Origin of the sequence: Alloalcanivorax venustensis ISO4, from assembly GCF_015356855.1 — a bacterium.
GTDB classification, from domain to species: Bacteria; Pseudomonadota; Gammaproteobacteria; order Pseudomonadales; family Alcanivoracaceae; genus Alloalcanivorax; species Alloalcanivorax venustensis.
The window spans coordinates 1-57,671 of the sequence record NZ_ARXR01000003.1 but is presented as its reverse complement, the minus strand read 5'-3'; the positions used below and the strand labels follow the sequence as shown (position 1 = coordinate 57,671).

At 60.2% G+C, this 57,671-nt stretch carries 49 protein-coding genes and 1 tRNA gene (1 of these 50 running past the window's edge); 25 read left to right on the top strand and 25 right to left on the bottom strand.

The window, feature by feature from the left end:
• The 8 genes from tgt to ISO4_RS02420 all read right to left on the bottom strand — a co-directional run.
• A protein-coding gene (gene tgt, locus ISO4_RS02455; protein WP_194855117.1) for a tRNA guanosine(34) transglycosylase Tgt crosses the window boundary here: on the bottom strand, positions 1-433 show its 5' end (the start). The gene continues 689 nt to the left of window position 1, outside the view; 433 of the gene's 1,122 nt are visible here — the first part of the coding sequence; its start codon is at positions 431-433; its stop codon lies off the left edge, out of view.
• Positions 430-1,482, bottom strand: a complete 1,053-nt coding sequence (gene queA / locus ISO4_RS02450) for a tRNA preQ1(34) S-adenosylmethionine ribosyltransferase-isomerase QueA (RefSeq protein WP_194855029.1) — start codon at positions 1,480-1,482, stop codon at positions 430-432. The genes tgt and queA overlap by 4 nt, the downstream gene beginning before the upstream one ends.
• A 21-nt stretch (positions 1,483-1,503) precedes the next feature.
• A complete protein-coding gene (locus tag ISO4_RS02445; protein ID WP_194855028.1) occupies positions 1,504-1,977 on the bottom strand; it encodes an RDD family protein in 474 nt (157 codons plus the stop codon).
• Between the two features lie 294 nt (positions 1,978-2,271).
• Positions 2,272-2,901, bottom strand: coding sequence for a TetR/AcrR family transcriptional regulator (locus tag ISO4_RS02440; protein WP_138774250.1), 630 nt, complete (start codon positions 2,899-2,901; stop codon positions 2,272-2,274).
• A gap of 239 nt (positions 2,902-3,140) precedes the next feature.
• The gene (locus ISO4_RS02435) at positions 3,141-4,373 is read right to left on the bottom strand and encodes an NAD(P)/FAD-dependent oxidoreductase (RefSeq protein WP_138774251.1); all 1,233 of its coding nucleotides are present in this window, start codon (positions 4,371-4,373) and stop codon (positions 3,141-3,143) included.
• Positions 4,374-4,448: 75 nt separating this feature from the next.
• Complete coding sequence (locus ISO4_RS02430) at positions 4,449-6,098, bottom strand: GMC family oxidoreductase (protein WP_138774252.1); 1,650 nt, start codon at positions 6,096-6,098, stop codon at positions 4,449-4,451.
• A 17-nt stretch (positions 6,099-6,115) separates the two neighbouring features.
• Entirely contained in the window at positions 6,116-7,528 is a 1,413-nt protein-coding gene (locus ISO4_RS02425) for a cytochrome P450 (RefSeq protein ID WP_116028211.1), read from the bottom strand.
• 12 nt (positions 7,529-7,540) lie between these two features.
• A complete protein-coding gene (locus ISO4_RS02420) occupies positions 7,541-7,861 on the bottom strand; it encodes a 2Fe-2S iron-sulfur cluster-binding protein (protein WP_014994420.1) in 321 nt (106 codons plus the stop codon).
• A gap of 123 nt (positions 7,862-7,984) precedes the next feature.
• Here ISO4_RS02420 and ISO4_RS02415 point away from each other — a divergent pair, with 123 nt between their 5' ends.
• From ISO4_RS02415 to ISO4_RS02355, 13 genes are all read left to right on the top strand, one after another.
• Positions 7,985-9,049 carry an AraC family transcriptional regulator gene (locus tag ISO4_RS02415; RefSeq protein ID WP_116028212.1) on the top strand — a complete coding sequence of 355 codons (1,065 nt, stop codon included), beginning with the start codon at positions 7,985-7,987 and terminating at the stop codon, positions 9,047-9,049.
• Positions 9,050-9,241: 192 nt separating this feature from the next.
• A complete protein-coding gene (locus ISO4_RS02410) occupies positions 9,242-10,174 on the top strand; it encodes a metal-dependent hydrolase (protein ID WP_014994418.1) in 933 nt (310 codons plus the stop codon).
• Complete coding sequence (locus ISO4_RS02405) at positions 10,171-11,010, top strand: SDR family NAD(P)-dependent oxidoreductase (protein ID WP_194855027.1); 840 nt, start codon at positions 10,171-10,173, stop codon at positions 11,008-11,010. Before ISO4_RS02410 ends, ISO4_RS02405 begins: the two co-directional genes overlap by 4 nt.
• 20 nt (positions 11,011-11,030) lie before the next feature.
• Positions 11,031-12,026 carry an alpha/beta hydrolase gene (locus ISO4_RS02400; RefSeq protein ID WP_228234744.1) on the top strand — a complete coding sequence of 332 codons (996 nt, stop codon included), beginning with the start codon at positions 11,031-11,033 and terminating at the stop codon, positions 12,024-12,026.
• 32 nt (positions 12,027-12,058) lie between these two features.
• Positions 12,059-13,708: a flavin-containing monooxygenase gene (locus tag ISO4_RS02395; RefSeq protein WP_116028214.1), complete on the top strand. Its 1,650-nt coding sequence runs from the start codon at positions 12,059-12,061 to the stop codon at positions 13,706-13,708.
• Positions 13,705-15,210, top strand: coding sequence for an acetyl-CoA acetyltransferase (locus ISO4_RS02390; protein ID WP_194855026.1), 1,506 nt, complete (start codon positions 13,705-13,707; stop codon positions 15,208-15,210). The genes ISO4_RS02395 and ISO4_RS02390 overlap by 4 nt, the downstream gene beginning before the upstream one ends.
• A 19-nt stretch (positions 15,211-15,229) precedes the next feature.
• Complete coding sequence (locus ISO4_RS02385; protein ID WP_089033102.1) at positions 15,230-16,414, top strand: acyl-CoA dehydrogenase family protein; 1,185 nt, start codon at positions 15,230-15,232, stop codon at positions 16,412-16,414.
• 10 nt (positions 16,415-16,424) lie between these two features.
• Positions 16,425-17,300, top strand: a complete 876-nt coding sequence (locus ISO4_RS02380) for an alpha/beta fold hydrolase (protein ID WP_232802237.1) — start codon at positions 16,425-16,427, stop codon at positions 17,298-17,300.
• 17 nt (positions 17,301-17,317) lie between these two features.
• Positions 17,318-18,499: a lipid-transfer protein gene (locus ISO4_RS02375; protein WP_116028215.1), complete on the top strand. Its 1,182-nt coding sequence runs from the start codon at positions 17,318-17,320 to the stop codon at positions 18,497-18,499.
• A gap of 12 nt (positions 18,500-18,511) precedes the next feature.
• Positions 18,512-18,970: a MaoC family dehydratase N-terminal domain-containing protein gene (locus ISO4_RS02370; RefSeq protein WP_014994410.1), complete on the top strand. Its 459-nt coding sequence runs from the start codon at positions 18,512-18,514 to the stop codon at positions 18,968-18,970.
• Positions 18,967-19,386 carry a MaoC family dehydratase gene (locus ISO4_RS02365; protein WP_116028216.1) on the top strand — a complete coding sequence of 140 codons (420 nt, stop codon included), beginning with the start codon at positions 18,967-18,969 and terminating at the stop codon, positions 19,384-19,386. The genes ISO4_RS02370 and ISO4_RS02365 overlap by 4 nt, the downstream gene beginning before the upstream one ends.
• Before the next feature lie 38 nt (positions 19,387-19,424).
• Positions 19,425-20,249, top strand: coding sequence for an SDR family NAD(P)-dependent oxidoreductase (locus ISO4_RS02360; RefSeq protein ID WP_116028217.1), 825 nt, complete (start codon positions 19,425-19,427; stop codon positions 20,247-20,249).
• A gap of 4 nt (positions 20,250-20,253) precedes the next feature.
• Positions 20,254-21,414 (top strand): acyl-CoA dehydrogenase family protein, encoded by a 1,161-nt coding sequence (locus ISO4_RS02355; RefSeq protein ID WP_194855025.1) that lies wholly within the window; start codon positions 20,254-20,256, stop codon positions 21,412-21,414.
• A 203-nt stretch (positions 21,415-21,617) separates the two neighbouring features.
• Here ISO4_RS02355 and ISO4_RS02350 read toward each other — a convergent pair whose 3' ends face one another.
• From ISO4_RS02350 to ISO4_RS02335, 4 genes are all read right to left on the bottom strand, one after another.
• Positions 21,618-23,402: an AMP-binding protein gene (locus tag ISO4_RS02350; protein ID WP_142949003.1), complete on the bottom strand. Its 1,785-nt coding sequence runs from the start codon at positions 23,400-23,402 to the stop codon at positions 21,618-21,620.
• 340 nt (positions 23,403-23,742) lie between these two features.
• Positions 23,743-25,362 carry a class I adenylate-forming enzyme family protein gene (locus ISO4_RS02345; RefSeq protein ID WP_142949004.1) on the bottom strand — a complete coding sequence of 540 codons (1,620 nt, stop codon included), beginning with the start codon at positions 25,360-25,362 and terminating at the stop codon, positions 23,743-23,745.
• 116 nt (positions 25,363-25,478) lie between these two features.
• Positions 25,479-26,522, bottom strand: a complete 1,044-nt coding sequence (locus ISO4_RS02340) for a BtrH N-terminal domain-containing protein (protein WP_142949005.1) — start codon at positions 26,520-26,522, stop codon at positions 25,479-25,481.
• 93 nt (positions 26,523-26,615) lie between these two features.
• Positions 26,616-28,256 (bottom strand): 3-(methylthio)propionyl-CoA ligase, encoded by a 1,641-nt coding sequence (locus ISO4_RS02335; protein WP_142949007.1) that lies wholly within the window; start codon positions 28,254-28,256, stop codon positions 26,616-26,618.
• A 686-nt stretch (positions 28,257-28,942) separates the two neighbouring features.
• Between ISO4_RS02335 and ISO4_RS02330 the strand changes: the two genes are divergently transcribed.
• The 6 genes from ISO4_RS02330 (at position 28,943) to ISO4_RS02305 (ending at position 37,735) form a co-directional block, all read left to right on the top strand.
• A complete protein-coding gene (locus ISO4_RS02330; RefSeq protein WP_221929751.1) occupies positions 28,943-30,223 on the top strand; it encodes an OmpP1/FadL family transporter in 1,281 nt (426 codons plus the stop codon).
• Between the two features lie 35 nt (positions 30,224-30,258).
• Entirely contained in the window at positions 30,259-33,336 is a 3,078-nt protein-coding gene (locus ISO4_RS02325) for an Ig-like domain-containing protein (protein WP_142949009.1), read from the top strand.
• A 118-nt stretch (positions 33,337-33,454) separates the two neighbouring features.
• Positions 33,455-34,420, top strand: a complete 966-nt coding sequence (locus ISO4_RS02320; RefSeq protein ID WP_202552920.1) for an alpha/beta fold hydrolase — start codon at positions 33,455-33,457, stop codon at positions 34,418-34,420.
• The gene (locus ISO4_RS02315) at positions 34,401-35,903 is read left to right on the top strand and encodes a flavin-containing monooxygenase (protein ID WP_080530902.1); all 1,503 of its coding nucleotides are present in this window, start codon (positions 34,401-34,403) and stop codon (positions 35,901-35,903) included. Before ISO4_RS02320 ends, ISO4_RS02315 begins: the two co-directional genes overlap by 20 nt.
• A 24-nt stretch (positions 35,904-35,927) precedes the next feature.
• Positions 35,928-36,791, top strand: coding sequence for an SDR family NAD(P)-dependent oxidoreductase (locus ISO4_RS02310; RefSeq protein WP_080530901.1), 864 nt, complete (start codon positions 35,928-35,930; stop codon positions 36,789-36,791).
• A 32-nt stretch (positions 36,792-36,823) separates the two neighbouring features.
• Positions 36,824-37,735, top strand: coding sequence for a metal-dependent hydrolase (locus ISO4_RS02305; RefSeq protein WP_194855024.1), 912 nt, complete (start codon positions 36,824-36,826; stop codon positions 37,733-37,735).
• 72 nt (positions 37,736-37,807) lie between these two features.
• On the opposite strand, the gene ISO4_RS02300 is transcribed toward ISO4_RS02305, so the two are convergent.
• The 11 genes from ISO4_RS02300 to lptF form a co-directional block, all read right to left on the bottom strand.
• Positions 37,808-39,406, bottom strand: a complete 1,599-nt coding sequence (locus ISO4_RS02300) for a GMC family oxidoreductase (protein WP_194855023.1) — start codon at positions 39,404-39,406, stop codon at positions 37,808-37,810.
• A complete protein-coding gene (locus ISO4_RS02295) occupies positions 39,399-40,511 on the bottom strand; it encodes an acyl-CoA dehydrogenase family protein (RefSeq protein ID WP_138774259.1) in 1,113 nt (370 codons plus the stop codon). The genes ISO4_RS02300 and ISO4_RS02295 overlap by 8 nt, the downstream gene beginning before the upstream one ends.
• A 9-nt stretch (positions 40,512-40,520) precedes the next feature.
• Positions 40,521-41,681 carry an acyl-CoA dehydrogenase family protein gene (locus ISO4_RS02290; protein ID WP_089033112.1) on the bottom strand — a complete coding sequence of 387 codons (1,161 nt, stop codon included), beginning with the start codon at positions 41,679-41,681 and terminating at the stop codon, positions 40,521-40,523.
• A gap of 43 nt (positions 41,682-41,724) precedes the next feature.
• A complete protein-coding gene (locus tag ISO4_RS02285; protein ID WP_138774260.1) occupies positions 41,725-43,275 on the bottom strand; it encodes a long-chain-fatty-acid--CoA ligase in 1,551 nt (516 codons plus the stop codon).
• A gap of 49 nt (positions 43,276-43,324) precedes the next feature.
• Positions 43,325-43,720: a PaaI family thioesterase gene (locus tag ISO4_RS02280; RefSeq protein ID WP_067604878.1), complete on the bottom strand. Its 396-nt coding sequence runs from the start codon at positions 43,718-43,720 to the stop codon at positions 43,325-43,327.
• A 43-nt stretch (positions 43,721-43,763) separates the two neighbouring features.
• On the bottom strand, positions 43,764-44,225 hold the full coding sequence (locus ISO4_RS02275) for a PaaI family thioesterase (RefSeq protein ID WP_035451349.1): 462 nt from the start codon (positions 44,223-44,225) through the stop codon (positions 43,764-43,766).
• A gap of 79 nt (positions 44,226-44,304) precedes the next feature.
• Entirely contained in the window at positions 44,305-45,321 is a 1,017-nt protein-coding gene (locus ISO4_RS02270) for a BtrH N-terminal domain-containing protein (RefSeq protein WP_204427021.1), read from the bottom strand.
• A complete protein-coding gene (locus tag ISO4_RS02265) occupies positions 45,322-46,191 on the bottom strand; it encodes a metal-dependent hydrolase (RefSeq protein ID WP_185956922.1) in 870 nt (289 codons plus the stop codon).
• Positions 46,192-46,586: 395 nt separating this feature from the next.
• Positions 46,587-46,673: transfer RNA gene (locus ISO4_RS02260), tRNA-Leu, on the bottom strand.
• A gap of 76 nt (positions 46,674-46,749) precedes the next feature.
• Positions 46,750-47,811: an LPS export ABC transporter permease LptG gene (gene lptG / locus ISO4_RS02255; protein ID WP_194855022.1), complete on the bottom strand. Its 1,062-nt coding sequence runs from the start codon at positions 47,809-47,811 to the stop codon at positions 46,750-46,752.
• Positions 47,808-48,926 carry an LPS export ABC transporter permease LptF gene (gene lptF, locus ISO4_RS02250; RefSeq protein ID WP_255442476.1) on the bottom strand — a complete coding sequence of 373 codons (1,119 nt, stop codon included), beginning with the start codon at positions 48,924-48,926 and terminating at the stop codon, positions 47,808-47,810. The genes lptG and lptF overlap by 4 nt, the downstream gene beginning before the upstream one ends.
• 45 nt (positions 48,927-48,971) lie before the next feature.
• Here lptF and ISO4_RS02245 point away from each other — a divergent pair, with 45 nt between their 5' ends.
• The 5 genes from ISO4_RS02245 (at position 48,972) to ISO4_RS02225 (ending at position 55,174) form a co-directional block, all read left to right on the top strand.
• The gene (locus ISO4_RS02245) at positions 48,972-50,453 is read left to right on the top strand and encodes a leucyl aminopeptidase (protein WP_194855021.1); all 1,482 of its coding nucleotides are present in this window, start codon (positions 48,972-48,974) and stop codon (positions 50,451-50,453) included.
• A gap of 4 nt (positions 50,454-50,457) precedes the next feature.
• Positions 50,458-50,883, top strand: a complete 426-nt coding sequence (locus ISO4_RS02240) for a DNA polymerase III subunit chi (protein ID WP_194855020.1) — start codon at positions 50,458-50,460, stop codon at positions 50,881-50,883.
• A 75-nt stretch (positions 50,884-50,958) separates the two neighbouring features.
• The gene (locus ISO4_RS02235) at positions 50,959-53,745 is read left to right on the top strand and encodes a valine--tRNA ligase (protein ID WP_194855019.1); all 2,787 of its coding nucleotides are present in this window, start codon (positions 50,959-50,961) and stop codon (positions 53,743-53,745) included.
• 36 nt (positions 53,746-53,781) lie between these two features.
• Complete coding sequence (locus ISO4_RS02230) at positions 53,782-54,366, top strand: TetR/AcrR family transcriptional regulator (protein WP_194855018.1); 585 nt, start codon at positions 53,782-53,784, stop codon at positions 54,364-54,366.
• Between the two features lie 10 nt (positions 54,367-54,376).
• Positions 54,377-55,174, top strand: a complete 798-nt coding sequence (locus tag ISO4_RS02225) for a class I SAM-dependent methyltransferase (protein WP_194855017.1) — start codon at positions 54,377-54,379, stop codon at positions 55,172-55,174.
• 4 nt (positions 55,175-55,178) lie between these two features.
• Here the strand turns inward: ISO4_RS02225 and ISO4_RS02220 are convergent, their stop codons facing one another.
• Together ISO4_RS02220 and ISO4_RS02215 are read right to left on the bottom strand one after the other, a co-directional pair.
• Positions 55,179-55,865, bottom strand: coding sequence for a TetR/AcrR family transcriptional regulator (locus tag ISO4_RS02220; RefSeq protein WP_142949020.1), 687 nt, complete (start codon positions 55,863-55,865; stop codon positions 55,179-55,181).
• 76 nt (positions 55,866-55,941) lie between these two features.
• Entirely contained in the window at positions 55,942-56,157 is a 216-nt protein-coding gene (locus ISO4_RS02215) for a DUF2061 domain-containing protein (RefSeq protein WP_067612176.1), read from the bottom strand.
• A 219-nt stretch (positions 56,158-56,376) separates the two neighbouring features.
• Here ISO4_RS02215 and yegS point away from each other — a divergent pair, with 219 nt between their 5' ends.
• Positions 56,377-57,297, top strand: a complete 921-nt coding sequence (gene yegS / locus ISO4_RS02210) for a lipid kinase YegS (protein ID WP_194855016.1) — start codon at positions 56,377-56,379, stop codon at positions 57,295-57,297.
• Positions 57,298-57,671: the final 374 nt, after the last annotated feature.

The following is a 57,671-nucleotide window of genomic DNA, read 5'->3' as shown; positions in this document are numbered from 1 at the left end:
ATTCGTCGAAAATCATGCAGATGTCGCTGTCCAGATCCGCCTGCACGCGCATGGCGATTTCCGGATTGAGCTCAATGCGGTCGCCGTTGATCGGGCTCTGGAATACCACGCCCTGCTCGGAAATCTTGCGCATCTCGCCCAGGCTGAACACCTGGAAGCCGCCGGAATCGGTGAGGATCGGCCGCTGCCACTGCATGAAGCCGTGCAGCCCGCCGTGGGCGCCGATCACTTCGGTGCCGGGGCGCAGCATCAAATGGAAGGTATTGCCGAGGCAGATCTCCGCGCCGATGTCTTCCAGGTCCCGGGGCAGCATGCCCTTGACCGTGCCGTAGGTGCCCACCGGCATGAACGCCGGGGTTTCCACACTGCCGCGCGGGAAGGTCAGCCGCCCGCGCCGGGCGGCGCCGTCACTGGCCAGGTGCTGGAAGGTCATTCGGGACATGACAAGCCTCGCTGCGCGTCGGGCGCTCTTTCAATGAACATGGCGTCGCCGTAACTGAAGAAGCGGTAGCGTTCACGGATCGCCTCCTCATACGCCGCCAGCACCCGCTCACGGCCGGCGAAGGCGCTCACCAGCATCAACAGCGTGGAACGCGGCAAATGGAAGTTGGTGACCAGCGCGTCCACCTGGCGGAACCGATAGCCCGGATAAATAAAGATGTCGGTTTCCGATTCACCGGCCTCCAGCGCGCCGCCGGCGGAGGCCGCCTCCAGGGTGCGCAGGGCGGTGGTGCCCACCGCCACCACCCGACCGCCGCGGGCGCGGGTGGCGGCGACCTGATCCACCAGGGTGGGCTCGACGCGGAACCGTTCGCTGTGCATGGGGTGGTCCTCGACCCTCTCCACGCGCACCGGCTGGAAGGTGCCGGCCCCCACGTGCAGGGTCACGAAGCCGGTTTCCACCCCCATTGCCTGCAGATGCTCCAGCATCGGCTGGTCGAAGTGCAGGCCGGCGGTGGGCGCCGCCACGGCACCGGGCTCGCGGGCATACACGGTCTGGTAGCGCTCCTGGTCCGCGCCCTCGTCGGGGCGGTCGATGTAGGGCGGCAGCGGCACATGGCCGATGCGTTCCAGCGCCTCCAGAGCGGTCTCGCAGCCCGTGAAATCCAGCTCGAACAGCTCACCACGGCGGCCCTCGACCCGGGCGCCGATGCCCTGCTCGAACACCAGCCCGGTGTCCGGCTTGGGCGACTTGGAGGCGCGCACATGGGCCAGCGCCCGGGTGCCCTCCAGCAGCCGCTCGATCAGCACTTCCACCCGGCCGCCGGAGCTTTTGTGGCCGAACAGGCGGGCCGGAATCACCCGGGTGTCATTGAACACCAGCAGGTCGCCGGGGCGCAGATGGTCGGCCAGATCGGGAAACCGCTGGTGTTGCAGAGCGTCCAGGGTGAGCGCCAGCAGGCGGGCGTCGCGGCGCCGCTCCGGGGGATGCCGGGCGATCAGCGCTTCCGGCAGGTCAAAATCAAAGTCGTCGACTCTCACGCGGTTATTCCTCCACCCCGGTCAGACCGCCTTGGCGCCCTTGGGCAACACCACGGTGGCGGTGAGCGACAGGCGGTCATGCAGGGTCTGGTGCGGGTGCACCAGCACCACCAGATAGCCGGCGCCGAGGGTCAGCCAGGACAGCCCGGCGGCGGCGAAACGGGCCACCGTCTGCCAGAAACGCATGGGGCCGCCCCGGTAGTCGCGCACCTGCAGGCGCCAGGCGCGCATGCCGAGGGTCTGGCCGCCGTGCAGCCAGAACCAGGCGTAAAAGGCCCAGGTTTCCAGGATCAGCAGCGGGAACAGCACGCCGCGCAGCACCATCGGGTCGGCGCGGGTGACGCCGTTGATGTCCTGCACCGGCAGGCCGGTATGGTTATAGAGAAGCACGAACAGGCCGGCGCTGACGAACCACAGGGCGATCACCAGGAAGCCGTCGTAAACCAGGGCCATAAAGCGTTTGAGCAAACCGGCGGGTTTGGCGTCTTCAATCATGGGGGCTCCGACGGGCGGACCAGCGTCTGGCGACGAACGGATACGGAATAAAAAGCCCGCGTTTAGCGGGAGCTTCGTTTCATGCTGGGTAGCAGAGCGGGACTTGGCCCAATGCGCGAGTGTAGCAGAAACCGATTCAAAACCGCCAATGATCCGCCACCGGGCGCCTCTTGCCCAGACCCACTTCTGGCGAACTTTCTGTCGTGATCAATCCAAAGACCGCGCCTTGCCGGAGCGGGGTTCACCGAGGCGCCGATGCTCCGGGGCCTGACGTTAGAGCCATAGGGGCGCCGATCAACCGTATTCAGTCCGCACATCGTGCCGGCGCTCCTTTAGCACCGCGTCCCGGATCATGCGCCAGACAAAATCACCTATCTCCTCTAGCGTGTAGCGACCATCGTCGCTAAACCAGGTGGCTACCCAGTTGAGCGCGCCGAGGCCTATAAGCCGCAGCAAATCAAGATCCACTTCCTTTCGAATTACCCCTTTCTCCGCCAGTGACTTGAGCATAGTCGCCCAGAGGGACTCATAACGGTCGCGCAACTTGATCATCTCCTTACGTGCCTCGCCGCGCAGAGAACGCCACTCAAACAACAGTACATAGACCATGTCCGAGCCGCTGACCAGCATCTGAAGGTGCGCATTGATGCCTCTACGCAACTGCTCCACGGGTTCCGCCGCACCGGCCACGGCTTCGGAGACAGCAGTCGAGGTTTGCTCCAAACCAAGGCGCATCAGATCAACAAGAATATCCTCCTTGGCCTGATACCGGTAATGAAGGCTGCCGGGCAGCAAATTACACGCTTTTGCGATTTCTTTCACCGTGGTCCGGTCATAGCCCTGCTCACGAAACAGTCGAGCGGCGGATGTCAATACAAACTGACGATCAGACCGGGCCGGACCGGCCGGGCGCTTTTTTCTCATGGTTTTTCTCCTCCGGCCTCGGGGTACGGCGCGAATCCGAATTGCGAGAGTCCATTGCCTGCGTCAGACCGACGACTTCCCCGTAATGGCTCGTCACGCCGAAGATCCGCGCGGCCCGCTGATTTTCTCACAAGTCATCGGCTAAGCACCACCGGCCTTGGTCAGCTGGCCAGGGAGGAGGTCCGGGCCGTGTACGGTCTGCGTCGCACCGAATGCCGATGCTGCTTCGGTATCATGCCTTATACCAACGATTTCAATTCGGTGCTCGGATCTTTCAATGCTTCAACATCGACGTCCTTGCCTTGATATACAAGCTTCTTCCCGACCATGAAGGCCATGGGCAGATTTACCGCGTCAACGGCCACCAGCCGGCTTCCGCGTAAATAGAATACCACAAACGCTTCATCCGAGGGATCACCGCGAACCACCCGCTGATCGTGGTTTTGAGATAACCCCACCATTTGTAAGCGTACGTTAAACTGGTTCGACCAGAACCACGGCACGCTTGTGTAGGGCACGCGCTCACCCATAAGCGTCGCCGCCGCAGTACGAGCCTGATCGACGGCATTCGCCACGGACTCAAGTCGTTGCATCTTTTCAAATAACAGATTCCGGTGGCGGGTACAGTCGCCGATCGCCAGGACAGCGGGATCCGCGGTACGAGTAAACTCGTCAACGACAATACCGTCATCACAGGGCAAGCCCGCGGCCTCGGCTAGAGCGGTTTCCGGAAGAACACCGATGGAAACAAGCACGATATCGGCCGGCACGATACCGCCGTTCGCCAATCTCACGCCCGTCACACAACCTTGCTCTCCCGCTTCGAAGCCGGTAACCGCGGTGTTCAAACGTACGTCCACGCCGGCGTCAGTATGCTTGGCGTAAAAGAATGCGGACATTTCCGGCCCAGTAACCCGTTGCATAAGCCGATCAGCGGCTTCCAGTACGGTGACATCGACGCCGCTCTTGTTTGCGCTGGCGGCGACCTCGAGACCGATATAGCCGCCACCCACGATGACCAAACGTTTCCCTGCAACTAATTGTTGGCGCAAGTTATCCGCATCGGCTATATCATGCAAATAGTGAATGCCTTTCAAGTCCGCTCCCGGCGCATTCAAACGCCGAACACGCGATCCCGTGGCCAGGACAAGTTGATCGTATTTCAAGGTGCTCTGGTCCGACAACCGGATGATTTTGTTGTTTCGATCGATTTGCACGACTCGCACACCGAGCCGCAACTGATGACCCGCCTTTTCATATATTGAACTTGGCTTCAAATACAGTGAACCCTGATCAACTTCGCCTGTCAGGTAATTCTTGGACAGAGGCGGGCGCTGATAGGGTGGGTGGGGCTCTTCGCCCACCAGAATCACTTTATGCTGATATTTCTTTTGCAACAGTGTTGTCAAAAGCGCTCCCGCCGCGTGCCCGCCGCCAACGATGACCGTCGTTTGTTTCTGATTGTTCGTCATAGCCTATCTCTTTTCTACTGTGCCTTGGGGTCCGATTTCACGATTACAAACGCCATGGGGACGAGCACGCCGCACTCAATACCGCGATCGGCCGCGGGAAACCTTGAAATCCTCGAGAATCATCTCGGCCCCCTTCTCGCCAATCATGGTCGCCGGCTGATGAGTATTTCCGCCCACCAGGGTCGGCATAACGGAAGCATCAACCACCCGCAGGGACCGGAGGCCATGCACGCGCAGTCGGGGATCGACCACCGCCATTGGATCCAACCCCATCTTACAGGTACCTACAGGGTGGTAGGCCGACTCGCCGCTACGCCTCACCCATCTGGCGAGGTCTTCGTCACTGCGCAGCGTCGGTCCCGGCGATATCTCGACCTCGTGGTGAGACGCGAAAGCCGGCTGCTCCAGAATCCTGCGGACTAAACGCACCCCCCGAACGAGTCTCTCGACATCGGCGGGCTCAGCCATATAATTGGGGTCTATCAGCGGTGCCGCGAAGGGATCGGCACTGTGCAAACCGACGTGGCCGCGCGACAAAGGCCGGAGCCCATAAATCATCACGATGTAACCATAACCGCTCATCGCGGTCTTCATATCCCGCCCGTGATCAGCGTACAGCATCGGCCCGAAATGCAGTTGCAAGTCGGGGATCGGCTCTTCCGCACGGGAACGAATAAACCCACCGGCCTCGGCGCCGTTACTCGACAGTAAACCGCGACGACCGCTCAGATACTGCAGCAGGGCCCGAAGGCCCTTGAACCAGTAGCTCGGATGCATGGAAATGCTCTGGCGGTCGCGCGCTCTAACACGCACGAACACGTCGATGTGATCCTGCAGATTCCGTCCCACGCCCTCCAGCTCATGACGCAATTCAATCCCGTGCCGGGACAGTTCACCGCGCGGCCCGATTCCAGAAAGCATCAGCAGCTGCGGAGAATTAAACGCGCCGCCGCAGAGAACTACTTCGCGCCGGGCACGGACCTGAGCCAGCCCCTTCCCGCTCCGATATTCGACACCGGTGGCATGGCCGCCCTGGAGCAACACACGCGTGACGTGCGCTCCGCTGCGGACAGTCAGGTTGGACCGAAACGCCGCGGGTTCGAGATAGGCACGCGCATTGCTACAGCGCGCGCCGTCCTTCTGATAAACATAGTAGTAGCCCACGCCTTCCTGTTCACGTCCGTTGAAATCCGGGTTGCGCCGGTGGCCCGCCTGCATCGCCGCCTTGACGAACGCCGTGCTTAGCGGATTGGTATAGCGGCGCTCGGCAACATTAAGCGGGCCACCCCGACCATGAAACGCCGTTTCAAGAGCCGCCAACTCCGGCTCGAAATGTTCGGATCTTCGGAAGTAAGGCAACACATCGGCATACGACCACCCCTCGCAACCGAGCCGTGCCCACTCGTCGTAGTCCCGGGCATGTCCGCGAATGTAGACCTGCGCGTTCATGCCGCTGGACCCGCCGACCATCTTGCCTCGTGGCTGATATAAGGCACGGCCATACATGTGCCGTTGCGGCTCGGTATTGAACTGCCAGTTAACGCGACGACTGAAGATCAGCTGCAGAAAGCCCAGCGGCATATTCACGAACGGATTGCGGCGACTCTCCGGACCGGCCTCAAGCAACAGCACCGAATGGCGGCCGCATTCGGATAGACGGTTGGCGACGACGCATCCGGCCGAGCCCGCCCCAACCACGACATAATCGAACTGTTCGGATGACATCGGCTCCGGACGTGAATTCAATTTTTTGCGGTCAACTTGACCATTAGCTTGGAATAGCCCCGCACAAAGTTGGACTGCACACGCTCGGGCTCACCCACGACCTCTATGTTATCAAAGCGCTTGAGTAACTCTTCCCACAAAATCCGCAATTGCAACTCAGCCAGACGGTTGCCCATGCAACGGTGAATGCCGTAGCCAAAGGAAATATGATTCCGCGCGTCCTTTCGATCAATAATAAGCTGGTCGGGATTTTCGAACTTTCGTTCGTCTCTATTACCGGAGGCATACCACATCAACACGCGGTCCCCTTTCTTAATGGTCTGACCACGCAGCTCCACGTCCTGCGTGGCAACCCGGCGCATGTGCGCGAGTGGAGTTTGCCAGCGGATAATTTCCGAAACCATGTTCGGAATCAATTCCGGGTTTTTCTTCAGCTTGATGAATTCCTCGGGGAACTGATTCAGGGCCAGCACACCGCCGCTCATGGAGTTGCGGGTGGTGTCATTGCCGCCAACAATCAGCAGCGCCAGGTTGCCGATAAACTCCATCGGACGGTTAATCAAATCCCGGGTATCCTCGTTACTCTGTAGCATGCTGATCAAGTCGAAACCCGGAGGCTCGCCAGCCTTGCGTCGTGCCTCCTTGTCTCGCCAAAGCCTCGAGAATGACCAGGCCATGTCCGCGGCATCGTCAAACATGATGTCTTCGTCGGTAAACTCGCCACCAGTCGCCGAAGATGCTCCGGACAGTCGGTCCGACCAATCAACCAGCTTGTGACGCTGCTCGTAAGGGAAATCCAGCAACGTTGCCAACATACGCCCGGTCAACTCCTTGGACACTGCCGGCACCCAGTTGAAAGCCTTGTCCAGGGGCAGACTGTCGAGCACCTCGGCGGCGCGCTGCCGGATCAGCCCCTCCATTTCCTTGAGATTCTGGGGTGCCACCACACCTTGGACCGCCCGGCGTTGCACATCATGTTTTGGCGGATCCATGGCGATAAACATTTCCACCGACAACCCTTCCGGAGGATCACCCAGAATGATTTGTGGCTCGGAGGAAAAGAGCTCGTGATTCTTATCGACGAACAAAATGTCTTCATAGCGTGTCACCGACCAGAATGGCCCGAACTGGCTGCTTTTCTGGAAGTGCACCGGTGCCTCATCACGTAACCGCTTGAAATAGGCACCCCACTGATCTTGCCGATACAGAAAAGGGTTGCTGGTGTCAATATCCTCAAGTGCCAGGGTATTGACGTCAGGCACGGGCTGTTCGAGAAACTTGACCTGTGGGCGTGTTGACCCCAGTGCCTTTTTCTTCGCTTTCATCAGAGATTTGAGTGCCTTGATCTGTAAGTGCATAGGCACCAATCTCGATGTGGCATTAATCATCTTTGTTTGCATGGCATCGTTCGTGCCTGACTTGGTTGACATGGTGACCTCCCGCTACATCTGAAATTCAGGCAACAGAACGGTCATACCGTCCATCGCCTCAGTGGTTCGAATCTGACAGCCCAGCCGAGAAGTTTCTGCCCGCTCCGGAGTCATGGACAACATCTGCTCTTCAGCATCATTTATTTCCCCGGTCTTTCCGAACCATTCATCGGTCACTATCACGTGGCAGGTGCCGCAGGCGCATTCCCCACCGCAGTCTCCGTCGATGCCGGGCACAGCGTTATTAACAGCAACCTGCATCAGCGAGGAACCAGATTCAAACTCGGCAATGTGCTCGGTACTGTCATGCTCAATGAACGTAATCTTACCCAAGACCTTTCTCCAGCAAGTAACTTAATGACTGCATCGTGGTTGTTGATTCGCTTGCCGGGGAGGTCATTTATTGACACACTGGGGTCATTTAAAGACAGGCATGCCTATCAACGGACCGTATCAATGACACAGCAGAAGGGTGAACCGAAAGCTTCGGAAGGCGGCATTCCGTCGAACTATTCACGACTTATTGCCCGCGAGCTGGACTTAACCGTCAGCCAGCTACCCTCGTTGCTGCAAGGTACCGGTCTCGGTATCGCGCAATTTCTGGGCGAGGACAGTCTGCTCACGCCAGCTCACCAGGTGCGGATTTTACGCAATGCACTGGCGTTGTCGGGCCAGTTTGAGTTCGGCTTACGGCTGGGTAAGCGTCTGACCCCGGCGACCCACGGCGCCATCGGTTTTGCCGCCTCGAGCAGTCCGGACCTGCTCACCGCGCTACAGGCGATTCAGACATTCCTACCTACTCGCGCAAGCATCGTCGAGCTACACCTGCAGGAAGCTGAAGAACACCTGGAATGCCGACTGGACTTCCAAGTGCCGCTGGACGCGGATATCGAGCGTTGCCTGGCGGATACCATGATCGTGGTGCTGCTTGAATTCGGCGAGTTCGTTGTCGGTCGCCCACTACATGAGGCTGAAATTTGTTTTACCCACCGGACACCTGAGTACCACGCGATGTACTCGGACTACTTGCCCGGTCGCATTCGTTTTGGCTCCGATAAGTTCACACTAAAACTGCCGATGGCACTGTGCCTGGAACCGAACGCCTCCGCCAATCATGAAAATTACCGCCTGGCTCTTGAGCAATGTGAATCAATGCTTGCCGAGCTTCAGAACCACAAGCCCAGCTACCAGACCCGGCTTAAGAAGATGATGCTATCGAGACCCCCCGGTTCGCTCAGCGAAGACGAAGCAGCAGCCTCCCTTTTCATGAGCAAACGCACTCTCGCTCGCAAGCTCAAGGAGGAAAACAGTAGTTTTAGGAAAATTCGTGACGAAATCCTATCCCGGCAAGCGATCAGCTACCTGTGTGACAGCAAGCTTTCGATCGAAGCCATCGCCGCGTTGATGAACTATCATGACGGAGCCAATTTCAGGCGTGCCTTCAAGCGCTGGTTCGGTCTTTCGCCCGATCAGTACCGGCAGCACGCCGGTTCCCGGCACACTCTACCCCCTGCCCCCTAGTGGTCCGGTACCACGCTCCGGCATTCCGTTTCCTTTCTTTTGTACCGTATCTCGACCGGCCTTTCCCGCCGGTCTGACGCGATCTGTTTCCCGGCGCGCGAAGATATCCACTGACTGCTTTTTTCGGGCCTTGACATTTGGTCAATCGCCCAAATAAAGTGACTCAACAGTCGAACTACTCAGGAGGTCGACATGGTGATCGCGAGCCGCAAGATTGGTTACGATGAAGTCGAACACAGGGATTTGAATTTCGGCATGAGCCCGGAGACGGTGCCGCGCCACTGGTTCAACAACGATCCGTGGATCACTCACTGGATGAACGCGATCCTGGCCGCGGTGCCGGACGGCGAGCGCTGGGTCATGCAGGCCACGAGTAAGCAACTCGAGAATCTTCACGATCCGTCAGTGCGCAAAGCCGCGATCAGCTTTATTCGACAGGAACGCTCCCATGCACGGGAGCATGACGCCATGAATGAAGCGATGGTCGCGCACGGCATTCCAATAGACCGGGCGGAGGCCGTGTTCAAGGCGATCAGAAAGCCCCTTCAACGCTACCTGGGCGGCGCCACCCAGTGCGCCATGGCCGCGAACTTCGAGCATTTCACGGCCGTGATTTCCCAGGTAATGCTCGATCATCCGGAACTGTGGGACGATACCAGGCAGGAAGTCGCCGCCATGCTGTTCTGGCACTTCGTGGAGGAGACGGAGCACAAGTCAGTCAGCTTCGACGTGTTCGGAGAGGTAAGCGGGGGCGGCGTCCGCGCTTACGCAATCCGCATGGCGACGCTCGCTCTGGGTACAGCCCTTTTCCTGCCTCTGGTGCACGGTAACTGGCTGTATTTCCTCTGGAAAGATCGGCAGCTCACGAACATCCCCTCGGCACTGCGCGCCATTAAGTGGTTGTACTTCGCACCTGGAATCTTCACCCGAGCTTTTGTGATCGATACGCTGCCTTTTCTCTCCCCCCGCTTCCATCCATGGGACGCCGATAACCGGGAAGTCATCCACGCCTGGAAGCGCGCCTACGAGGAAACCGGTGATGCCCAGCAGGCTTACCAAGCATTCCGGCAATGGCATGACGATAACAGGCGTGACACAACAGCGGAACGAGTGACGGCGGCGTGAGCGGTGCCAAGCGTAAAACACTGAGACCCTCCGAGGGGGCGGCGGCCCTGGTCACGGGGGCGGGCAGCGGCATCGGCCGCAGCTTCGCCTATGAGATCGTGCGCCGTGGCGGATCAGTGATCTGCGCGGATATAGACCGCCAGCGCGCCGAGCAAACCGCCAGCATACTCTCGGAATTGGGCGAAGGTCGGGCTGTCGCCTACCGCTGCGACGTAGGTAGTGAAAAGCAGATGGCCACGCTCGCCGACAAGGCCGAATCGCTGCTCGGACGGCCAATGACGTTGGTGGTCAATAACGCCGGGGTGGGCGTAGGCGGCCGCATCGGAGAAGTGCCGCTTGGCGATTGGCGCTGGTGCCTCAAAGTCAATCTTTGGGGCGTCATTCATGGTTGTCACTTCTTCGCACCCAAGCTGCGCGCACTGGGCTACGGCGGCATTGTCAACGTGGCTTCGGCCGCCGGTTTCGGCGCGGCGCCGGAGATGAGTGCGTATAACGTGACCAAGTCCGCGGTCCTTTCACTCTCCGAAACTCTGGCGGCCGAGCTGACCGGCACCGGCGTGCATGTTTCGGCCCTGTGTCCCACCGTGGTACCCACCAACATTCTGGACAAGGCGCGCCTGCCCGAGCACCGCGGCGATTTCGCCCATGCCGCCATGCGCAAGTGGACCTTCGCCACCAGCGACCAGGTGGCACGCCGGACCCTGGACGCCCTCGATCGAAAGCAACTTTATGTGGTGCCGCAGTTCGACGGGCGTTTCATGTGGCGGTTCAAGCGCTACGCGCCGCGGCTATACGCTCGCGCGCTGGGCGAGGCGTATCGCCTGGCCGGGGGCTGATATCCGGCAGGAGGCAAATCATGACATCATTCTCGGCAAGAGTTGCCGACCGTGGTTTTCGGCTACTGATGAAACGCGAGCCGGCTAGTCCCGACGAGTTGGTGATGCGGTTACGGCGCATCGCCGCGATGGCCCGCCTGCCGGGCGGGCTGCCGTCCGGAGTCACCGCGCGCAAGACCACCATTGGCAATGAACCGGCCGTACCACCCGGCGTGCCGGCGGTGCGTGTCAGTCCCAGTCAGCCCACGGCCACCGTGCTGTATCTCCACGGTGGCGCCTTTATCAGTGGCCGTTTCCCTACTTATGCTGAGCTTTGCGGGCAGCTGGCCAAGAGACTGAACGCACGCGTGTTCTGGATCGACTACCGCCTAGCGCCGGAGGCGGCCTACCCGGCCGCCCTCGACGATGCCCACCATGCCTACAGGGCGCTGGCCGAGGACTATCCTGACGAGCCGCTGGCCCTGATCGGAGATTCCGCGGGTGGCAACCTCACTCTGGCCACGCTGCTGAGGCTGCGCGATGCGCAGGCCGCCTCGCCCGATTCCTCCCCCCGCATGCCAGCCTGCGCCGTGTCGATCTCACCCGGCGCCGATGCGGTTGGCGATACACCGTCGCGCCAGGCCAACGCGGCCAGCGATGCCATGCTGACTCCACGCATGATCAAGATGGCCACCGATCTGTATCTGGCCGGCCATGATCCCCGGGATCCCTATGTCTCACCGATATACGGCGATTTCCGTGGCCTGCCGCCTCTTATGCTCACTGTGAGCGAATCCGAGGCCCTCCGTGATGATGCCTATCGGGTAGCGCACCGTGCGCGCCAGGCCGGCGTGGCCGTGACCCTGCGCGCCCGCTGGAATATGCCACATGTGTGGCCGGTGTTTCATTCCATGTTGCCGGAGGCGCGCCAGGACGTTACCGAAATAGTCGGCTTTATGCGCCGGCATTTGTCGGCGCCCGTAGCATGCACCCGGGCCGTGGCACGGACGAAACTGCGCCTCGCGCATAGCGGCTAAGCGGCCTGCTAAAAACTGGAAGGAGGACCACTATGAATGTCGCGGAGGACCGGATTCAACAAAGCCGTCGTGGCCAGCGGGCGCCGCGCCACGGGAGCGCTGAACCCGACCACGAGATTTTGATCATCGGCGCCGGCTTCGCCGGAATGGGCGCGGCCATCGAGCTTCTCAGCCGCGGCATGAAATCCTTATCGATCATCGAGCGTGCCGCCGATGTCGGCGGCACCTGGCGCGACAACCGCTACCCCGGCGTGGCGGTGGACATCACTTCTTTCGTCTACTCTTTTTCCTTCGAGCAGAATCCGAACTGGTCGCGGGTCTTCGCGCCGGGTGACGAGCTGCAGAACTACGCCCGCCGTGTGGCCAGCAAATACGGCCTCTATCCCTACATACGTTTCGGCGTCAGCGTGAAGCGTGCCGAGTTCGATGAAGGCGAGCACTTGTGGCGGGTGACAACCGACAAGGGATGTGTCACCGCACGCCACCTAGTGTCCGCCACCGGCGGGTTGATCTCGCCGAAGATGCCGGATATCGAAGGGGTCGAGGATTTTCAGGGCGAGCGCATGCACACCGCGCGCTGGGACCACGAAGTGGATCTCACCGGCAAGCGGGTGGCGGTGATCGGTACCGGCGCCACCGCGGTGCAGCTGATTCCCGAAATCGCCCCGCGGGTGGCGCATCTGGATGTCTATCAGCGCACGCCCATCTGGGTACTCAAGAAACCGGATGTCCGTATGCCCGGCTGGATGCGCACCGTCTTTCGTTGGTCGAGCCTGGCCCAGCAGGGAGTACGTACCACCACCGATGCGCTGACCGAATCGTTGATGATCATCGCGGCGGTTTACTATCGGCGCTTTCCCTGGCTGGTGCAATGGGCCCAGCGCGCCGGCGTCAACAACATGCGCGAGCAATTGCCCGATAACCCGGAGTTATGGGGCAAATTAACCCCGCGATATGGCTTCGGCTGTAAGCGGCCGACATTTTCCAACAACTACTTTTCCACCTTCAGCCGTAGCAACGTCGATCTGATCACCACCCCTATCCAACGCATCACTCCCAAGGGCATCGAGACCATCGACGGCATTGAGCACGAGATCGATGTGCTGATCCTGGCGACCGGCTACAAGGTTTTCGAAAAGGGCAATCTGCCCTCCTATGAAGTCGTGGGACGCGGCGGTGTGGATCTGGGCGAATTCTGGGAGCGGAACCGTTACCAGGCCTATGAGGGCCTGACAGTACCCGGCTACCCCAATCTCTACATCATGCTGGGTCCATACGCGCTGATTGGTTCATCCTATTTCAAAATGGTCGAGGGTAACGCCATTCACGTGGCGCGCTGCATCCAGGCCGCCCGAAAGCGGGACGCGACTTGCGTGGAGATTCGTCAAGACGTGCACGATCGCTACTTCCGGAATATCCAACGACGCCAACAAGGGACGGTGTTCCTTAACCACAATTGCGCGGCCTCTAACAGCTATTACTTCGATCATCATGGCGACGCGCCCATGCTTCGACCTTCTACCTCTTTCGAGATGCTTTGGCGAGCGAAACACCTGCCCATGGCTCATTACCATTTCAAAAAGGCCTATCCGGCAGGATGGCTATCAGATGACTCAAGGCTGACGTCCAACAGCAGGCCTTTTCCCGGAGATGATACCGTTGCGGAGGTTATTCGCCGATGACGACTCATGAGGAAACAACACCGGTGCTGGTCGGCGCCGGCCAGATCAGCGCGCGCGAACCGGATACCGAGCGCACCCCCATAGGCCTGGTCGCCGAGGCTGCCCGAGCCGCGGCGGCGGACTGCGGTGTGACCGGGGTTCTGGGTCAGATCCAGTCGTTAACGTGTCTCAACATATTGGCGCCGTCTTATTCCGATGCCCCGTCCACCCTGGCGCGGCATCTGGGCATCGACCCCGGCGAGCGCTTCTACACACCCATAGGCGGGAACATGGGTCAATGGCTGGTCGGTTACTATGCCGATCGCATCGCCGCCGGTGGTCTCGATTGTATCTTGATCGCGGGCGGCGAGGCGCTTGCCACACAGATGCGCGGCAAGGGCGCCGGCCTGTCCGGAGTGCTGGACACCGCCACCGGCGAGGGTCCGCGACTGCTCGGCGATGACCGCGAGCCGACCAATTCGGCGGAACAACGCCACGGGCTCAATCTGCCCATCCAGATTTATCCGTTGTTCGAGCAGGCGCTGCGGGGCCGCTACGGCCTTAACCCAGTCGAGCACCGACGAATGCTGGGCGAATTCTATGCCCGATTCAACGCCGTCGCGGTCGACAATCCGCGAGCCTGGCGCCGCGAACCCTTATCGGCGGCCGACATCGCCGAGCGCTCACCCAAAAATCGCATGGTCGGCGCGCCCTACACCAAGCACATGAACGCCCTCATCGCGGTGGATCAGGCCGCCGCGCTGGTGATGATGTCGGCGGCCAAGGCCCGGCGGCTGGGCATCGAGCCTGAACGCTGGGTGTACCCCCTGGCCGCGGCAAACGGCCACGATCACTGGTTCGTCTCCCAGCGGGCGGATCTGTCCCGCTCGCCGGCGATCACCGCCTGCGGCGAGCGGCTGGCCGCGACCAGCGGACTCGGGATCGACGCGATCGATCACCTGGACCTGTACAGCTGTTTCCCCAGCGCTGTACAGATGGCGCGCGATGCGCTGGGTATCTCCGTGCATGATCCCCGGCCACTGACCGTCACAGGTGGCTTGGCTTACCATGGCGGGCCCGGCAACAACTATTGCACCCACGCCATCGCCGAGATCATGAACCGTATCCGCGCCGACCGAAGCACCAACGGATTGGTCAGCGGCGTGGGCTGGTACATGAGCAAGCATTCGCTGGGGCTCTACGGCGGAAGACCGCCCGTCGGCGGTTGGCGGCCGATCGATCCGGCCGGACTGCAAGCCGAGATCGACGCCGGCCCCATCGTGGACGTGGTGGAGCAGGCGCAGGGCAAGGCCCGCATCGAGACCTACACTGTCATGCACGACCGCGCCGACCGCCCGGTCCAGGGTATTGTGCTGGGCCGCCTGAGCGATGGCCGGCGCTTTGTTGCCAACACTCCCACCGACACGGACCTGCTCGATGCCATGACGAACGAGGAATTTCTCAATCGCACGGGCCGCGTGCACCACGATGGCAAACGCAACCTATTTACCCCGGAGGGGTGAGCGCAAGGGGGAGACGATAATGAGCATCGCGTCCGAAGCCCAGTTCGACCAAGCGCGCGTAGCCGAACGCATGCGTGACATTCGCGAGGCCACCCGCGTCGTGAGCGAAGGCTTTTCCCGGGAATACATGCGCGAATGCATCGATAATCACCGATTCCCTCAGGAGGCCTGGGAAGCGCTGGGCGAATATGGGCTGCTTGGCATCACCATTCCCGAGGACCTGGGGGGCTCGGGCGGCGGCCAGGTGGAACTAGTCGCGCTGATGGAAACGCTGGCCGAGGCCGGGCTGGTGCTGCCCATGCTGTTGCTCACTGGGTTTGCGCGAGTGCCGATCATCCGCAATGGCACACCCGGGCAAATAGAGCGGTTCGTCAAGCCGACAATCAGCGGGGCCGAGAAACTGTGCTTCGCAATCACCGAGCCGGATGCCGGGACCAACAGCTTCGCGATGTCCACGCTGGCGACACCGGATGGTGACGGCTATCGGCTGACCGGGCGCAAGGTTTTTATTTCCGGTGCGGCGGACGCCGATCGAATGCTGGTCGTGGCCCGCACCCAAAAAGCCGGCGAAGTCAAACGACGCACCGAGGGTATGTCCTTGTTCGTGGTGGATACCGACGCGCCCGGCGTGGAACTACAGCCCCTGAATATCGACGTCGGTTGGCCGGAGCGGCAATACCTGGTTTTTTTCGATGACGTCAAACTCGACGCGGGTCGCTTGATCGGCAACCCGGGACAGGGCCTGGCCGGAATGTTCGAGGCGCTGAATTCGGAGCGCCTGCTGGTCACCGCCATGTCCGTGGGCCTGGGCAATTACGCTCTCAAAAAGGCAGTGGCCTACGCCAACGAACGCAAACCTTTCGGCACCCCCATCGGGGGTTATCAGGCTATACAGCACCGGCTGGCCGAGGCCAAGGCCGAATTGGAGGCAGCACGGCTGATGATGATCCACGCGGCTGCGACGTTCGACGCCGGTGGCGATGCCGGTTCTCATGCCAACATGGCGAAATTGCTGGGTTCTCGCGCGGCGGTCAAAGCCGTCGAGGCCGCCCTGCAGACCCACGGCGGCTACGGTTTCGACCGGGACTACGACATCATCACGCTATGGCCTTCGGCACGGTTAATGGAGGTTGCACCAATCAACAACGAAATGCTGCTCAACTACATCGGAGAACATGTCCTTGGCTTACCCAAATCCTACTGAGACGCGTGACGTGATCGAGCGTGACGGATTCACTGCCCCGGACGGGCGGCAAATCGCGCTGTGGCGCTGGCCCGGATCGCGCGAACGCCCCACCCTGCATTGGGCCCATGCGACGGGCTTCCATAGCCAGGTTTACCGCTCGCTGCTCGACGAATTGGCTGACGATTGCAACGTGCTGGCCTGGGATATGCGGGGCCACGGGGCCAGCGCCGAGGCGGCCGATATTAAAACATTCCGCGGTTGGGAAACGTACTACGAAGACCTTGTCGCTTGGCTGGAAAGTCTGGATGAGCCTGTCTGGCTTGCGGGTCATTCGATCGGTGCCACGACCAGTATCATGGCCGCGGCCCGACGACCGGACAAGGTGCGGGGCTTGATCCTGGCGGAACCGGTGATCATGGATCCCTGGCAGGGCTGGCGATTGTGGTCGGCCAAGCTGCTACGCCAGTCACAGCGGTTTTCACTGGCCGCCGGAGCCGCACGTCGCCGCAGGGTGTTTGACTCGCGCGCCGCCGCACTGGAGAACTTTCGTGGCCGTGGTGGCTTCAGAACCTGGCCGGAAGCATGGCTGGAAAACTACGTTGAGCACGGCCTCGTGGCCCATGATGATCGTTTTCGCTTGGCCTGTACGCCGGAATGGGAAAGCACCACCTTTGCCCATACCGAACACAACCCCTGGCCCGCCGTCCGACGATTGCGGTGTCCGATGGTCGTACTGGCCGCGGAACGCGCCTCAACCTTCTCGCCAAGGGCGCGCCGGCGCCTACATGCCTTGCTACCCTCCGCCGAGTTGAACGTTCTGGCTGGAACAACCCATTTTCTGCCCATGGAGCGACCGGAAGTGGTGCGGGATGCAGTGCGACAAGCAATGCACGGTGATACCTAGAGGGTAAGGAGAAAAGCATGAAACACACAGCGGTGATCAGCGGCGTCGGCATGGTGCCGTTCGCGAAACCCGGCGCCAGCGCGCCCTACTACCAGATGGGTGCCGAGGCGGCGCGTCAGGCCCTGGCCGATGCCGGGCTGGACTACGCCAAGGTGGAGCAAGCCTACGTGGGCTATGTCTATGGCGATTCCACCTGCGGCCAGCGAGCGCTCTATCCAATCGGCATGACCGGCATTCCCGTGATCAACGTCAACAACAATTGTTCCACCGGCTCGACCGCCCTGTTCCTGGCGCGCCAGGCGGTGGAGTCCGGCGCCGCCGACTGCGTGATCGCCCTGGGCTTCGAGCAAATGAAGCCGGGAGCGCTGGGCAGCTACTACAACGACCGGCCGACCCCCTTCGAACCCTTTGACCGGATCTGCGAGGACCTGGTGGGACAGCCCGAGGTGCCGCTGGCGATCCGCTATTTTGGCGGCGCGGGCATGGCGCACATGGACAAGTACGGCACCAAGGCGGAGACCTTCGCCAAAATACGCGCTAAGGCGAGCCGGCATGCCGCGCGCAACCCGGTGGCGCTGTTCCGCAAGGAAGTGACAGTGGAGGAAGTGATGGACTCCCCGGTGTTGATCGGCCCAATGACCCGCCTGATGGCCTGCCCGCCGACCTGCGGCGCGGCGGCGGCCATCGTCTGCTCCGAAGCCTTCGCCAGGGCCAACGCTCTCGATCACCGAGTGCGCATCCTGGCGCAGGCGATGACCACCGACACACCGAGCACGTTCGAGGCGCGCAACATGATGCAACTGGTCGGCTATGACATGACGCGCACCGCCGCCGATCAGGTTTACGAGACCGCTGGCATCGGTCCGGAGGAGCTCGACGCCGTGGAACTGCACGACTGCTTCGCCACCAACGAGCTGCTGACTTATGAAGCACTACGGCTGGCGCCGGAAGGTGGCGGCGAGCAGATGGTCGAGGACGGCGACAACACCCACGGTGGGCGCGTGGTTACCAACCCCTCGGGCGGGCTGCTTTCCAAGGGTCATCCATTGGGCGCCACCGGGTTGGCGCAATGCACCGAGCTGGTCCAACAGCTGCGAGGACAGGCCGCGGACCGCCAGGTCGAAGGCGCGCGCATTGCGCTCCAACACAATCTCGGCCTGGGCGGCGCCTGCGTGGTGACGATGTACCAGGCCACCTGAAGAGGACGAACTATGATCGACACTAAACACATCGGGCTGCGCCTGCCGACCGTCAGCTTCGAGGTCGAGAAGGGGCGGTTACGTTTTTTCGCCAAAGCCACCGGCGAAACGCGGCCCGAGTACCTCGACGAGTCTGCGGCCCGGGCAGCCGGCTACCGTAGCCTGCCGGCACCACCAACCTTTCTGATGGGCGCCGACCTCGATGCCGGAACCATGACCACGTTGCTCGAAACGCTGAACGTGCCGATCGGACGCATCCTGCACGGCGAGCAAAGCTTCACCTATCACGCGCCGGTATGTGCCGGCGACGTGCTCAGCGTCGAGTCAAAGATTAGCGACATCTACGGCAAGAAGAGCGGTGCGCTCGAATTCATCGTCAAGGATTCGCTGATCAAGGACGCGACTGGCGAGACCGTGCTCGAGGCACGCAGCGTGATCGTCGTCCGCAACCCGCAGGAGAACGCAGCATGAACGCCCCCACTCGTGACCAGGTCAAGGTCGGCCAGGCGCTTCCGCCACTCGAGCTTCCGCCCATCACGCGCGCGACGCTGGCACTGTTCGCCGGCGCCTCGGGTGACCACAACCCGATCCACATTGACATCGACTTTGCCAAGGCCTCTGGCATGCCGGACGTGTTCGCGCACGGCATGCTGCCGATGGCCTATTTGGGCCGCTTTCTGACCCAGTGGGCACCGCAGACCCGGCTGCGCCGGTTCTCGGTCCGCTTCGCCGCCATCACGCCAGTCGGCGCACGGCTGAGTTGCACCGGCAAGATCGTTGAAATCACCGAGGACGGCCACGAAACACTGGCCCGGCTCGAGATCGGCGTGGTCGATAAACAGGGTGAAGTCAAGCTCGCCGGCGACGCCCTGGTGGCGCTGGCCTGAAACACGTCCTTTCCATCACCAACAAAGCAGGACTGCGTATGAAACTTCAAGATAAAGTGGCCATCGTCAGCGGCTCAGGGCGCGGGATAGGCCGGGAAATCGCCCTCAAACTCGCCGCCGAAGGCGCCAGCGTGGTAGTCAACGATCTTGATGCCGCCCCGGCGGAGGAAACGGTCGCGGCGATCAAGGACGCCGGCGGCAGGGCCGTGGCCTGCATCGGCAGCGTGACACAGGAGGATTTTGCCGAACGCTTTGTGAACACGGCAATCGAACAGCTGGGCGGTCTGGACATCATCGTCAACAACGCCGGCTACACCTGGGACAACGTGATTCAGAAAATGAGCGATGAGCAGTGGCAGGCGATCATGGACGTGCACGCCACGGCGCCCTTTCGCATTCTGCGCGCGGCCTCCGAATACTTTCGCGTGCAGGCCAAGAAAGAAGCCGCCGAAGGGCGCGAGGTATTCCGTAAGGTGGTCAACATCGCCTCGATCGCCGGCACCGGCGGCAACGCTGGACAGGCCAACTATTCGGCCGCCAAGGCGGCGGTGATCGGCCTGACCAAGGCGATGTCCAAGGAATGGGGCAGGCTCAAGGTGAACGTCAACTGCGTGGCCTTCGGACTGATCAAAACGCGCCTCACAGAGGCGGAAGCAGGCTCTGATGCGAGCATCGATGTGGAAGGCCGCAAGATCAAGGTGGGCGTCAACCCCGATCTGCTCAAGACCATGGAGGCCATGGTGCCGCTCGGTCGCGCCGGCACGCCGGCCGAGGCCGCCGGGGCCGTCTATCTGTTTTGCACTCCGGAGTCGAACTACATCAGCGGTCAGACGCTGCTCTGTGGCGGCGGGTTCTCAATGTGAGGCCATGGACACCATGACGTTTAATCAATCACCCTGGATGGACGAAGAACTAACGCTGTTCCGCGACAACGTCCGGAAGTTCATCGCCACCGAAATCACCCCCTTCGAAGAACACTGGGACTCCCAGCAGCACGTCGAGCGCACGCTGTGGACAAGGGCAGGCGCCGCCGGCCTCCTGTGCACCGACGTGCCGGAGAAATACGGCGGGGCGGGGGGAAGCTTCGCCCATGAGGCCGTGATCCTCCAGGAGCAGGCCCGTGCCGGCAATACCAGTTGGGCCAAGGGCGTTCATGAGATCGTCAGCCACTACATCGTCAGCTGCGGCACGCCGGAGCAGAAGCATCGCTGGCTTCCCAAGCTCGCCTCCGGCGAGTGGGTGGGGGCCATTGCCATGACCGAGCCGGGCACCGGCTCGGATCTACAGGCCGTGCGCACGCGGGCCGAACGCCAAGGCGAGAACTATGTGGTCAACGGGTCGAAAACCTTCATCTCCAACGGCCATCACTGCGGCCTGCTGATCGTCGTCTGCAAGACCAATCCGGCCGAGGCCGCCAGGGGCGTCTCGCTGCTGGTCGTCGAACAGCCGGGCGAGCAGCCCGGCTTCCGCCGCGGCCGGCTTCTGCACAAGATCGGCCAGAAAGGTCAGGACACCGCTGAGTTGTTCTTCGATGATCTGCGGGTGCCGGCCGAGAACCTACTCGGCGGCGAAGAGGGCCAGGGCTTCTACCAACTTATGAACCAACTGCCACGCGAGCGCTTGATCATCGGCCTCGGCGCCATCGCTGCCGCCGAGGCGGCCCTGGAGCACACCTTGGCCTACGTGCGCGAGCGCAAGGCCTTCGGCAAGCGTCTGCTCGACTTCCAGAACACGCGCTTCCGGCTCGCCGAGCGGCGCACCGAAGTGACTCTCGGCCAAGTGTTCATCGACCACTGCATCCAGCGCCTGATCGCCGGCGCACTCGACGCGGAGACGGCCTCAATGGCCAAATGGTGGTGCACGCAAAAGCAGTGCGAGATCGTCGACGAGTGCCTTCAATTCTTCGGCGGCTACGGCTACATGCTCGAGTATCCCATCGCGCGCTTGTACGCCGACGCCCGGGTACAGAAGATCTACGGCGGCACCAACGAGATCATGAAGGAGCTGATTGCGCGGGGGCTCGATTGAATGCGATTCACGTCACCGGGCTTCCGTCAGCCGGATGGCGATATCGCCAGTCCCCGGGGCCGCCGCCGCTGGCGTTGACCCCACCTCGCGATAGATGCGCCCGTGGTTGACGTTCTCCATGATCAGCCGGGAGCCGGCCGGATCCTATACAAGATTGACAGGTCGGTAACAGCCAGAGCGCGCAAGGCATTTCCAACAGCCCGCTAACCGTGCCGGGCGACACCTTTCCAGTATTTCTCCTCAAGCTGCTTTTTCGGTAGCTTGCCGGCCAAGTTGCGGGGCAGCTCGCCAAAGTCCACGATCTTCGGCAGCTTGAAACCGTACAACCCCTCCGTCTTGCAGTGCTCGATGATCTCCTTGCGAGTGGCCTGCTGGTGCTCTTTGAGCTCAATTACCGCCGCCGGCACCTCGCCCAGGTCCTTGTCCGGCGCCCGCACCACGGCAACGTCAAGAACCGCCGGATGCCGCTTGATAACCGTCTCGATCTCATTGGGGAAAAGATTCACCCCGCCGGAGATGATCATTTCCTTGATCCGCGAAGTCAGGTACAGAAAACCATCCTCGTCCACATAACCAATCAGACCATCGTCGTACCAGAGCTTGCCCTCGACCCCGATATAATTCTCCTTCATCTTCTCTTCGCTGAGGCCGACGTAGTTCAGCGCAAGGGCCATCGGGGAGCGCACGAGCACCTTCCCTTCCTTGCCGGGTGGGGTCCAGGTGCCGGTCTCCTCGTCATAGATCCGGCATTCCGCCGCCCGCAGCTTGCCAACGCTGTCGTAGCGCTTTGGGTTCTCCTGGTAGTCCTCGCTGGCGAGAACGCTGATCAGGCCGCTCTCCGAAGCGCCGTAGTATTCATGGAAGACATCATCCGACGCTCCCTGGCGGCGGAACAGCGTGTTGATCTCGCGCTTGACCTTGGGCGGACAAGGCGCCGCCGCGCAAATGATTACCCGCATGCTGGAAAGGTCGTATTGGGACTTCAGAGCCTCGGGCAGTGCCAGGATGCGCTCGAGCATGGTCGGGGCGACGAAGGTCCAGTTGATACGCTCGTCCTGAATAAGTTTAAGCATGAGCTCGGGATCGAACTTGCTCATGGGCACCGCGGTGCCGCCGAGAAAGAACGGCAACACCGCGATCTGTACCCCGGCATGATACAGCGGCCCCGGAATCAGCGTGCGGATGTTGTTGCTGATCGGATCCCGGATTTTGCCGATCTTGTAGAAATGAAAGGCCGATATCTGCATCAACCCCAACCGGGTCACCTCCTCCTTGGAGGCGCCCCGCCGCGCCTCGGCCGAATCCGATGTCAGCCGGTCCCGGTCGATGTTGATGTATTTCGGCGTCCCTGTGGTACCGCCGCTGTAGGTCTTTGGGGCCATGCCCAGCTTGCCGCTTGGGAGTATGGACCGGCTGTCCCGGATCAGTGACTCGTAGGCGATCATACCCTCGGGCAACTCGTCAGCATCAACCACGATGAAGTGTTCGACGGTGGTCAACTGATCACGAACCGACTGTACCGGTTCCACAAAGGCGCCCCCCAATACCAGAGCCTTTGGCGAGGCCTTGTTGATACATTCCGCCAACTCCTTGGGCTGGAGATGCCAATTGAGCATCGGCATGGGATTGTCCCTGAGCGTACAAGCCAGCATCAATTCGAACCATGGCGCGCCGTTGTGCATCACCTCGGCCACCGCCTCGCCTTCGCCGATACCCAGCCGGTGCAGGCCATTGGTCAGGCGGAGAACTCGATCCCTGAATTGACCGAAGGTGACCCGACGATCACCGTCGACAATCGCCTCACGATCTCCCCAATGCTCCCATAGAGCAAGCAGGAATTGCCGCGGAAGCTCCTGTCGCTTAAGCCGGCTACGCCACGCGGCCCGGACGCCACCAATCGCCAACGCGCCCCAACCAAACTGGCCCAAAATCTCCCTGAGGGCCGCACGGGCTTCGGGCATTGCTTTCAGCTGGGCTATAGCGGACATTTCGAAGATCTCCTGACTGGTGTTATGTTGTTATGGCAGGCGCGAGACGGGGTTGGTAACCCGCCCGTTTCCGTGGTTTCCACCGAACCGGACGCGCGCGAAACTGGACCGCAACCCGTTCAAACTCGTCGACGATTTCGGTGTTGTCGAAACGCTTAAAAGTTCCTCCCACAGGATGCGCGGTTGCAATTAGGCCAGCCGGCTGTCTATGCAACGGTGGAAGTTTCAGCAGCACCATCTGTTCCCGACCATGGTTGCGTGACAGCAGCCTAGCGAGGTCATTTTTTGACAATACGGGGTCATTTGGAGACACCCTATGAGAGGCATGACGGCGAACCGGCTACAGGGCTCGCAATTCCTTCTTCAGAATCTTGCCCACCGGATTGCGGGGAATGGCGTTGATCAGTTTCATCTTTTCCGGCAGCTTGTAGACACTCATGCCCTGCTCCCTCAAGTAGTCGTTGATTTCCTCCAGGGTCGGCGGGTTATCCTCGTCAACAGGCACCACGCAGATACAGATCCGCTCGCCCATGATCTCGTCCGGTTGGGGTATGACCGCGACGTCCCGTACCTTGCCGAAGCCCAGCACCGCGTTCTCCACCTCCACACTGGAGATATTGTAACCACCCCGAATCACGATGTCCTTCTTGCGGTCATAGAACCCTAGGTGCCTGTCATCCCGCACGATGAAAAGGTCGCCGGTGCGGAAAAAGCCGTCATAAGTGAACGAAGCCGCGGTAATATCCGGGCGCTGAAAGTAGCCCGCGAACACACCCGGGCTGCGATAGCAAAGCTCGCCGATGCCACCTGGTTCGGTTATCTCCTCATCCTCATCGCCGAGAATTTTCAGCTCGACCCCGCTGACGCCGGAAGGCCATTGGACTCCTGCCTTGCCCCACCAGGGCAGGTGATCCACCCGCATCTCCAGGTCCGGCACATCGGCCGGGCCGGCTACCAGACTGGTGCCCTCGTTCTGGCCCCAGATGTTGACGATCTCGATGCCCCAGCGGCGCTTGAACTCCTGCATCGACCAGGCCGAGGGGGGCGCCGAACCAGTGGTGATGGTCCTCACGCTGGAGAGATCCAGCTGGTCCACGTTGGGCAGCTTGACAATCATGTTCAGCATTGCCGGTACCAGAATCGTGTACTCGATGTGCTCCTCGGTCAGCTGGCGCAACAGGATTTCCGGCGTAATCGGGTGATGCAGCACCAGGGTGCCCCCCGCCGCCAGCCAGGGGAGGTAGTTCACCCCTACCGCCGTCATGTTCACCAGCGGTGCCACACACAGGATACGGTCACCCTCGCGCAGGCCACAGGTGGTGAACACCAGGTTGGTCATGTACTCCCAGTTGTTGTGGCTCATGGGGCAGCCCTTGGGGTTTGACTCAGTGCCCGAAGTCCAGCACAGGGTGAAGATGTCATTGGCATCCACCGGCACCTCCGGGACCCGGCCCGGATCTCCATGGGCGATATCGGTCAGCGCCGCCAGACCAATGTAGTGCTCGAAGCCCAGCTCCTGCCCCAGGGCCCGGTAATCAAAGCCGTGGAAGCTTTCCACCGAGGCGTAGAATCTGGCGCCGGTGATCTCTTTCACATAGCCCACATCCTTGCTTCGCCATTGCAGGGGCAACGCGGAAAGCAGACCGCCGGCCTTGGCCGCCGCCAGATAGAGCATGGCCAGCTCCCAGATGTTCGGCAACTGCGCCACCAGTAGGTCGTCCTTGCCGAAGCCCCGGCGTGCCAGCTCGGCGGCGGTGGCGTCCACGGCCCGACCAAACTCGGCCCAGCTGAGCCGCTGGGGCGGTGTGCCGACCAGCTCGTCACGATTGGGTGGATCCACCACCGCTTCCCGGTCCGGGTAGGCGGCACGATTGGCGGCAAAGCGATCCAGCAGGGTTCTGTCACCCCAGTAGCCTTTATCGGAGTATGCCTCGATCAGTTCAGGTTCGTGTAAGATCATTTACCCTATTCCTCCAAGCTTATTGGCCCCAACCGAGTCCGCGCTCGCTCGCCTTGTGGTTCATGGACGGCATCCGCGAGCGGCGGGTCGGGTCTCGCCGGCGCTCACCGCCGACTCTACGGGCTTGCCGCCTCCTCCAGCGCCTGCACCGCGCGTTGCTCGGATGACGGGAGTTGTTCGGCATGGACGACAAGCGCCCGCCAGTCAAGCTGATCGGCGGCGGCATATGTAGCAAGACGGCTCCAGGCGTTGGCGCAGTCGAGCAGGACGTCGGCGGCACGGGCAAAGGATCGATCGCCCGTGAGGCGGGCAACCTCGGCGCAGAATTCCGCTTCGAGGCGGCGGAACAAGCCACCGCCTGTGCCGGCTTTCTCGACGAAGACCGGTAAGACCCTTAGCGATGCGTTAAGCTGGTCATCAGTCAGTCTATCTCCCCAGGTGGCCAGATCGTCGACGAAGATATTGACGCCCTTCAGGCCGGAGGCGACCACACCATCGGCGGGCAGGTCCGCCGGATCGAACAGCGTCGCATCCGTGCCGCGCATATTGCGCGCCGCGCTTGCCGCTGCATCGCGCGCCACCGGCAGTAGCTCAGGCAGCCGATCAGGAAAGCGTATCGGGTAAGTCGCGTGGCGATTGGGATCGGGAAAGCCATGGGAGGCACGAGCTCGCGCCAGAGCTTTTAGGGGGACTTCCTGCACCTCCTCGCGATCGTTATCCACCACCCGGGCGACGCCGCGCCTCTCGTCGTAGCCGATGACGACGATGTCATGACGGGTGTTGGATAAACGTACCCTGAGATACGGCAGCTCGGCGATGTCAGCCCAGATCATCACGGGACGGCCGGCGTCGATTTCGTCGGCGACCCAGCGCCAACCCTCGTCGGGATCGTCGGTTTGGCGACGCTCGGTTTCAATGCCGAGGCGGTGGCAGAAGTCGAGCTCCATGTCACCGTTGCGCCCTACCAGGTAGATGGGAGGCGTGAGCTCGGATACTCTCATATACATAAAGGACAACCCGCCACCGAGGCCGAACACGAGCCCCTCGCCCGGCGGCCCGTCCCAGCCAAGCCCGGCCCATTCCAACAGGTCGCGCAGTGCGCCCGAGCCGCAGTGCCCACCCATCCGGTGGGGATAGTTGGAGATTTGCACGCATTTCATTCCACTACTCCAGCTGTGTTCAAAGACCTGAGCCAACGCCGGTTGGCATACCGCGAGCTCACTCCGCCGACGAGGCGCGGATCGAGGCCTTTTTTAACCACCAACCTCTGGCAACGAATAGTCCTTGAACTGCTCGCGCAATTTGGCCTTCTGTAGCTTGCCGGTCGCCCCGTGCGGCAGTTCGTCGACGAATACCACGTCATCCGGCAGCCACCATTTCGCGACCCGCTGGCTCAGATAGTCGATCACGCCCTGCTTGTCGAGCTGGCTGTCCGGCTCGCGCACCACCACCAGAAGCGGCCGCTCGTCCCATTTCGGATGATGCACCGCTATGACCGCTGCCTCGGCGATCTCGGGATGGCCCACCGCTTCGTTCTCAAGGTCGATGGAACTGATCCACTCGCCTCCGGACTTGATCACGTCCTTGGTGCGGTCGACGATCTCCATGTAGCCTTCGGGGTCGATCTTGGAAACATCGCCGGTGCGGAACCAGCCCTCGCTGTCGAAGGCCTTGGCGCTGGCTTCAGGGTTTTCGTAGTAGCCGCTGATGATCGCCGGGCCGCGCACCAGCAGCTCACCGAAGGACTTGCCGTCCCGCGGCAGCGCTTGACCGTCGTCGTTGACGATCTTCATCTCCACCCCGAACACCGCACGCCCCTGCTTGGCCTTGATGTCGAACTGCCGATCAAGCGGCAGATCGGCGTCCTTGGGACGGATCATCGAAACCGTGCCGATCGGACTCATCTCGGTCATGCCCCAGCCCTGCAAGCCTTCGACGCCGTACTTCTCCTGGAATTCGCGCATCATCGCCCGTGGCGCGGCCGAGCCGCCGATAAGAACACGCTTGAGAGAGGTGAACTTCTGCTCGGTCTTACGCATATGACCAAGAAGCCCGAGCCACACGGTGGGCACACCCCAGGCCTCGGTGACGCCCTCGTTATTAATCAGCTCGGCCAGGCTCTCGCCATCGAGCTTCGGCCCCGGAAAGACGATCTTCGCGCCCACCATTGGCGCGAAGTAGGGGACGCCCCAGGCGTTAACGTGGAACATCGGCACCACCGGCAGCACGGCACTCTCCTCGCCCAGATTCATTCCGGGGATGGTCAACACCGAGAAGGCGTGCAGCAGCGTCGAGCGGTGCGAGTACAACACCCCCTTGGGATTGCCGGTGGTGCCGGAGGTATAGCAGAGCGACGAAGCGGTGTGCTCGTCGAACTCCGGCCAGGCCATTTCATCGGACTGCTCGCCGACCAATTCCTCGTAGCACATCACGTTGGGCAGCGAGGTTTCGGGCATATGAGCGCGGTCGGTCATGACGACGTAGCCCTTCACGCCTTCAAACAGACCTTGCAACTTCTCCAGCAATGGAACGAAGGTCAGATCAAGGAAAATGTACTGATCCTTGGCGTGATTGACGATGTAGCCGAACTGCTCGACCGGCAGACGCGGATTGATTGTGTGACAGATCGCCCCAATACCGGAGACCGCGTAATACAGCTCCAAGTGCCGATAGGTGTTCCAGGCCACCGTCGCGATGCGATCCCCTGCCTGGACGCCAAGCGACTTGAGCGCGTTGGCCAACTGGCGGCTACGCTTGGCCGCATCTTCGTAGTTGTAACGGTGCAGGCCGCCTTCCGGAGTCCGGGACACGATCTCCTGCTCTGGATAGCTGCCGGCCGCGTACTCGATGATCTGGGAAATCATCAAAGGCCGGTCCATCATTAATCCACGCATCTGTCTCTCCTCAATCAGTCGATTTTCTCTGGCGGTTTCTGTCGGATGGCGTATTCGGAACCGCAACAGTCGACAGAACAAAATAGTATTTTTGAGCGCACTGGAGGCCCCGCGATTGTAACCGGGCGTGGCCAAGGCCCCGAACGCACCGGGAAGACGGCGATCCTTGCTCGCCCATACCCTCCCGAGCGCACCAACGACGGCGCCCCAGAGCGGTCAAGGACCACTGTCCGCGCGATGTCCCGAGCCCGTGTGCTGCTCGCGAAACCGGAGCATCACGCCGCCAGTGGCCGGGCAGCTCCAAGGTGCCGAAAGTGGCCCAGATCCACGAGGACTTCCTCCGCACCGGGACCGGCAAGGCCAGAAGCGCACCATACCCACCGAACTGCGCGACTTTTCGCTGGAGCGGAAGGCGGCTGCTGGCGACGACAACACCGTAAAACCTTAAATTTTCATTGACTGATAAGCAATTTTTCGTATTGCCTCAAAACCAAGTCCAGCGCATTGTTTGTTCGACCAAACAAAGCATGCCAAATGCCACCCCCGAATAACAAAAAGGATGATTCCCTATGACAATAATCAGGTCTCACCATCAGTCCCGCAGATATCTTTTCCTCCCCAACGCGGGGCTTCGGGTCCGTCGTGCCTTGGCCGTTCTGATAGTCGTGCTGCTCCCATGCGAGGTAATGGCCGGAGCGGGCGATGCAGCAAGCACCTACGGCCTGGGCCCCATTCACGCCGGCTCGGCCCAGGCGTTCAGCGCTTTCCACAGCGGTGCTTGGGCCACCTACTACAACCCGGCGGCACTTGCGCGCTCGCCGGAAGGTGAACTCACAGTGGTCTTTCAGCACGGTGACCAGGAGTTGCGTGCCGAATCACTTGGCGGAGCCGCACCATTCGATCGCGAAAACGATGTGCTCACGGACCAGAGTTCGGAGTTACTGCTTCTTGGTATCAAGACCCGTGTCGCCGGCGCGGCGGACTTGGACACACCGATCTATCTTGGTATTAACGTCGGCGTGGATGAGTATGCCTCCAACGCGCTGCCCTTCGCGGCCAATACCAGTCAGGAAGGCCAGTTCCTGCGTTTTGAGTCGCAACCCTTGTATCTCGCTTTTGGTGGGGCGGTTAGCAACCTCCTGCGCGGCGTTGATATCGGTGCCTCGGCAAGACTCACGCTGGCGGCCCAGGCCCGCCTTGAAGCGGTCTCCGATCTGTCCGGCAATACCGACTCCGAAGAGCTCTCTCTGGAAGCCGAACCGACATTGACGCCCTCGCTGGGCATTAACGTCAACCTGAGCGATACGCTGTGCGGTTCGAGCGCCTGCCTGCCTTTCGCGCTTAAACCGGAGCTGGCGTTGTTCTATCGAGGGGAGTCGGAGTACGACGTCAGCGTGGACGCCAACGTGGTGATTCCCGGTGTCATACCCGAGCCGGGCCTTGATCTTGCGCTGGCCACTCTCGACACGTTCCAGCCCCAGGTATACGGAATCGGATTGCTGATGCCTTTAGGTAAGTTCGAGCTGGTTGCGGCTGTAGAGCGCCAGTATTGGTCCGATCTTGAGAGTGAATTCGCCGGTGACACGGTCAGGGACCAGGCTGGGCTGCGCTTTAATGACACCACCGTTCCCCGCATCGGCGTCCGTTACACGTGGTCGGACGCTCTTAAACTTTATGGGGGTGTGGCCGTCGAGGATTCCCCACTTCAATCGACCCGGTCCCAGGATGTCAACTTTCTCGACAGCGACCGTATCGTGGTCGGTGTTGGCGCCGATTACCGCCTGAAACGCGCGCCGATAATCAATATGCCCCTTGTGATGTCCCTGGCTTATCAATACCAGCAGCTTGATGAAAGAGAGTTCAACCTCACATCCATCAACTCGCCAACCAATCCCAACCCCTACGAGACCGTTCGCGTGGATGGCGACATACACGTCATCTCGGGTTCCCTGTCACTCAAATTCTAGACCGCGATGGCGGAGCTGAATTCAGGAGAGTAGAGATGAATAAACAAATAAACATTCGGCCGCGGTACGTTTCGTTTGCCCTTTGGGTGTTCGGGCTGATGTTGATCAGTGCGTGCGGCGATGACGAAGGCAAAGTCGTCAATCCATGGCGCGCTTCGGACACACTGGTGTTCGCTTACCCCTACCCTGGCCAGCAGGAGGTGCCGACGAGCGGCAATGTCGTGCTGCGTTTCTCAACCACACTGAGTGACGAGGTGAGCGGCGATGTCGAGGACCGTCTGCGGCTCGCCGACGACGCCGGAAACGCCGTGCCCTTTACCCCCGAAGTGATCAATGGCGGCCGGGGGCTGGTACTGAAACCACGGACTTCACTGTCGCCCAATACGCATTATCGGCTGAGTGTCAGCGAGGCGGGCCTGGGGCGTATCGACGATACCGTATTCAAAAATTTTCAATTTCACACGATGGGCGCCCATGCGGGGTTCGCCGACGCCGTCGGCAGTGACGGCTTTAAGATACTTGGCATCACACCTCTGGATCCCGATCCACTGCTGGCCGGCATCGAGGATGCCAGAATAAATGATATGAGCACGCTACGCATGGTCTTCAACCGGCCGCTCGACCCGGCCACCACCGTTTATGGCAAGCAGATCACGCTTGTCGACGACCAGGGCCAGCTGATCGACGCCTCCGTGCTACTGCAGGGGCGCTATTTGATACTGGATCCGCGCCAGGACCTGGACTCGGTGGAATACACGTTAGCATTATCGGGGCTCCGCAGTCGTGATGGTTCTCTACTTCCGGAAGTCGAACGCCAGTTCACACCCATGGGCACACAGCCGCGCGAAACCACGGTCATCAAGGTCGGTTCCCTAGGCGAGCAACAGCCGGACCTGCAATCCCAGCTGACGGGAAGACCGGTCAATCAGGTGCCATTGGACAGCTTTATCATCGGTGACAGCGCCGTTACCGAACTGACGGGCTCGCTGGCCGCGGACCTGGGCTTTGTCCCAGACTTTGCCGATGCCGTCCCCCTCCGGGTGCCGGCCGGCACGGTACTGCGAGGCGCGCCGGTCGATGTCAACATTCTGGGGGAAATCCCCGCCGGTATCGATACCGGCGACCTGCAAATTACCCTTCTCAGTGACGCCAACGGCTATCTGATTCCCAATCCCTTCAGTACCGAGGCGACGGCGCCTCGCTATGCACTGCTGAGAATGGATGCGGCCATGACCGCGGAGGGAACCATCGCCAATGCCGCCCTCAGTCAGAATCTGCTCAATATCCAGGTCGTCGGTCTCGCCATTGTCGAGGATGGCAAGCTGGTGCTGGATGCGATCTCCGTGGTCGACCCCGACATTCTCGGCCTTGAAAAGGCTGGTGCCCAATTATCTTTCCGCATGGAGTCCTTCGCCGGGCAGCGAAACCCGCCAATGCCTGAGCCGGATCTACGCCCTCTGGAATTACAATCCTGGTCGCCGGGTGAGGACTTCCAGGCCAACACACGCCCGGGGGATCCGGTCATTCTGAACTTTAACAAGGCGATTGATCCCGCGTCGGCGTTTCTTGATGGCGCTATCAACGTCCAGGTTAACGGCACTTCGCTACCACCTGAAAACGTCTCGATGCGTGTCGACGGCGCCACCGTCATCCTCGAAGGCACCGGAATCGTGGAGCACAACCAGGACGTCGAAATCATACTGACCAGCCAGCTACGGGACACGGCGGGCAACCCTCTGAGCAAGGATTACACCCTTGATATGCGCCTTGACGATCTGTTTTTGCCGAATGACAACCGCGACAGCCTTCGTGCGCCCTTGGTAGCCGCTGTTTTCCCCGGATACCCCTGTGCTCTGACCGACGCCCGGCTAATCGGTGAAAGATCACAATGGCGTAACGGACGCTGCCAGGGCGGCCAGGGAAGCGACCCCCTGTTCCCCGTGGTCGGGCTTTTTCGAGAGTACCCTATACGGGTCATCTTCAACCGCCGTATAGATCCGGCAACAGTCAACGGCGACACTTTTTTCGTCGAGCGTCGCGATGCCGGTGGGGATTGGCAACCGGTGCCGGGCCACCTCGACGTGCTGGCGCAACGGGTTGAGTTTTTCCCTGACAGCCCTTGGCGAGACGGTCAGCTATATCGCTATACGTTGCGCTCGGAGCCCACCAGTCCCGACTGCGGAAACAACGCCATCTGCACACTGGACGGTGCTGCCTTGCAAACACGCCAACTGTCACAGAGCAGCGACACGGCTCCAGCGCCGCGCGAGGGAGGTCCCGATATGGTAAACCACTTTGTCGTGACCGGTGACGATCAGCGTTATACCCTCGTATCCCTGCGTTCCCTACCGACGGTCGACGTAAATGCCAATCTACAGGTCGACAATTCAGAACAAGGTGCCACCGACAACAATGGTGTCATCAAGGCGCCCGCCAACCACCTGCGGTTGGAGCTGCGGGACACCGGGGGCGTGATTACCAACGCCAACCTGGGCTGCTCAATTGGCGAGGACTGTCCGGAGAAACGCTTCGCGTTCGTCAGTACCGGCGCGTTGCAGGCCGGCCCCCGGGAATACGACTCCGCCGTCTCCATCAACCGTAGACTGATTGACGATAACCCGGACACGGATGATCGGACCACGGGCGCTGTTCGTGTTTCCGTCTTTCCAACTACGCTGACCACCACGGAGGTCTTTCTCGAAGCCAGAGCGTTAGGCCTCATCACCATTGGTCTCGAGACAGGTCCCTTGGTTCTGCGTTTACTACCCGAGGGCGATTCACCGTTTATTGAAGGCTACATCACCGAGACAGAGGACGGTCCCTGGTTCAGCACCACCTTCGACCTGTTGATAGACGCGCCTGAACTGGAACCCAGGCTGATTATTGAACTTGGGCACGATATTCGCAGCAAACGGGTTAACAACGTCACTCTCGAAGGACCGCTTCGGTTCGTCGACGATGGCAGACTGATACTCAAGGTCTCCAATCCCGACCCGCTGACCATTCCCGCCAACATCGACCTGATCGGCATCGGTCTGGCGTCGGTTGAACTTGAAGCACCTCCCTTGGGAGTGGACCTGACCTTCACGTTCCTTCCGGTGAAGGATTTTTAACGTGTTATACCCCGGCCGTTACAAACTGATCTGAAAGGGGCTGGAGAAGCATTGCCGTTGATATATTCAATCTGTAATATTGGTTGGACGACCAAATGTATTGCCGGAAGAGTTGACTATGACTGACTCTCAGACGACGACATCGTCCGCGCATTGCGGCCTTCGACGCAGTGTTCGGGTGCGATTCACTGGCAGTGAGGGGTTGAATCTGTGGGCCAGCCGCCATGGTGAAGACACGGCGCCCCCCGTATTGCTCCTGCACGGCGGCGGGCAGACCCGCCATGCCTGGTCCGACACGGCGATCGCACTGGCCGATGCCGGCTACTGCGCGTTTAGCCTGGACGCACGAGGCCACGGCGAAAGCGACTGGTCTCGAGAAGGCGACTACAGTGCCCGAGCCCTTGCAGCGGACCTCAGCGCGGTGATTCGCTCGCTACCGGCCCGGCCGGTTATCGTCGGCGCGTCCATGGGTGGCCTGACCGCTTTGCTCACGCTTGGCGAAGACACCTCCCTGGATTGCGAGGCACTGGTACTGGTCGACGTGGCGCCAAGATTGGAACCTCGGGGCGTCCGCCGGATCATCGAATTCATGCGTCATCATCAGGACGGATTCGAGACGCTGGAGCAGGTACGCGATGCTATCACCGCCTACAACCCGCGCCGCCCGCCATCAAAAGACCTCTCCGGGCTACGCAAAAACCTGCGTCAACACGGTAATGGCCGGTTTTACTGGCACTGGGACCCAGCTTTTCTCAACCACGCGAACGCGCCAACCAAGGCCGGGAGCATGTTCGACCGAGCAAGGCTGGAGCTGGCGGCCCGCCAGTTGGACGTACCGGTGCTTTTGATACGTGGCTACTACAGCGATGTTCTTAGTGACCGGGGCGCAACAGAGCTGCTCACTCTAATACCAGAGGCACGTTATGTCGTTCTGAAACAGGCCGGCCATATGGTCGCGGGAGACCGTAACAGTGTTTTTACCGAGGCGGTACTGCAATTTCTGAAAGAACGGCCAGCCGCCACTGAGCCGGAATCGTGCCGCACTGCCACTACGGAGCAACACCATGAAACACCCTTATCTTGATGTTCTGATCGTCGGTGCGGGCCTGTCGGGAATTGGCGCGGCGTGTCACTTAAAGGAAAAATGCCCCAACGTCCGTTTTGGAATCGTTGAACGACGCAAACGGATCGGAGGCACCTGGGATTTATTCCGCTATCCCGGCATCCGCTCCGATTCCGACATGTTTACCCTGGGTTATAACTTTCGGCCCTGGACCGATACCAAGATGCTTGCCGACGGCCCTTCTATCCGTCGGTATATTGACGACACCGCACGCGAATACGATGTGAAACGCCGAATCCAGTTCGGTCTGAAAGTGATCTCGCAATCCTGGCATAGCGAAAAAAAACACTGGATCGTCAAAGCCATCGACGAAGCAACCGATGAAGAGCACCAGTTCAGCACCGGCTTTGTATTCCATTGCACCGGATACTACAAATACGACTCCGGCTACACACCGGAGATTCCGGGGATCAACCAATTCCGCGGTGACGTAATCCATCCGCAACACTGGCCGGAAAACTACGATTACACTGGCAAACGGGTGGTGGTTATTGGCAGTGGCGCCACTGCCGTGACGCTGGTTCCGGCTATGGCCGACAAGGCGGATCATGTAGTGATGCTGCAGCGCTCGCCCACCTATGTAGCCACCGTGCCGGAGCAGGATCTGATATCCAGGAACCTGCGCCGCATTCTGCCGGAGATGGCCGTTTACCGGCTGGCCCGGACCCGCAATATTCTGTTGCAAAGAGCGGTATATCGACTTTCTCTGAGTAAGCCCAAGGCGATGCGACGCCTGCTTTTGGCGACAGCGCGCCGGCAGCTCGGCCCGGAGGTCGATATGCGGCATTTCCAACCCCATTACAATCCCTGGGAAGAACGCATGTGCGCCGTTCCCAAGGGTGATCTCTTCAAGGTTATCCGCGAAGGCCAGGCCTCCGTGGTCACCGACCACATCGAAGCGGTCACCGAAACCGGGATCCAATTGAAGTCCGGCGCTCATATCGACGCTGATGTTCTGATCACAGCCACTGGCCTTGATTTGCAGCTATTCGGTGGCGCGAGGTTGGAAGTCGACGGCCGTGAGGTTCATGTGGCGGACGCCCTGATGTACAAGGGACTGATGCTCGAAGGGGTACCAAATATGGCCCTGGTGTTCGGTTACACCAACGCTTCTTGGACGCTGAAGGCCGACATCGCCTCTGAATTCGTCTGCCGCCTCCTGAATCACATGCGCGATATTGGCGCCCGGGTGGTCACACCCGTCGATGGACAAGGGAGCAAGACCCAGATGAACTTTCTTAATTTACGTTCCGGATATGTTCTTCGCGCCAACGACCGCCTCCCTCGTCAGGGCAGCAGGACCCCCTGGCAGAATCTTGATGACTATTTGCGTGACCTGCCCGCATTACGCTATGGCAATCTCGAGGATGGCCACCTTCGTTTTGAGGGAAGTAGCATCAAGCGCGGAAGGAACAGCGTATTTCGCAAGTTACTGAGTGCCTGATCCGCCTACCTGTTGGAGCATATTATGAAACGTTTTTACGGGAAAGTCGCTGCGATTACTGGTGCCGGTTCAGGCATAGGTCGAGCGACCGCCATGCTGCTGGCTAAAAAAGGCTGCCATTTGGCTCTGTCGGATATTGACGAAAACAGTCTAAAAGACATCGCCATCGACCTGCGCGACTACCCGGTCAGAGTCACCACCCATGTTGTTAATGTAAGCCGAAGGAATGAGGTCTATCGGTATGCGGATCAATGTGTCAAGGAGCACGGACAGGTTAACTTGATAATGAACAATGCCGGCGTTGGACTCGGAGAAACCGTCGATGCCATGAGCTATGACAACTTCGAATGGCTTATGAACATTAACTTCTGGGGGGTGGTATACGGAACCAAGGCCTTTCTGCCTTACCTCAAGCAATCCGGCGACGGCCACGTGATAAACATCTCGAGCATCTTTGGCATCATTGGAGTCCCCACCCAATCAGCCTATAACGCCGCGAAATTCGCTGTTCGAGGGTTCACCGAGTCGCTGCGCGAAGAACTGGACATTGAGCGAAGCTGTGTCAGTGCAACCTGCGTGCACCCGGGCGGCGTCAAGACCAACATTGCGCGTAATAGCCGAATGGGTGATATGGGGAACATAGCCCCGGGCAGCAAGGAGGAAATTACGGAACTTTTCGATCGCATCGCCCGGTCCACGCCGGAACAGGCAGCCAACGCTATCCTCCACGCGGTTCGCAAGAACCGGCGTCGCGTGTTGATAGGTAATGACGCAACGATACTGGACGCCGGCCAACGCCTGATGCCGGCGGGCTATCAGCGGCCCCTCGAAGCGCTCTTTCGAATGCGACAGGGGCGGCAAAAAATGTCTAGTCAATCATCGCAATAAGCAGGATCAAACTTCAAAAAGAGGGCCGAGTCATGGCTTTAAAGAAGAGAACTAGTGCAAAGACGTCCAATGTCCTGAACGGTGCGTCAGTGGGCATCCCTCCCCGTCACATAGACTTCCAGTTTCCGGACACAACACCAAAGTACTTCTATGCGGACAACGCTACGGCAACCACATTCTTTGCCATGCTGTCGGGGTTCTTTCCACCCGGCGAGCGCTACTTCATGGATTCGGTGCGTTATTTTCGAAGCCATGTCACCGACACGCAGCAGCGAGCGGCCATTTCCGGATTCATGGGGCAAGAAGCCATTCATGGTCGCGAGCATGACCGCCTTAACGAATTGCTTGCCGAGAGGGGCTTCGACATGGACACTCCGGACCGCTTCGTAAAATTCGGCCTCCGCATTCTGAAAATGTTACCGAAGAGAACCCAGCTTGCCGCCACTACTTTCATGGAACATTTTACCGCCTTGCTTGCGGAGCAGCTATTGGAAGACGAGACGTTTCAAAGTCTGGCCGACCCGGAGATGATAAAGATATGGCAATGGCATGCTCTTGAGGAGCTTGAACACAAATCTGTTGCTTATAACGTTTACGAAATCATCGGCAATAGTCACGGTGAGCGGATCGCAGCGACGGCGGCATCCCTGGTTGTGCTCTTGCCGATGTTGGGGATCACTTGGGCATGGATGCTCGCCAAGGACGGGAAGCTGGGCAGCGTCAAGGACAATGCCATTGGATTGAACGTACTGTTCGGTCCAAAGGGATTTGTCTCCGGGATTATGCGCCGCCTTCCGGAGTTCGTTGATCGACGTTACCATCCTGACAATCACGACACGCGGGCACTGGAAGATACGTGGCGACAACGCCTGTTCGCTGAAAATGGATCACTATATCGAGCTTACAGAAACCGTCCCGACAGCGACCAAGTCAAGATGGCCTAATATCCGAATTCCGCCGCCCCAAAAGACCTGGGGACGACATTAGCACTACCGTTTGGTGGCGCTAATGTCGTCTCATCGTTGATCCTGAATGATATAACCAGCCGCTTTCTCGCCGATCATCATGCTTGCCGCGTTAGTGTTGCCACTGATCAAAGAAGGCATGACGGACGCATCAGCAACGCGCAATCCTAACACGCCCCTGACTCTTAACCGATCATCCACTACGGCCAGATCATCCACCCCCATACGGCAAGTGCCCACCGGATGATAAATAGTTTCAGCGCGCTGCCTGATATCGTCCTCAATTTGGGTATCGGTTACCACATCGCTCGCCGGTAGATCTTCTCCTCCAAAAACCTCGGCGAAAGCTTTTGTCTGGAACACCCGCCGAGCCAGTTTGACGCCCGCTCTCAGGACGCCAAGATCGTCAGCATCGGAAAGATAACAGGGATCGATGAGCGGGGCGCTGAGAGGGTTGCTATCGGCGAGACGAATCCAACCGCGGCTTTTAGGCCGCAACTGGCATACATGAATGGTGCAGCCAAAGCCTGACGTGAATTCCCTGCCATGATCGCGCAAAAATGCGGGCAGAAAATGCATCTGCACATCCGGGCGCGTCCCTTCGCCGACATTAATAAACGCCCCCGCCTCAGCCGCATTGCTGGCTAGAAAGCCGCGCCGATGGCGGAAGTACTGATAGAACGCTCGCATCAAACGCGGTAGAAAGTAAGGGGAGAAGCCAATTGACTGTTTGCTACGATCGTGAATCGAAATAGTCATATCCAGATGGTCTTGAAGATTACACCCCACCTCTGGACAGTCCACCAGACAATCAACGCCAACACTTTGTAAATGGTCACGGTCACCAATGCCTGAAAGCATCAGCAAATGGGGCGAGTTGATCGCCCCACCCGAAAGTACGACTTCCCGATTTGCCCGAACGGTGTGAGATGAGCCGGCCGTATCGCTATACTCGACGGCTACCGCACGTCCATTTTCGATCACTACCCGGGAAACCATTGCATTAGTCAGAATGGTCAAATTACCGCGGTTCCTCGCCGGATCGAGAAACGCCCTCGCGGCGCTCCAGCGTCGCCCATCTTTTTGCGTCACTTGGAATTGGCCGAAGCCGCGCTGCGATTCACCGTTGAAATCATCGTTACGCTTTTCGCCTAGTTCTTCCCCGGCGCGAATGAACAACTCAGTCAGCGGATTAGGATCCCTGACCCGAGTGACGTTCAGCGGTCCTCCGTTACCGTGCCAGGCGTCCGGCGGATACTCCTCATTGTGCTCATGCGCGTTGAAGATGGGCCGGACATCATCCCACCCCCAACCCTTCAGCCCGCTGTCCCGCCAGGCATCGTAATCCTCAGGTTGTCCACGAATATAAACCATGGCGTTGATTGAGCTACTGCCACCGAGAGTTTTTCCACGGGGCCAATAGAGCTGCCTACTGTCAAGCGCTCGTTGAGCCACTGTTTGATAACCCCAGTTACGCTTGCCCTCCCTGATCAAACCGATCACCCCGAACGGCACGTTCACAAACCCGCTGTTGTCGTGCGGACCCGCCTCCAGCAAGCAAACAGAGAATCGGCCGGACTCGCTTAGTCGGTTGGCCAGGACACAACCGGCGGATCCCGCTCCGACTACGATGAAATCATATTCATCCACGATCGCACTCCTCTCCGAGGGCGGCGATACGATCAAGATGGTAGTCACCATGGCCGTGTGTTAGGGAGCAGTACGTCATGAGACGAAAGTAATGGCCTATATCAAGCTCTTCGGTGACCCCGATACCGCCGTGAATCTGGATCGCCTGTTGCGCGATCTTTACCCCCTTGTCGGCGTAGTACGCCTTGGTGGCCGAACAAGCGTGTTCCCGCTCGAGCGTATCGTCTAGATCCGCTTTGACGGAAACCATGAACAGCATCGACTCCAACTGTTGAAGATCCGTGAACATATCCACAAGGTAATGTTGGATTACCTGGAAGCTGCCGATCGGCGCACCGAACTGCTTCCGCGTCTTTGCGTAATCAAGAGTGCGCTGATAAAGCGCGCTGGCGGCGCCATACATGCGCGCGCAATCGAGCGCCTGCAGCCAGGCGACCGTCTTGCTGACGGCGCGCTCCACCTTCACGCCACGAGAAAGAATCATCTCCTCGTCAATCACCACGTCATCGAACAGTACATCGGCAAGCCGGCTACCGTCCAAGCCCCGATAGCGGGTCACCTCGCAGCCTTCAAGCGGCACAAGGACCAAGGTCAGCTCATCTCCAAGCATCGCCGTCGTCAGCACCCTATTCGCGCAGCCACCATCAGGAACGAAATTCTTCCGTCCAGACAATTTGCTACCGTTAATCGACAGGGATGGCTTCAAAATATTGTATCCGGCGTGATAGTCATAGAGCGCGCATGCCACTCTCTCATCATCATCGACAATGGATTGCAATACCTTCAATGCCCGCTCAGTACCCAGATACTCGAGAAGTTTTCCAGGACCGATCACCAGATCGACATAGGGATCCAGACACAAGACGGCGCCGGCTTCCCTAACAATCATCGCCACGTCGATCAGATCGCCGCCATAGCCTCCGACCGACTCAGGAAACGGCAGACCAAACCAGCCTAGCTCGCGCATCAACTCCCATCGTGATGGATCACAATGATTGAGTTGGTTGAGTTGTTGCATGTAGGTATCAAAACCATAGTGATCCTTGAGATACCGCCGCGCCGTATCGGCAACCATGGTCGTGTTATCGGAAAGATTGAATTCCATTATGACCTCTCATAAACCTAACAGCATCTTGGCAAGCACGTTCTTCTGAATCTCGTTCGATCCGCCATAAATCGTACAGGCACGAAGAAAATTGTACCGACGAGGGGAATGATTAAAGCTTTCATTACCCACCGCTGATGAACTATCCCAGACAAGCGACATCAACCCGCCCATCTCGACCATCGCTTGGGACATTTTCTGCTGTAGCTCGGTACCCTTGATCTTGAGACCGGAAGACTCCGGTCCAAAAGGTCGGCCCTCGTCTGTCGCGGCAACGGTCCTAAAGTTGGTGTACTCCAACGCCATCAGTTCGACTTCCAGCTCGGCCACACGTCGTCGCGCCTGTTGCTTATCGATGTAATACGGAGCTTCGTCAATAGCCATCTTCATGCGCGCCAATGCATAGTGACTGTCGGCAACGCCGGCGATCGTTGTGCGCTCATGCGTTAACAAAAACTTGGCGATCGTCCACCCCATACCCTCCTTCCCCACCAGATTGTCCAGCGGCACCTTGACATCGGTGAAATACACTTCGTTGAGGTGATGGTGCCCATCAATGGTATAAATGGGACGAACCTCGATACCCGGCGTGTTCATATCTATTAGCAGGAAAGAGATGCCCTGTTGCTTCTTGGCATCGGGGTCGGTTCTGACAAGACAGAACATCATGTCCGCCCAATGCGCTTGGGTGGTCCAAATCTTCTGGCCATTGACCAGGTAATGGTCCCGTTTGCGCTCGGCGCGGGTTTTAAGGGATGCGAGGTCCGATCCGGCATTGGGCTCGGAATAACCCTGGCACCAAAGCGTCTCGCCGCTGGCTATCCCGGGCAGCCATCGCTCTTTTTGTTCCGCGGATCCGAACGTGTAGATCACAGGGCCTACCATGGCGACACCGAAGGGACTTACCGGAGGCGCCCCAGCCATGGCCCTCTCAAGATCAAAAAGATAACGCTGTGTCGCGGTCCATCCCGGACCTCCGTATTGTTCAGGCCAAGTTACCGCCAGCCAACCCTGTTTACCGAGCCGTTTCTCCCATTGCTGTTGCTGCGATTTTTCCGGCATTTCGCCAAGCGCGGAAATACGACTAATCTCTTCAGGAATATTTTCCCGCATCCATGCGCGTATCGTCTTTTGAAACTCCTGCTCTTCCTGCGTAAATTGCAAGTTCATAATTTTCCTCATCCAAGCAAGTGGTTTTGACAAGAATGATAAATCAGGTAACCGATCGGCCCATCCGCTCCCAGTAGGGTGCACGCAGCTCATTCTTGAGAATCTTGCCGGCGCCACTTATCGGCAATGGTTCACTACGGAACTCGATACTACGTGGAAGTTTGTAACCGGCAATCAACTCCCGGCAATGACTCAACAGCTCGTCTTCCGTGAGCACATGGCCTTGGCGAGGCACGACGATTGCATGCACCGTTTCAACCCATTCATCGTGGGGAATCCCCACCACCGCGCATTCCTGTACCGCGGGATGACTATAGATAGCACTCTCAACTTCGACCGAGAATATATTCTCCCCACCACTGATGATCATGTCCTTGACGCGATCGACGATGAAGACAAACCCGTCTTCATCCATATAACCGAGATCGCCGGTATGCAACCAGCCGTTACGCAGGGCCTCAGCGGAGGCTTCCTCCATTCCCCAATAACCCAGCATGACGTTCGGACCTCTGGCGCAGATCTCGCCAACTTCGCATCTCGGCCGCTCGGTATCATCCTTGTCAAAAATGGCAACCTCGACTCCCAGCGCGGCTCTGCCCGCGCTTCGAAGTTTGTCGCCTCCAGGGACATGGAAATCGGGTGGCAAGGCGGTGATGATGGGTGACGCCTCCGTCTGTCCATACCCTTGAGCGAACAGAGCGTCCGGCATCTGCTTCATGGCGCTGATCAATACTGACTCAGGCATGGCCGACGCTCCGTAGAGCATGCGCTTGACGCTACTTACGTCGAATTCCTTTATTCTTCCGGAGGACACCAGCAGATTGATCATCGTTGGCACGAGTAAGGCATGTGTAACTCTTTCACGCTCAATAAAAGAGAGCACATCGTCTATGTCGAAACGAGGTACGATGCCGTGCGTGCCACCAGCTAGCGTCACGGCAAAAGTGCTTGCCATATCGGCCAAATGAAACATCGGAGCCGCATGCATGTAGATCGTGCCGGACCCATAATCCATTTCCGGCACCACATTAAGCGCATTGAAGACAAGGTTGTCATGGCTCAGCATCACGCCTTTCGACCGCCCGGTGGTCCCCCCGGTATAGAACAGTCCGGCAAGCTCGCTCCCTCCTTCGCTGATATCCCGCATCGGATCGGATTCAGCGATAAGCGACTCATAGTCGACACAACCGTCCGGTAAACTACCGTCGCCCATGAAAACCACATGTTGAACGGTCTCAAGCAGCGGCCGCAGTTTTGACAGCATGTCGCTGAATGCATCATCGACAAACAGGATGGACGATGCGGAATCGTTCAGACTGTACGCGATCTCCGGCGGTGCCAGGCGGATATTGACGGGATTAAGAGCCCCGCCGGCCCATGGCACGGCGTAAAAATATTCTAGGTAGCGGTCGCTATTGAGTGACAAGATCGCGACGCGATTCCCTCTTTCCGCTCCCAAGGCGCGAAGGCCCGCGGCCAGGCGCGCAACACGATTCTCAAAAGCGCGCCATGACCGCTTTCTATCTTTGTAAATCGTGGCGATGCCGTCAGGATTTTGCTGGACCGCACGACGTAATGTTTGCGATATGATCATGGTATTCTCCCAGGTGGTTCAAAAAGCATCAGCCCCCAGTTGAAAATACTTAGCGGCTATAGATAAAGCGCCCGATTGACACAAGCGTTTTATCCAGATAAACGTCGACGGAAACGACTACGAAACGTCTTCCTGCACGGACAATACAAGGCTCGGCACGAATTGTGCCCGCAAACGCGGGCCGTAAATAATCAAAGGTCATACTACTGCATAACGGCTCTTCGACTAGATTAAGCGATTCCATCAAATAGAGAGCTGCCGTTATTTCGGCAAAACTGGCGAGGATTCCGCCATGAAAGGTACGCAACAGAGGGTTACCGATATGCTGTTCTCGAAAGCACAACCGGCAAGAGAACCCCTCATCAGAGGTCAGCGCCTCAAGACCTAGAAACTCCACAAATGGAGTATTTTCAAGCATTTCTTTTTGCGCTTTATTCAGAGCCATGTCGGCCAACCCGTCATCTGGCGATTCAAAAGCGATCGCTCTTTCATACTTTCCCCTCCCCTTTCATGGCTGAATCGAATGCAGGCCCGAGAGTACCGACGGCAAACGAACCGAATACCGTTGCCAGCAAGTTATGATCGGAATAAGCGCAACCTTGTCCGCGCACATAGGCGATATCACCTCGTACCGCGTAACACTCCACCTCGCTGTAGATTCCCTCCCCCGCGGGTACGGGGCGAATGAAATCCACACGCAGATCGATGGTCGCAATCGGACGCATGTCACCAAGTCGGGAAAATATTGCCAACCCGCAATTGGTATCCAATAGCGTGACAACAACTCCTCGGTGAAGCCCCCCGTGTCGATCGCAAAGCGCTGGACGGCAGGAGAGGCTCATGGCGGCACGCCCTTTGCCAACTTCCTCCACTTCCACGCCGAAGGCGTTGAACAAGGGATGGGATGTGCCAAAGAAGGTCTTGGCCATGGTTAAATAACGATCTGACATCGAATCGCTTCCCCCTTTCCATTGGCCTGGCTCACTCAAGAGCCAGTGTATCGCTCCGGGTCCGGTCGCTTTTATCTAATCAGCCCAGAGCATCTAGTACACACTTCACATAACGCGACTCGTGTGATTTAACCCGATTAATAGCCAACTCGATATCGCCGGAAGGAAATGTCGTTGCCTCGGAAGCCATTTTCAAAACAGCCGCCAAGCCGGACCAAGCCGCTGCCGCGCCTCGCATGAGCTCCACTAACTTCGCATCTCTCACCACGGTAAGCCGTGCACTGGCCTCTTCCAAAAAATCGGCGTACAGGGTACGAAATCCGGCTCCCCCAGTACCGCGCTTTTCGATCACCTGGTAAGCAAAACGCAACGACCAGCGCCAGTTTTCGTCAGCCGCCCAATGTGACAGCCGGTCAATCCAAGTATCCAGCGCCGCGAGACCGCTAAAACGATCGCCGTTCGCCAGAGCATAGGCATTGTCAAAGATAGCCCTCCGAATACGTTCCGGAGTTACGCTGGCTTTGATAGCTTCGGGGGCAAACAGGTTTCCGTTATGAATGAAAGGGGGCGCAGTGGAGAAGCGTGCGTCGGCCAAATCAGCCGTAGATACCGCGATCAATCCCGGGCGTTCGGTATCACTGACCAACACCTCGTCCCGCTCCTCGTCATATAACCATGCCACGATGGCGTGCCCTGCAAAATGTGTGCTGCTTTGGAAGTAGGGCAAATGGAAAATGTCAGTTAACAACAGTGCGGGTCGATTTTCATTCAGCACCCGTTTGAGATCCGTATTGGCGGACCGTTGATCGCGATAGCTGCGCCAGGAAAAGGGAACATCCAAAGTATTGAATACCTTTTCCTCGAATTCCATTGAACGCACATGCACGATGAAAGGGGTATTGGAGGCTGCAGTCTCCACATAGGTAATGCCGAGTCCGGCCCCAAGACCAAAACAGCAAGCCTCGCTCATCACCAAGCCGTGGAACTCAAGCAAGTCCCGGATGGCCGAACTGCCACAGTGCCTGCCCGGCCTGTGGCAGTGACGCGCCCCGATCTTTGGCCTTACAGCCGTTTCAGACACTTCTCCGCCGACCATTCAGGCGGCCTCGCTCACCGGCTCGGTTTCATATACGGCGGCCGATGCCCGCATCGGATCACCATGCTCTCCGTACTCCTTCAACCATGCCGCGACTTTCTCCGGCATGCCCGTTTCCCAGGGGTGGAATCCCGGACGGAACCACGCAACAAACTCGGGCAACATGCGGGTCAGAATACCGCGACGACCGTAGAGCCGGTTTAGACCACGCAGCACTACCGTCGGCCGTCGCATCGCACCGTCAAGACGCAACATATTCACGAACACCGGTCCGACGACCAGGTGCACCATCAGCATGGCAACCACCAGGGCCGAAGCGCGAGTCAAATAACCTCCGCCTGCCGCGGTTCGGTATACATCGTACGCCACTGCCTTGTGCTCAACCTCTTCCACACCATGCCAGAGAAACATCGCCCGCATTACCGGATCCGCATCTCGGAACATATCCGTTTCATCCTTGAGCATCGCCTCGCCCAGAGTGGCGGTAAAATGCTCGAAAGCCGCGGTCATCGCCAGTTGATACTTTTCCGGCATGTATTTCTGTGTCGTACGAATAAAACGACGCAGGTTGCGGGTAATCTGATCGACATCGATTCCCTGCGCCTCCATCACGTCATTGAAACGATCATGGACGATACCGTGCTGGCCCTCCTGACGAATGAAATGGCGGATATCTTCACGCAAGCGCTGGTCCGTCACCTGATCCTGGAAATGGCGCACCGACTGGATAAAAAACCGCTCACCCTCGGGAAAATGCACCGACAAGGCGTCAAAAAAACGGGTTACCACAGGATCACCGCCATTCCAGTGGCGCGGCACAGAGGACACATCAAAATCTACTTTACGGGGCTGAATTGAGATTGCACTCATCAGAACCTCCTCTAGAGAACTACAGCATGAAGTATACGTTTACAAAGATGCTATTGGTTAACCAACCAAAACTCAATAAGAACTTTTTCTTAAAGCTAATTTATCTTTTGCCGTGACAGGACACTGCCGTTTGAAGCAGCAGCGCACACGGTGGGGCGCCGAAACCTCCGCGGAATCAGATTCTTCGTTTGACAAGGTAGTCGTGCGGTTCAAGGGAAGAGAGAGGGCAACCACCGATTAGGGCTGCCCGGCTTGCAACCAGATGAAGAGGGGGATGTTTGCAGCAGCCCCAACTGGCTAGTCGAAGGAGCAAGTTGAACGGGCGTCCTAACGAATCCAGAAAGGGAAATCCCAGTGACGACGCTGCGTCGGAAGTCCATTCCCGACATAATGTTTGGTACCAGAGGCCGGACTTGAACCGGCACGCCCTCGCGGGCAACGGATTTTGAATCCGTCGTGTCTACCAATTCCACCACTCTGGCTTTGGCTTACCGCTGGACAGCGAACCCGCTGTCTCGGGCGGCGAGTATACCAAGCCCGGCCAACATTGCCAGCCGTTCAGCGCACCCGCAGCAGCAGCCAGATGCCCAGTACCAGGCACAGCAGCGGGGGTAACCCGGCGGCCAGCAGCGGCTCGGTGCGAAACACCAGGGACAGATGTCCAAAAAACTGCTGACCGTAGTTGAAGGCCAGCCCGGCGACGATGCCGGCGGCCATGCGCAGCCCCATGGTGACTTCGCGTAGGGGGCCGAAAATAAAGGAAATCGCGATCAGCACCATGCCGATGGTGGCCACCGGCATCAGCAGTTTCTGCCAGAACGCCAGCATATAGTCCGCGCTTTGCAGCCCCTGCTCTTTCATATAGCGGGTGTAGTTCCACAGCTTGGCCATGGCCAGCCGCCGGGGCTCCAGGACCACGATGCTGAGCAGCTGCGGGGTCAGGCTGGTGTCCCAGCGGCCGCCGCCTTCGGTGTAGGTTTCGGTGCGGTCGTCGCCGAAGCGGGTGCCCTGGATGTTCTGCAGCGTCCAGTGGTCACCCTGGTAGATCGCCCTTTCCACGAACTGGCTCTCTTCCAGCTGGTGATCGTCGTTGAAGCGGTAGCGGGTGAGGCCGTAGAGCACCCCGTTGGGCTGCACCGTATTAATGTGGATGAATTCGTCGCCTTCCCGGTGCCAGAAGCCGTATTCGCTGCGCAGGGCCTCGCCGCCGCCCTCCTGCAGGGAGCGGTTGCTCTGCGCCACCTGCTCGGTATACGGGGCCAGATATTCGCCCACCGGCACCGACAGCAGCATCAGGAAAATCACCGGGCGCAGCACCATCCAGCTGACCTGCAGGGTGGACACCCCGGCGGCGCGGATCACCGACAGCTCGCCACTGTTGGCCATCAGCCCCAGGCCGATCAGGGTGCCGAGCAGAATCGCCATGGGCAGATATTCATGGAAGCGGCGCGGCACCGTGGTGAGCACGAACTGCAGCGCCTGCATCACCTGGTAACCGCCACGCAGGAACTCCAGCTCGTAGATAAAGCTGAACAGGCAGTCCAGACCGACGATGATCGCCACGATGGCCAGCGACGGCAGCAGCACGGAACGCCAGAAATAGCGCTTGAGAAGGGTCATGCGCGGGCCCTCCTCGGCTTGAGCCGGTCACCGAAGTAGAGCATGAAGACGGCGAACCCGGCGATCAGGTGGATCAGCCCCATGGAGTAGTACCAGGGCCGTTCGCTGCCGGGCACTTCGGCGATCCAGCTGCGCATGGTCAGCAACAGCCCCACGTAAAGCATGTAGCCCAGCACCGCGGGGATCATGCGCAGGAACCGTCCCTGGCGGGGGTTGACCCGGGACAGCGGCACGGCGGCGAGACACATGATCGGCACCGTGAGCACCAGCGACCAGCGCCAGGCCAGCTCCGCCATGGCCTCGTTGCCGCCGTCATCGATCAGATCCAGGGTGGAGCGACCGCGCACTTCGGGCGGGCGGCTGCTGGAGCGCTCGCTGCCGATGCGCACGCGGGCTTTCTCGAAGGCCACCTCCCGGTAGTCCGCTTCGCCGGGTTTGCCCTGGTACTGGTAGCCGTCGGTCAATTCCAGGTAGCTGATACCGTCCTGCTGCACCAGGTTGCCGCTGCGCGCCCAGACCGTGAGCAGGCGGCCGGCCTCCTCGCTGGAGAAGCTGGCGTCGGCCACGAACACGTTTTCCAGTACGCCTTCCTCACGGTTGAGGCTTTCCGCGTAGGTGGCCCGCTGATTGTCGTCGTCGCCTTTGACGTGGAAGCGCCCCGGGGTGAGCAGTTCCAGCACCGAGCGCCCCTTCTGTTCCTCGAAGATGCGGTTCACCTCGGCGTCCCCTTGCGGGGTGACGTAGAGGGCGAACAGGGCGATCACGCTCATCGCCACCAGGGCGGGTACAATCAGTGAGCGGACCACCCGGCCGTCGCCCTGCCCGCCAGCGCGCAGCACCACCATCTCGTTGTCCATGTGCATGCGCCCCAACACCAGCAGGATGGCGATGTAGAGGCTCAGCGGCAGGATCATCTGCAAGAACTCGGGGAGCCGGAACGCCATCACCAGAAACAGGGCGTCCGCGGCGATCTGCCCGGCGGCGGCCTCGGCTAAGTACTTGATAAAGCGGCCACTGACCAGCACCATCACCAGAATGAAGGTGACCAGTACCGTGGTCATGAATACCTGTCGATTTATATAGCGGTGTAATATCAACGTCGGCCCCGCCCGCACTTAACCTGCACTGAAAGTGTGCGGCATTGTAACTCAGGAGACAGCATGGAGTACGCCATTAGCCATTCCGCTTTAGCAAAAATCAAAGCGGATTGCGTGATTCTTCCCTTGAGCAGCGACGCAACCCTGCCTGAAAACCTGCCCGATGAGACACGCGAAGCGGTCAAGGCGTTCATTAAGGCCGGAGATTTCTCCGGCGACAAGGGCCAGACCGCGTGGTTGCATCAGCCGCCGGGCCTGACCGCCAGCCGCCTGTTTCTGGTCGGCTGCGGCGACAAGAGCGAGCTGGACGGCAACGCCTTCCTGAAACTGGTCGGCCAGGTGAGCCGCACGCTGCAGCGCGGCCCGGTCAAGCAGGCGGTGTGGGTGCTGGGCTCGGTGGCCGTGGCCCGGGACACCGAATGGCAGGTGCGTGAAGGCACCCGGGTGGCGGAAGAAGCCGCCTACCGGTTCGACCTGTACCGCAGCAAAGCGCCCAAGGCGGCGACGCTGAAGAAGTGGACCTTCTGGGCGGCCGAACGCAATAACGGCCTGAAGAAGGCCTCCAACGTGGGCAAGGCGGTGGCCGCCGGGTCCGCGCTGGCCAAGGACCTGGGCAATATGGCGCCCAACGATTGCTACCCGGAGTACCTGGCCAAGCGCGCCCGTCAGCTGGCCAAGGACTATGAGAAAAAGCTGTCCGTTAAGGTGATCAGCCACGCCCAGGCGGAAAAGATGGGCATGGGCGCGTTTTGCGCCGTGTCCCAGGGCAGCAGCCGCAAGGGCTGCCTGATCGTGATGGACTACAAGGGCGCCACCGGCAAGCCGGTGTCCCTGGTCGGCAAGGGCATCACCTTCGATACCGGCGGTATCTCCCTGAAACCCGGCGCCAGCATGGACGAGATGAAGTACGACATGGGCGGCGCCGCCAGCGTGTTCGGGGCGATGAAAACCGTCTGCGAGCTGGGGCTGCCGATCCACCTGGTGGCCGTGGTGGCGGCGGCGGAAAACATGCCCGACGGCGAAGCCACCCGCCCCGGGGACATCGTCAAAACCCTGTCCGGCCAGACCGTGGAGATCCTCAACACCGACGCCGAGGGCCGGCTGGTGCTGTGCGACGCCCTCACCTACGTGCAGCAGAAGCACAAGCCGCACACGGTGATCGATGTGGCCACCCTGACCGGGGCCTGCGTGATGGCCCTGGGCAGCCACGCCCAGGCGGTATACAGCAACGACGACGCCCTCAGCGAGGCACTGCTGGAAGCGGGCCGGGACACCGGCGACCGGGGCTGGCCGATGCCGCTGTGGGAGGACTACCAGACCCAGCTGGACAGCCCGTTCGCGGACATGCAGAACATCGGCGGCCCCAAGGGCGGCTCGATCACCGCGGCCTGCTTCCTGCACCGCTTTGCCCGCGACGTGAAATGGGCGCACCTGGACATCGCCGGCACCGCCTGGAACAGCGGCGGCAAGGAGAAGGGCTCCACCGGCCGGCCGGTGCCGATGCTGACCCGCTACCTGATTAACCTGGCGGAGCGCAAAGGCTGACCCCTTGACGGAAATACTGTTCTACATCACCGAACAGGCCGGCGAAGGCATGCAAACCGCCCTCGCCCGCCGCATCGCGGAGAAGGCCTGGCGGCAGTCCCGGCGCATTTATGTGCACTGCCGGGACGACGCCCACGCCCGCGAGGTGGATGCCGCCTTCTGGGCGCAGCCGGCCACCGGCTTTCTGCCCCACGACCTGGCGGCGGACACGCCGATGGCAGAGACGCCGGTGGTGGTGGGGCACGGCGACGACCCCGGCGACCACCACGATGTGCTGATCAACCTGGCGCCGGAGGTGCCGGACTTCGCCACCCGTTTTCAGCGGGTGGCGGAAATGATCACCGGTGACGGCCCGCTGCGCGAGGCGGGCCGGGCCCGTTTCCGCTTCTACCGCGACCGCGGCTTCCAGATTCAGAGCCACCGTCTCTGAACCACGGAGCGCGACGGCGGCGCCCCCTTTCGCTATAATTCGCCCTTCGTTTTTGCGGTGAAGACAGCGGAGATCATGGATAAAACCTACCAACCCGACAGCATCGAGCAGGCCTGGTACCAGACCTGGGAAAAGGCAGGCCATTTCCGCCCCTCCGGGGAGGGCGAATCCTTCGCGATGATGATCCCGCCGCCGAATGTGACCGGCAGTCTGCACATGGGGCACGCCTTCCAGGACACCATCATGGACACCCTGGTGCGCTATCGCCGCATGCAAGGCCGCAACACCCTCTGGCAGGTGGGCACCGACCACGCCGGCATCGCCACCCAGATGGTGGTGGAGCGCCGCCTGGCGGCGGAAGGCACCGACCGCCACGAGCTGGGCCGCGAGCGCTTCCTGGACAAGGTCTGGGAGTGGAAGGCGGAATCCGGCGGCACCATCACCCAGCAGCTGCGCCGCATGGGCAGCAGCGTGGACTGGTCCCGGGAACGCTTCACCATGGACGACGGCCTGTCCAACGCGGTGCGCGAAGTGTTCGTGCGCCTGCACAGCGAGGGCCTGATCTACCGCGGTAAACGTCTGGTGAACTGGGACCCGGCGCTGCACACCGCGATCTCCGACCTGGAAGTGGAAAACCGTGAAGAACAGGGCCACATGTGGCACTTCCGCTATCCGCTTTCCGACGGGTCCGGGCACCTGGTGGTGGCCACCACCCGCCCGGAAACCATGCTCGGTGACACCGCCGTGGCGGTGCACCCGGAAGACCCGCGCTATAAGGATCTGATCGGCCAGACCGTGCGTTTGCCACTGGCCGACCGCGATATTCCGATTATCGCCGACGATTACGTGGACCCGGACTTCGGCTCCGGCTGCGTGAAAATCACCCCGGCCCACGACTTCAACGACTACGAAGTGGGCAAGCGCCACGATCTGCCGCAGATCAACCTGTTCACCATCGAGGCGCATCTGAACGACAACGCGCCGCAAGCCTACCGCGGCCTGGACCGGTTCGACGCCCGCAAGAAAGTGGTCGACGATCTGGACGCGCAGGGCCTGCTGGAGAAAGTCGAGGATCACACCCTGCAGGTGCCGCGCGGCGACCGCTCCGGCGTGGTGATCGAACCCTATCTCACCGACCAGTGGTTCGTGGCAGTGGAATCCCTGGCCAAGCCGGCCATTGAAGCGGTGGAAAACGGCGACATCCAGTTCGTGCCCAAGAACTACGAGAACATGTACTTCTCGTGGATGCGCGACCTGCAGGACTGGTGCATTTCCCGGCAGCTGTGGTGGGGCCACCGGATTCCCGCCTGGTACGACGAGGACGGCAACGTCTATGTGGGCCGCGACGAGGACGAGGTGCGCCGCGAGCACAACCTGGGCGACCGCCCCTTGAGCCAGGACGAGGACGTGCTGGATACCTGGTTCAGCTCCGCGCTGTGGACCTTCTCCACCCTGGGCTGGCCGGAACAGACCGACGAGCTGAAAACCTTCCACCCCACCGATGTGCTGGTCACCGGGTTCGACATCATTTTCTTCTGGGTCGCGCGGATGATCATGATGACGCTGAAGTTCACCGGCCAGGTGCCCTTCAAGCAGGTGTACGTCCACGGCCTGGTGCGCGACGCGGAAGGCCAGAAGATGTCCAAGTCCAAGGGGAATGTGCTGGACCCGCTCGACCTGATCGATGGCATCGACCTGGACACCCTGGTGGAAAAGCGCACGCGCGGGCTGATGCAGCCGCAGAAGGAAAAGCAGATCGCCAAGCGTACGCGCAAGGAGTTTCCGGACGGCATCAACGCCTACGGCACCGACGCGCTGCGCTTCACCTTCCTGTCGCTGGCCTCCACCGGCCGCGACATCAAGTGGGACATGGGCCGCATCGAGGGCTACCGCAACTTCTGCAACAAGATCTGGAACGCGGCGCGCTACGTGCTGATGAACACCGAGAACCAGGACTGCGGCCTGGACGCGGACAGCGGCGAGGTGACCCTGTCCCTGGCGGATCGCTGGATCGTCAGCGCGCTGCAGCGTGCCGAAACCGAAGTCACCGAGGCGCTCGACCAGTTCCGTTTCGACGTCGCCTCCCACGCCGCCTACGAGTTCATCTGGAACGAGTACTGCGACTGGTATCTGGAGCTGTCCAAGCCGGTGCTCTACGGCGACGAATACAGCGAAGCGGAAAAACGCGGCACCCGGTGCACGCTGGTGCGGGTGCTGGAGGCGATTCTGCGCCTGGCGCATCCCTTCATGCCGTTCATCACCGAGGAGATCTGGCAGAAGGTGGCCCCGCTGGCGGGCAAGACGCCGGCGGCGGAGGGCGCCGATGCCACCATCATGCGCCAGCCGTTCCCGGTCAGCGACAGCGCGCGCCTGGCCCCCCAGGCGGAGAGCGACATCGAGTGGATCAAGGCGGTGATCACCGTGATCCGCAACATTCGCGGCGAGATGCGCATCCCGCCGGGCAAGGCGCTGGACGTGTACCTGCACAACGGCAAGGACATCGACCGCGAGCGCCTGGCCGCCAACCACAACTTCATGTGCCGGCTGGCCAAGTTGGAGCGCATCACCTGGCTGAACGCCGAGGATTCCGCCCCGGCGTCCGCCACCGGTCTGGTCGGCGACATGGAAATCCTGGTGCCGATGGCCGGCCTGATCGACAAGGACGCGGAGATCGAGCGTCTGGGCAAGGAGATCGACAAGCTGCGCAAGGAAGTGGCCCGTGGCGAGAGCAAGCTGCGCAATCCCAACTTCGTCGATAAAGCCCCCGACGAAGTAGTCGCCAAGGAGCGCGAGAAACTGGACGACCACCGCTCGCAACAGGCCCGTCTGGAAGAGCAGATGGAGAAGATCAAGTATCTTTAGGCGCGCGCCGAGCACGCCGCGTCAGGAGGCACGGCCTTGACCGACAATGACCCGCGCCGGGCGCGCATACTCGCCACCGCCCGGGATGTGTTCGCCGAACAGGGGTTCCGCCGGGCGGAGGTGAAAACCATCGCCCAGCGCGCCGGTGTCGGCAAGGCCACCATCTACCGCTTCTTCCCGTCCAAGGACGCGCTGCTGCTCACCGTGGTGGAGGAAAACCTCACCGCGATCCGCGACCTGGTGCTGGGCGAGCTGCTCAACGGCGCGCCGCCGCTGCAGCGCCTGGAGAATGTGTGCCGCGCCGTGGCCCGCTTTCTGGAAAGCGAGCGCGATTTCTCCCGGCTGCTGATCCAGGAAGCCGGTGAGTTTCTCGGCCCGATCCAACAACGCTATCTGCGCCTGGTGGAAGACAACCTGCCGGTGGCCGACGCCTTCTTCAACGAACTGCGTAACGACGGCTACTTTGCTGCACTTTCCACCCGGGACACTATTTTGATGATGGTGAATCTGCTGGTGGGCACCACCTACACCTGGGTGCTCACCGGCGAAGGACGGCTTGAGCACCAGGCCGTCAGTTACATGGAAGTGCTGGTGCGCGGCCTGCGCGCCGGCGACGCCTGAAGGAGGCCGCATGCGCATCTCAACGCTTTTTGCTCTCGCCACTCTGTGGCTGGCCGGCACGGCCGTGGCCGCGCCGCTGGAACAGATTCTGGAAAGCCCCCACCGCGAGGCGGACAGCGGCCGCGACGGCGATCGCCACCCCGCCGAGACCCTGGCGTTCTTTCAGGTCGAGCCGGATATGACGGTGGTGGAAGTCTGGCCCGGGGGCGGCGGCTGGTATACCGCCATTCTGGCGCCCTGGCTGCGCGACCACGGCACCCTGTACGCGGCGCAGTTTCCCGCCGACAGCGGCGTCGATTTCTACCGGCGCGCCCTGCAGCGCTACCAGGAGAAGCTGGCGGCCCGCCCGGCGCTCTACGACCAGGTGAAAATCACCCATCTGGGGCCGCCCGAGCACACCGACATCGCGCCGGCCGGCAGCGCCGACCGGGTGCTCACCTTCCGCAACGTGCACAACTGGGCCAAGGCCGGCACCGCCGAGGCCGCCTTTGAAAGCTTTTTCCGGGCTCTGAAACCGGGCGGCGTGCTGGGGGTGGTGGAACACCGGGCCCCCGCCGGCCGGCCGCTGGAAGAGCAAATCGAGTCCGGCTATATGACCGAGGCGTACGTGATTGAGCAGGCGGAGAACGCGGGCTTCGAACTGGAGGCCAACGCCAGTATCAACGCCAACCCGGCGGACGATACCGAGCACCCGGCCGGGGTCTGGACCCTTCCGCCCACCCTGCGGCTGGGGGAAGAGAACCGGGACCGCTATCTGCGTATCGGTGAAAGTGACCGCATGACGCTGCGGTTCCGCAAGCCGGAGTAGCGCTTCAGCTCTGTGGCCGCTCCAGCATGCCGGGAGTGGCGTCGGCGCCCAGCACCACCGATTCGGCGATGCCGATCATGGTGCGGCGGCACTGCTCCAGACGCTGGGCGGAAAATTCGCCGTTCTCGAAGATGTACAGGGAATAGTTTTCCAGAATCCAGAGCATGGTGCGCATTACCAGCGGCTCCATGTCCCGCTGGGTCAGCCGGCTGATCTCCGACGACAGCACTTCCGCGGCAATCTGCTGGGCACGCACCCGGTGTGGGGCCAGCGCCGAGTTGGAGGAGCGGGCCTCCTCCATCATCAGCTTGATCACCGGCCCCATGCTGACGTGGTAATTGAAATACACCTCGGTGGTGTTGGTGATGATCTCCTTCACCGACTGGGCCTGGCGCATTTCCTGATGGAAGTGCAGCAGCATGTTATCGATAAAAATCCGGTAGATGCTCTCCAGCACGTCCATCTTGTTGCGGAAGTACTTGTAGAAGGTGCGCCGGGACACTTTGGCGGCGTCCAGCAGGTGCTGCACGGTGGTCCTGGCCAGCCCGCGCTGGGCGAACACATACATGGAGTGGATCAGAATCTCCGCGCGCGCCTGGGAGCGCTGGCCGCCCTCCTCTTCCGCGTGGGCCTCCAGGACCTGATTGACGACCTGACGTATGGCGTCCAGATCTTCCGGTGTGCGTTGCACGTGATTTTTCCCCTGTTTTTGTTTACCCGGCTGGCTAGCTTAACCAAGGCCATCCGGGCCGTAAACAGGCAGTCTATCACGCCGCTATCAGCGTTCCCCCGCTACCACCGGACGACCCTTTACCCTTTTTCAGGCGCTTCCAGACTTTCTCGTGGAAGTGGTACGCCACGGTGTTCACGCAGGGTTCCACCAGCGCGGTGGCGCCACCGATGCGCCAGTCTCCGGTCATCGCCCAAACCACCAGGAAGGCGATGCTGATATGCATGATGCCAAAGCTGAATGTTTTACCCATGGAGCACCTCCTAGATGATGAGTAAATGATATCCATTCTCACAAATAGGTAAAGCACGCATTTTCTCATTGCGCCGATAGATCCTCTCTATTCAGCTTTCGGGGCGGAGCGGTTAATTGTTGTAAAGGCACCTGTCGCCTGGGTGCGATTTCCTCCTCCACGGCCTAAGCTAGCAGCACGCCCCTCGGGGCGCCCCATTCACCAGCCAAGGACTCTTACATGGAGCGTAAAGCGCTACTGATTCTGCACGGCAAACAGGCGGCCCATCAGGCTCTCAGGGAAGCGGTCATGAGCCGCCGGGAAGACGGCTGGGACCTGGCGGTAAGAGTCACCTGGGAAGGCGGCGACGCGGAACGCTATGTGGACGAGGCGCTGTCCCTGGGCTACCGCACCATCATCGCCGCGGGCGGTGACGGCTCGGTGCGGGACATCACCCAGGCGATGATGGCGTCCGGGAAGCCGGACCTGGCACTGGCCATAGTCCCCATGGGCACCGCCAACGACTTCGCCACCGCCGCCGGCATACCGGAAGACCCCGCTGAAGCCCTGGCGCTGCTCGACCGACCGCCCCGACCGGTAGACGTGATCCAGGTAAACGACAGCTATTTCCTCAATATGGCCACCGGCGGGTTCGGCACCGAGGTGACCACCCAGACGTCGGAGGATCTGAAAGAACTGCTGGGCGGCGCCGCCTATTTGCTCACCGGGCTGACGCGGTTCGCGGAAGTGCGTCCGGCGGAGGGGCATTTCCGGGGGCCTGATTTTGAGTGGCAGGGTGAATTTCTCGCCCTGGGGCTGGGCAACGGCCGCCAGGCCGGCGGCGGCCAGCGGCTGTGCCCCGAGGCCTGCATCGATGACGGCCTGATGGATGTCGCGATTCTGCCTTCGGATATGGATCTTCTCGCCGGCGTGCGGGGGCTGTTCAACAGCGGCAACGGCAACGGCAACGGCAACGGCGAGCGTGAGGGATTGTTCGTGCGTGCACGGGTCAGCGAGCTGGAGATCGAGACCCCGGAGCCGATGCATTTGAATCTGGATGGCGAGCCGTTGAAGGATCAGCGGTTTAAGTTGAAGGTGCTGCCGGGGGCGATGGGGCTGGTGGTTGGGGAGGAGTGTCCGATGATGGGGGTGGAGAAATAGGTTTAGGACGGGCTCGAGGTCTGGCTTTGTGGGAGCTGGGCCTTGTGGGAGCTGGGCTTGTGGGAGCGGGCCTTGCCCGCGAAAGGCCGGCTCTGCCGGCCGGCAGGATTCCAGAGAGGTTTGGAGTGGGGCTGACCTACTGACCTGCTTAGGTCGCTTTGCCGGTAGCGGAGGCTTGGCGTGGGATGACCTACTTTAGGTCGCTTTGCCGGGAAGATTGGTGTGGTGCGTGGAGATGACCTACTTTAGGTCGCGAGCTTGCTCGCGATCGCTTCGCGACGCCTTCGGCGCCTCCGCCTGGCTCCTTCGGAGCATCGGCGGTCACATGGCCTTGTAGGGACAGAAGATCATCGTATCTTAAATATAAAAAACCC

Excerpts from the sequence above, each read along its gene's own strand:
- ISO4_RS02445 (WP_194855028.1), bottom strand. The coding sequence starts at position 1,977 with ATGATTGAAGACGCCAAACCCGCCGGTTTGCTCAAACGCTTTATGGCC.
- ISO4_RS02440 (WP_138774250.1), bottom strand. The coding sequence starts at position 2,901 with ATGAGAAAAAAGCGCCCGGCCGGTCCGGCCCGGTCTGATCGTCAGTTT.
- ISO4_RS02435 (WP_138774251.1), bottom strand. The coding sequence starts at position 4,373 with ATGACGAACAATCAGAAACAAACGACGGTCATCGTTGGCGGCGGGCAC.
- ISO4_RS02430 (WP_138774252.1), bottom strand. The coding sequence starts at position 6,098 with ATGTCATCCGAACAGTTCGATTATGTCGTGGTTGGGGCGGGCTCGGCC.
- ISO4_RS02425 (WP_116028211.1), bottom strand. The coding sequence starts at position 7,528 with ATGTCAACCAAGTCAGGCACGAACGATGCCATGCAAACAAAGATGATT.
- ISO4_RS02415 (WP_116028212.1), top strand. The coding sequence starts at position 7,985 with ATGACACAGCAGAAGGGTGAACCGAAAGCTTCGGAAGGCGGCATTCCG.
- ISO4_RS02410 (WP_014994418.1), top strand. The coding sequence starts at position 9,242 with ATGGTGATCGCGAGCCGCAAGATTGGTTACGATGAAGTCGAACACAGG.
- ISO4_RS02400 (WP_228234744.1), top strand. The coding sequence starts at position 11,031 with ATGACATCATTCTCGGCAAGAGTTGCCGACCGTGGTTTTCGGCTACTG.
- ISO4_RS02395 (WP_116028214.1), top strand. The coding sequence starts at position 12,059 with ATGAATGTCGCGGAGGACCGGATTCAACAAAGCCGTCGTGGCCAGCGG.
- ISO4_RS02390 (WP_194855026.1), top strand. The coding sequence starts at position 13,705 with ATGACGACTCATGAGGAAACAACACCGGTGCTGGTCGGCGCCGGCCAG.
- ISO4_RS02385 (WP_089033102.1), top strand. The coding sequence starts at position 15,230 with ATGAGCATCGCGTCCGAAGCCCAGTTCGACCAAGCGCGCGTAGCCGAA.
- ISO4_RS02375 (WP_116028215.1), top strand. The coding sequence starts at position 17,318 with ATGAAACACACAGCGGTGATCAGCGGCGTCGGCATGGTGCCGTTCGCG.
- ISO4_RS02370 (WP_014994410.1), top strand. The coding sequence starts at position 18,512 with ATGATCGACACTAAACACATCGGGCTGCGCCTGCCGACCGTCAGCTTC.
- ISO4_RS02365 (WP_116028216.1), top strand. The coding sequence starts at position 18,967 with ATGAACGCCCCCACTCGTGACCAGGTCAAGGTCGGCCAGGCGCTTCCG.
- ISO4_RS02360 (WP_116028217.1), top strand. The coding sequence starts at position 19,425 with ATGAAACTTCAAGATAAAGTGGCCATCGTCAGCGGCTCAGGGCGCGGG.
- ISO4_RS02355 (WP_194855025.1), top strand. The coding sequence starts at position 20,254 with ATGGACACCATGACGTTTAATCAATCACCCTGGATGGACGAAGAACTA.
- ISO4_RS02350 (WP_142949003.1), bottom strand. The coding sequence starts at position 23,402 with ATGTCCGCTATAGCCCAGCTGAAAGCAATGCCCGAAGCCCGTGCGGCC.
- ISO4_RS02345 (WP_142949004.1), bottom strand. The coding sequence starts at position 25,362 with ATGATCTTACACGAACCTGAACTGATCGAGGCATACTCCGATAAAGGC.
- ISO4_RS02340 (WP_142949005.1), bottom strand. The coding sequence starts at position 26,522 with ATGAAATGCGTGCAAATCTCCAACTATCCCCACCGGATGGGTGGGCAC.
- ISO4_RS02335 (WP_142949007.1), bottom strand. The coding sequence starts at position 28,256 with ATGCGTGGATTAATGATGGACCGGCCTTTGATGATTTCCCAGATCATC.
- ISO4_RS02330 (WP_221929751.1), top strand. The coding sequence starts at position 28,943 with ATGGCCGGAGCGGGCGATGCAGCAAGCACCTACGGCCTGGGCCCCATT.
- ISO4_RS02325 (WP_142949009.1), top strand. The coding sequence starts at position 30,259 with ATGAATAAACAAATAAACATTCGGCCGCGGTACGTTTCGTTTGCCCTT.
- ISO4_RS02320 (WP_202552920.1), top strand. The coding sequence starts at position 33,455 with ATGACTGACTCTCAGACGACGACATCGTCCGCGCATTGCGGCCTTCGA.
- ISO4_RS02315 (WP_080530902.1), top strand. The coding sequence starts at position 34,401 with ATGAAACACCCTTATCTTGATGTTCTGATCGTCGGTGCGGGCCTGTCG.
- ISO4_RS02310 (WP_080530901.1), top strand. The coding sequence starts at position 35,928 with ATGAAACGTTTTTACGGGAAAGTCGCTGCGATTACTGGTGCCGGTTCA.
- ISO4_RS02305 (WP_194855024.1), top strand. The coding sequence starts at position 36,824 with ATGGCTTTAAAGAAGAGAACTAGTGCAAAGACGTCCAATGTCCTGAAC.
- ISO4_RS02295 (WP_138774259.1), bottom strand. The coding sequence starts at position 40,511 with ATGGAATTCAATCTTTCCGATAACACGACCATGGTTGCCGATACGGCG.
- ISO4_RS02290 (WP_089033112.1), bottom strand. The coding sequence starts at position 41,681 with ATGAACTTGCAATTTACGCAGGAAGAGCAGGAGTTTCAAAAGACGATA.
- ISO4_RS02285 (WP_138774260.1), bottom strand. The coding sequence starts at position 43,275 with ATGATCATATCGCAAACATTACGTCGTGCGGTCCAGCAAAATCCTGAC.
- ISO4_RS02280 (WP_067604878.1), bottom strand. The coding sequence starts at position 43,720 with ATGGCTCTGAATAAAGCGCAAAAAGAAATGCTTGAAAATACTCCATTT.
- ISO4_RS02275 (WP_035451349.1), bottom strand. The coding sequence starts at position 44,225 with ATGTCAGATCGTTATTTAACCATGGCCAAGACCTTCTTTGGCACATCC.
- ISO4_RS02270 (WP_204427021.1), bottom strand. The coding sequence starts at position 45,321 with ATGGTCGGCGGAGAAGTGTCTGAAACGGCTGTAAGGCCAAAGATCGGG.
- ISO4_RS02265 (WP_185956922.1), bottom strand. The coding sequence starts at position 46,191 with ATGAGTGCAATCTCAATTCAGCCCCGTAAAGTAGATTTTGATGTGTCC.
- lptG (WP_194855022.1), bottom strand. The coding sequence starts at position 47,811 with ATGACCCTTCTCAAGCGCTATTTCTGGCGTTCCGTGCTGCTGCCGTCG.
- ISO4_RS02245 (WP_194855021.1), top strand. The coding sequence starts at position 48,972 with ATGGAGTACGCCATTAGCCATTCCGCTTTAGCAAAAATCAAAGCGGAT.
- ISO4_RS02235 (WP_194855019.1), top strand. The coding sequence starts at position 50,959 with ATGGATAAAACCTACCAACCCGACAGCATCGAGCAGGCCTGGTACCAG.
- ISO4_RS02225 (WP_194855017.1), top strand. The coding sequence starts at position 54,377 with ATGCGCATCTCAACGCTTTTTGCTCTCGCCACTCTGTGGCTGGCCGGC.
- ISO4_RS02215 (WP_067612176.1), bottom strand. The coding sequence starts at position 56,157 with ATGGGTAAAACATTCAGCTTTGGCATCATGCATATCAGCATCGCCTTC.
- yegS (WP_194855016.1), top strand. The coding sequence starts at position 56,377 with ATGGAGCGTAAAGCGCTACTGATTCTGCACGGCAAACAGGCGGCCCAT.